General features: G+C 69.4%; 42 protein-coding genes and 6 pseudogenes. 29 read left to right on the top strand and 19 right to left on the bottom strand.

The annotated features are described in order from the left end of the window. Positions 1–47: 47 nt before the first annotated feature. Positions 48–1061, top strand: coding sequence for a GlxA family transcriptional regulator (locus ACH4B3_RS33485; protein ID WP_398469431.1), 1014 nt, complete (start codon positions 48–50; stop codon positions 1059–1061). A 1115-nt stretch (positions 1062–2176) separates the two neighbouring features. Here the strand turns inward: ACH4B3_RS33485 and ACH4B3_RS33480 are convergent. After that, on the bottom strand, positions 2177–2377 hold the full coding sequence (locus ACH4B3_RS33480; RefSeq protein ID WP_398469423.1) for a hypothetical protein: 201 nt from the start codon (positions 2375–2377) through the stop codon (positions 2177–2179). A gap of 402 nt (positions 2378–2779) precedes the next feature. Here ACH4B3_RS33480 and ACH4B3_RS33475 point away from each other — a divergent pair, with 402 nt between their 5' ends. From ACH4B3_RS33475 to ACH4B3_RS33465, 3 genes and pseudogenes are all read left to right on the top strand, one after another. Then, positions 2780–3037 (top strand): hypothetical protein, encoded by a 258-nt coding sequence (locus tag ACH4B3_RS33475; protein WP_398469421.1) that lies wholly within the window; start codon positions 2780–2782, stop codon positions 3035–3037. A gap of 24 nt (positions 3038–3061) precedes the next feature. Then, positions 3062–3556 (top strand): annotated as a pseudogene (locus ACH4B3_RS33470) (transposase); the annotation flags it as partial. 427 nt (positions 3557–3983) lie between these two features. Beyond that, a complete protein-coding gene (locus tag ACH4B3_RS33465; RefSeq protein ID WP_398469420.1) occupies positions 3984–5210 on the top strand; it encodes a GNAT family N-acetyltransferase in 1227 nt (408 codons plus the stop codon). A 278-nt stretch (positions 5211–5488) separates the two neighbouring features. On the opposite strand, the gene ACH4B3_RS33460 is transcribed toward ACH4B3_RS33465, so the two are convergent. The 4 genes and pseudogenes from ACH4B3_RS33460 to ACH4B3_RS33445 all read right to left on the bottom strand — a co-directional run. Then, complete coding sequence (locus tag ACH4B3_RS33460; RefSeq protein WP_398469418.1) at positions 5489–6004, bottom strand: hypothetical protein; 516 nt, start codon at positions 6002–6004, stop codon at positions 5489–5491. A gap of 394 nt (positions 6005–6398) precedes the next feature. Continuing rightward, on the bottom strand, positions 6399–6635 hold the full coding sequence (locus ACH4B3_RS33455; RefSeq protein ID WP_398469416.1) for a hypothetical protein: 237 nt from the start codon (positions 6633–6635) through the stop codon (positions 6399–6401). Positions 6636–7756: 1121 nt separating this feature from the next. After that, positions 7757–8104: a hypothetical protein gene (locus ACH4B3_RS33450; protein ID WP_398469414.1), complete on the bottom strand. Its 348-nt coding sequence runs from the start codon at positions 8102–8104 to the stop codon at positions 7757–7759. Between the two features lie 350 nt (positions 8105–8454). After that, positions 8455–8999 (bottom strand): annotated as a pseudogene (locus ACH4B3_RS33445) (IS5 family transposase); the annotation flags it as partial. Between the two features lie 862 nt (positions 9000–9861). Here ACH4B3_RS33445 and ACH4B3_RS33440 point away from each other — a divergent pair. Together ACH4B3_RS33440 and ACH4B3_RS33435 are read left to right on the top strand one after the other, a co-directional pair. Further along, positions 9862–10211 (top strand): annotated as a pseudogene (locus ACH4B3_RS33440) (phosphotransferase); the annotation flags it as partial. A 476-nt stretch (positions 10212–10687) separates the two neighbouring features. Continuing rightward, complete coding sequence (locus ACH4B3_RS33435) at positions 10688–11476, top strand: transposase (protein WP_398469412.1); 789 nt, start codon at positions 10688–10690, stop codon at positions 11474–11476. Between the two features lie 30 nt (positions 11477–11506). On the opposite strand, the gene ACH4B3_RS33430 is transcribed toward ACH4B3_RS33435, so the two are convergent. Continuing rightward, positions 11507–12082 (bottom strand): hypothetical protein, encoded by a 576-nt coding sequence (locus tag ACH4B3_RS33430; RefSeq protein WP_398469410.1) that lies wholly within the window; start codon positions 12080–12082, stop codon positions 11507–11509. 122 nt (positions 12083–12204) lie between these two features. On the opposite strand from ACH4B3_RS33430, the gene ACH4B3_RS33425 reads away from it, so the two are divergent. Further along, positions 12205–13869, top strand: coding sequence for a DUF3732 domain-containing protein (locus tag ACH4B3_RS33425; protein WP_398469408.1), 1665 nt, complete (start codon positions 12205–12207; stop codon positions 13867–13869). A gap of 39 nt (positions 13870–13908) precedes the next feature. Here ACH4B3_RS33425 and ACH4B3_RS33420 read toward each other — a convergent pair whose 3' ends face one another. Together ACH4B3_RS33420 and ACH4B3_RS33415 are read right to left on the bottom strand one after the other, a co-directional pair. Then, positions 13909–14325: a hypothetical protein gene (locus ACH4B3_RS33420; RefSeq protein ID WP_398469406.1), complete on the bottom strand. Its 417-nt coding sequence runs from the start codon at positions 14323–14325 to the stop codon at positions 13909–13911. Beyond that, positions 14325–15551, bottom strand: a complete 1227-nt coding sequence (locus ACH4B3_RS33415) for a hypothetical protein (RefSeq protein WP_398469404.1) — start codon at positions 15549–15551, stop codon at positions 14325–14327. Before ACH4B3_RS33415 ends, ACH4B3_RS33420 begins: the two co-directional genes overlap by 1 nt. A 426-nt stretch (positions 15552–15977) precedes the next feature. Between ACH4B3_RS33415 and ACH4B3_RS33410 the strand changes: the two genes are divergently transcribed. Further along, positions 15978–16625, top strand: a complete 648-nt coding sequence (locus ACH4B3_RS33410) for a hypothetical protein (protein WP_398469402.1) — start codon at positions 15978–15980, stop codon at positions 16623–16625. A gap of 330 nt (positions 16626–16955) precedes the next feature. Here ACH4B3_RS33410 and ACH4B3_RS33405 read toward each other — a convergent pair whose 3' ends face one another. Beyond that, on the bottom strand, positions 16956–18311 hold the full coding sequence (locus tag ACH4B3_RS33405) for a hypothetical protein (RefSeq protein ID WP_398469400.1): 1356 nt from the start codon (positions 18309–18311) through the stop codon (positions 16956–16958). Between the two features lie 682 nt (positions 18312–18993). On the opposite strand from ACH4B3_RS33405, the gene ACH4B3_RS33400 reads away from it, so the two are divergent. The 5 genes from ACH4B3_RS33400 (at position 18994) to ACH4B3_RS33380 (ending at position 22191) form a co-directional block, all read left to right on the top strand. Then, positions 18994–19383 carry a hypothetical protein gene (locus ACH4B3_RS33400; protein WP_398469398.1) on the top strand — a complete coding sequence of 130 codons (390 nt, stop codon included), beginning with the start codon at positions 18994–18996 and terminating at the stop codon, positions 19381–19383. A gap of 161 nt (positions 19384–19544) precedes the next feature. Then, positions 19545–19817 carry a hypothetical protein gene (locus ACH4B3_RS33395; protein WP_398469396.1) on the top strand — a complete coding sequence of 91 codons (273 nt, stop codon included), beginning with the start codon at positions 19545–19547 and terminating at the stop codon, positions 19815–19817. Beyond that, entirely contained in the window at positions 19802–20296 is a 495-nt protein-coding gene (locus ACH4B3_RS33390) for an acetate--CoA ligase family protein (RefSeq protein ID WP_398469394.1), read from the top strand. Before ACH4B3_RS33395 ends, ACH4B3_RS33390 begins: the two co-directional genes overlap by 16 nt. A gap of 155 nt (positions 20297–20451) precedes the next feature. Further along, positions 20452–21129 (top strand): helix-turn-helix domain-containing protein, encoded by a 678-nt coding sequence (locus ACH4B3_RS33385; protein ID WP_398469392.1) that lies wholly within the window; start codon positions 20452–20454, stop codon positions 21127–21129. Positions 21130–21192: 63 nt separating this feature from the next. Next, positions 21193–22191 (top strand): 2-hydroxyacid dehydrogenase, encoded by a 999-nt coding sequence (locus ACH4B3_RS33380; protein ID WP_398469429.1) that lies wholly within the window; start codon positions 21193–21195, stop codon positions 22189–22191. Between the two features lie 64 nt (positions 22192–22255). On the opposite strand, the gene ACH4B3_RS33375 is transcribed toward ACH4B3_RS33380, so the two are convergent. The 3 genes from ACH4B3_RS33375 to ACH4B3_RS33365 form a co-directional block, all read right to left on the bottom strand. Continuing rightward, positions 22256–24649, bottom strand: coding sequence for a glycoside hydrolase family 65 protein (locus tag ACH4B3_RS33375; RefSeq protein WP_398469390.1), 2394 nt, complete (start codon positions 24647–24649; stop codon positions 22256–22258). Between the two features lie 57 nt (positions 24650–24706). Then, the gene (locus tag ACH4B3_RS33370) at positions 24707–25579 is read right to left on the bottom strand and encodes a universal stress protein (RefSeq protein ID WP_398469388.1); all 873 of its coding nucleotides are present in this window, start codon (positions 25577–25579) and stop codon (positions 24707–24709) included. Between the two features lie 94 nt (positions 25580–25673). Next, positions 25674–26471, bottom strand: a complete 798-nt coding sequence (locus ACH4B3_RS33365) for a universal stress protein (RefSeq protein ID WP_398469386.1) — start codon at positions 26469–26471, stop codon at positions 25674–25676. 250 nt (positions 26472–26721) lie between these two features. Between ACH4B3_RS33365 and ACH4B3_RS33360 the strand changes: the two genes are divergently transcribed. Both ACH4B3_RS33360 and ACH4B3_RS33355 read left to right on the top strand, forming a co-directional pair. Further along, complete coding sequence (locus ACH4B3_RS33360; protein WP_398469384.1) at positions 26722–27594, top strand: universal stress protein; 873 nt, start codon at positions 26722–26724, stop codon at positions 27592–27594. Positions 27595–27628: 34 nt separating this feature from the next. Beyond that, positions 27629–28657 (top strand): alcohol dehydrogenase catalytic domain-containing protein, encoded by a 1029-nt coding sequence (locus ACH4B3_RS33355; RefSeq protein WP_398469382.1) that lies wholly within the window; start codon positions 27629–27631, stop codon positions 28655–28657. Between the two features lie 19 nt (positions 28658–28676). On the opposite strand, the gene ACH4B3_RS33350 is transcribed toward ACH4B3_RS33355, so the two are convergent. Further along, the gene (locus ACH4B3_RS33350) at positions 28677–29372 is read right to left on the bottom strand and encodes a CBS domain-containing protein (protein ID WP_398469380.1); all 696 of its coding nucleotides are present in this window, start codon (positions 29370–29372) and stop codon (positions 28677–28679) included. Positions 29373–29636: 264 nt separating this feature from the next. Between ACH4B3_RS33350 and ACH4B3_RS33345 the strand changes: the two genes are divergently transcribed. From ACH4B3_RS33345 to ACH4B3_RS33300, 10 genes and pseudogenes are all read left to right on the top strand, one after another. Continuing rightward, positions 29637–30161 carry a hydrogenase maturation protease gene (locus ACH4B3_RS33345; RefSeq protein ID WP_398469378.1) on the top strand — a complete coding sequence of 175 codons (525 nt, stop codon included), beginning with the start codon at positions 29637–29639 and terminating at the stop codon, positions 30159–30161. Positions 30162–30387: 226 nt separating this feature from the next. Further along, positions 30388–31569 carry a 4Fe-4S dicluster domain-containing protein gene (locus ACH4B3_RS33340; protein ID WP_398469376.1) on the top strand — a complete coding sequence of 394 codons (1182 nt, stop codon included), beginning with the start codon at positions 30388–30390 and terminating at the stop codon, positions 31567–31569. Continuing rightward, complete coding sequence (locus ACH4B3_RS33335) at positions 31569–32036, top strand: cyclic nucleotide-binding domain-containing protein (protein WP_398469374.1); 468 nt, start codon at positions 31569–31571, stop codon at positions 32034–32036. Before ACH4B3_RS33340 ends, ACH4B3_RS33335 begins: the two co-directional genes overlap by 1 nt. After that, positions 32033–32899, top strand: coding sequence for an FAD/NAD(P)-binding protein (locus ACH4B3_RS33330; protein ID WP_398469372.1), 867 nt, complete (start codon positions 32033–32035; stop codon positions 32897–32899). The genes ACH4B3_RS33335 and ACH4B3_RS33330 overlap by 4 nt, the downstream gene beginning before the upstream one ends. A gap of 2 nt (positions 32900–32901) precedes the next feature. Further along, on the top strand, positions 32902–33717 hold the full coding sequence (locus ACH4B3_RS33325) for an oxidoreductase (RefSeq protein WP_398469371.1): 816 nt from the start codon (positions 32902–32904) through the stop codon (positions 33715–33717). Further along, the gene (locus ACH4B3_RS33320; RefSeq protein ID WP_398469369.1) at positions 33714–35033 is read left to right on the top strand and encodes a Ni/Fe hydrogenase subunit alpha; all 1320 of its coding nucleotides are present in this window, start codon (positions 33714–33716) and stop codon (positions 35031–35033) included. The genes ACH4B3_RS33325 and ACH4B3_RS33320 overlap by 4 nt, the downstream gene beginning before the upstream one ends. Positions 35034–35178: 145 nt before the next feature. Further along, positions 35179–36525, top strand: coding sequence for a nicotinate phosphoribosyltransferase (locus ACH4B3_RS33315; RefSeq protein ID WP_398469367.1), 1347 nt, complete (start codon positions 35179–35181; stop codon positions 36523–36525). Positions 36526–36693: 168 nt separating this feature from the next. Continuing rightward, positions 36694–37365, top strand: coding sequence for a CBS domain-containing protein (locus ACH4B3_RS33310; RefSeq protein ID WP_398469365.1), 672 nt, complete (start codon positions 36694–36696; stop codon positions 37363–37365). Positions 37366–37384: 19 nt separating this feature from the next. Continuing rightward, entirely contained in the window at positions 37385–38038 is a 654-nt protein-coding gene (locus ACH4B3_RS33305) for a CBS domain-containing protein (protein WP_398469363.1), read from the top strand. A 257-nt stretch (positions 38039–38295) separates the two neighbouring features. Further along, positions 38296–38613: pseudogene (locus tag ACH4B3_RS33300) on the top strand (DUF6262 family protein); the annotation flags it as partial. Between the two features lie 169 nt (positions 38614–38782). On the opposite strand, the gene ACH4B3_RS33295 reads toward ACH4B3_RS33300, so the two are convergent. Further along, complete coding sequence (locus tag ACH4B3_RS33295; RefSeq protein ID WP_398469361.1) at positions 38783–39409, bottom strand: TetR/AcrR family transcriptional regulator; 627 nt, start codon at positions 39407–39409, stop codon at positions 38783–38785. A 66-nt stretch (positions 39410–39475) separates the two neighbouring features. On the opposite strand from ACH4B3_RS33295, the gene ACH4B3_RS33290 reads away from it, so the two are divergent. Further along, positions 39476–39907: a hypothetical protein gene (locus tag ACH4B3_RS33290; protein WP_398469360.1), complete on the top strand. Its 432-nt coding sequence runs from the start codon at positions 39476–39478 to the stop codon at positions 39905–39907. Between the two features lie 523 nt (positions 39908–40430). Here ACH4B3_RS33290 and ACH4B3_RS33285 read toward each other — a convergent pair. Next, the gene (locus tag ACH4B3_RS33285; RefSeq protein WP_398469427.1) at positions 40431–41792 is read right to left on the bottom strand and encodes an HAD-IC family P-type ATPase; all 1362 of its coding nucleotides are present in this window, start codon (positions 41790–41792) and stop codon (positions 40431–40433) included. A gap of 179 nt (positions 41793–41971) precedes the next feature. On the opposite strand from ACH4B3_RS33285, the gene ACH4B3_RS33280 reads away from it, so the two are divergent. Continuing rightward, complete coding sequence (locus tag ACH4B3_RS33280) at positions 41972–42961, top strand: Acg family FMN-binding oxidoreductase (RefSeq protein WP_398469358.1); 990 nt, start codon at positions 41972–41974, stop codon at positions 42959–42961. 106 nt (positions 42962–43067) lie between these two features. On the opposite strand, the gene ACH4B3_RS33275 is transcribed toward ACH4B3_RS33280, so the two are convergent. From ACH4B3_RS33275 to ACH4B3_RS33265, 3 genes are all read right to left on the bottom strand, one after another. After that, positions 43068–43751, bottom strand: coding sequence for a helix-turn-helix domain-containing protein (locus ACH4B3_RS33275; RefSeq protein WP_398469356.1), 684 nt, complete (start codon positions 43749–43751; stop codon positions 43068–43070). Positions 43752–44464: 713 nt separating this feature from the next. Continuing rightward, a complete protein-coding gene (locus ACH4B3_RS33270) occupies positions 44465–44686 on the bottom strand; it encodes a hypothetical protein (RefSeq protein ID WP_398469435.1) in 222 nt (73 codons plus the stop codon). Positions 44687–44755: 69 nt separating this feature from the next. Continuing rightward, the gene (locus ACH4B3_RS33265; RefSeq protein WP_398469433.1) at positions 44756–45028 is read right to left on the bottom strand and encodes a hypothetical protein; all 273 of its coding nucleotides are present in this window, start codon (positions 45026–45028) and stop codon (positions 44756–44758) included. On the opposite strand from ACH4B3_RS33265, the pseudogene ACH4B3_RS33260 reads away from it, so the two are divergent. Continuing rightward, positions 44994–45176: pseudogene (locus tag ACH4B3_RS33260) on the top strand (tetrahydrofolate dehydrogenase/cyclohydrolase catalytic domain-containing protein); the annotation flags it as partial. The gene ACH4B3_RS33265 and the pseudogene ACH4B3_RS33260 sit on opposite strands and share 35 nt — an antisense overlap. A 267-nt stretch (positions 45177–45443) precedes the next feature. Further along, positions 45444–46295: an alpha/beta fold hydrolase gene (locus ACH4B3_RS33255; protein WP_398469425.1), complete on the top strand. Its 852-nt coding sequence runs from the start codon at positions 45444–45446 to the stop codon at positions 46293–46295. 112 nt (positions 46296–46407) lie between these two features. On the opposite strand, the pseudogene ACH4B3_RS33250 reads toward ACH4B3_RS33255, so the two are convergent. Beyond that, positions 46408–47270, bottom strand: a pseudogene (locus ACH4B3_RS33250) (IS5 family transposase). Positions 47271–47406 lie beyond the last annotated feature (136 nt).

Raw genomic sequence — 47406 nt, 5'->3', positions numbered from 1 at the left:
CGACCGGGCTTATTGCCCTTCGGCAACACAGGCTCCAGCACGACCCATTGCTCGTCCGTCAGATCTCCACGCGCCACGAACCAAGATCATCCCACGGTCAAGATCCACTTCCGATACACGCCCTAGAGGTCTTCACCACGGCCAACCGCTATGGTGCCCGGTACGACGTACGGGTCGTCTCCCCCACCGGTCTCGACGCGCTTACCTCCTGTGGGCTGCGGATCGGGGTGAACGCCCCCGTCGAGCAGCTCCCCCGACACGTCGACACGCTGCTGGTGCCCGGCCGCAGGGACTGGAGGAACGCTACCGCTGATGACGCCCTGGTCTCACTCATCGACGGCCTCGCCACCCGGGCTCGGCGGGTGACCTCGGTTTGCGCGGGTGCGTTTCTCCTGGCTCAGACCGGATTGCTCGACGGACGGCGCACCACGACGCACTGGGAGCTGGCACCACAGCTCGCCGCCGCGTACCCGGAGGTACGCGTGGAGCCAGACCCGGTGTTCGTACGCGACGGTCACGTCGTCACCTCCGCCGGCGTCACCGCAGGCATCGACTTGGCCCTCGCCCTGGTCGAAGAGGACCACGGAGCGGATATCCCGAGGGAGGTGGCCCGCCAGCTCGTCGTCTTCATGGCCCGTCCGGGCGGCCAGTCGCAGTTCAGCATCCGCATGACCCCGCAATCGCCCCGACACCCGCTCGTACGCCGCGCGATGGACGTGATCGCCACGGACCCGGCACTCCCGCACGGCCTCGGGGAGCTCGCCTCGAGGCTCGGCGTCAGCACCCGCCACCTGGCACGTCTCTTCCGCCAGGAGACCGGTACGACGCTCGGGCGGTACGCCGACGCCGTTCGTGTGGAGGCGGCCCGGGTTCTGTTGTCCTCCGGCACCGCCTCAGTCGAAGAAGTTGCGCAGGAGGCCGGATTCGGCTCGTCGGAGACCATGCGTCGCGTGTTCCAACAGACCTTCGGCGTCTCCCCCACGGTTTACCGGGCTCGCTTCCGCACCACATCCGCTCCGGCAACCGCACCGGTCGCGCTGCCTCTGCCGAGCCCATGCTGACCCGGACAGAAGCGTCCATGACGAGATCGTCGGCCATGCCCTCCTCGACCATCCCATCGAGATCTACGGCGTGATGCTGCGGCGCCCAAACGAAGACGGCACAGGTGCTGCTGGGGCTGGAAGAGCAACTCGACGCCCTGCGGCACGTCGGCCCCAGCGTCGCCCGCCCGCGACCGCTTACGGGGACCGCTGACAGCCCGCACCTGGTTGTCAGCGGTCCCCGTCAGCAGCGGAGCGCCGCGGAATGGGAAAGAAAACACCCAACGCAAGCGCTGGGGCGGGCATACTGCGACGTGCCCGCCGCGGCGGCGAGAGCCGGCCGCGTCTCATGAGTCACAGAGGCTGCCGGAACACAATCTCCTCGGTGAGCTGACCGTCCGCCTGCTGGTTGGCATGCTTAACGGGTGGACTATGACTTCAGTGGCCTGGGAGCGCGGCACTTCGAGCAGTTGACCCAGGCTGTGGCCAGGAGGGTGTTGGGCCAGGATCTGCAGGTCATGGGGGACGGTCCCGACGGCGGTAGGGCGGCGTCCTGGTACGGTGTCGCGCGCCTCCCTGAGCCCTCCCGTGACGCACCATGGGAGGGCGCTGCGTGCTGCAGGCCAAGTACCGACAGCGCAGTGAAGGAACCCGCCGTGACACGGAGTGGCCGGCCCCGGGGATGACTTCCATCTGACCGTGTTCGAACTGGAGGCGCTCGCCAGGCAGACCGTCGGCCTTGAACCGGCGCCCGCAGGCATTCCCTCCGGCACCGGCTCGCAGCGAGGAGATCGGCTCCTCCCCTGGCAGGCCGGCGAGGACGGCTGGATCTCAGTGCCGGGGGGCCCGACGGGGCCTTCCGTGTCGACGGCGATGGCGATTGCGATCCAGGCGGCCATCGCCCGGACCGTGGCCATGGTCAGCCAGCGCCATCGGTACCACGCCGGTTCGTCGCACGCCGATTGCCTACATCGAGGGCGGAACGCGCATCCAACGTCTGAACGCAGAAGCGGAGCGGGCCCGGGCCCGGGAGCAGTGGAACGAGGACCACTCCGCTTGGCACAACCGCTGACCGACGTCGGGCGCCTGGGCGGATCAGCCGAGCGGCGAGAGCCGACGGGCCCCTTGCCATGCGGTCACCGCACGTCGTCGTTCGCGTCCTCCAGGGCGGGGGGCTCCTGCCAGATCAAAGTGTCCAGTGGCCGCGGCAGGTTCTGGGCCGCGCCGGGCACGGCCCTCGTCACCGCGGACGCCTCGTCGCTGAAGAGGGCGCCAAGGGTGCCCGACGTCCGGCCGGCCCCTGATGCTGCCGGGCTTGAGGTCTTCGTGGTGGTCATCTCGTCCCCCTGATTCGTCCCCGGGCCGGGCCCGGCTGAAGGCCGGCACCCAGGCCGGCTGCGCAAGCGTAACCACAATCCGAACCAGGAGATTTCCTCGGGTGTCCCCGGTTCGGGCCTTCCTCGCTCCCGACCGGCCGCCCGCCGCTCCTTGCATGCTCGCCGGTGCGCACGTCCGGCGCCGCTGGGACCACTGCGTTTCTCTGGGTCGGTTCTGCTGGAGAGCGTTAATGGTCACGCCGTCGGCGCAGCATGCGGAGGGCGTCTTTCCGCCGGCGTTGCGGGCGCGCCGGGGTAGCGGAGGGCAGACGCTGCGCGGGCGGAGGGATCGTGGGCGGGGCTGCAGCAGGCGGAGGCGGGAGCTCGGGGACGGGGTGCAAGGACGATGCGGGGGGTGCCTCTATGTGCTTCGTGAAGGCCGAGCTGGTCATGCTGTGGCTGGCGGCGGGCTCCTCGATGGTGGCGTTGATGCGGTTGGAGAAGTTGGTGAGGCCGATCATCAGGATGATCGCGGAGAGCTGCTCCTCGTCGAAGTGGTCCGTGGCCCCGTTCCACACCTCGTCGGGGACGGCCCTGCCCGAGCGGTCGGCGATCCGAGGGGGCTGCCTCGGTCAGAGCCAGCGCCGCGCGCTCCTCCTCGGTGAAGAACGGCGCCGTTGAGGCAGCCGTCGACGCCGGCAGTCCTTCCTCCGTCGCTTCGACATCGAGCACACGTTTCGCCTGGTCAAACAGACCCCCGGCTGGGCCAGGCCCCGGCTTCGCAGCTCGGAAGCGGCCGACCGGTGGACTGGCTGGTGATCGCCGCCTATGCCCAGCTCCGGCTCGCCCGCCCGCTGGCCACCGACTTCCGACACCCCCGGGAGAGACCGGCTCCGCCGAGCATGCCTACACCGCGGCCGCGTCCGCAGAGGGTTCAACAACCTCTACACAAAGACCGGCTCGCCGACCGGTGCACCGAAAGCCTCTCGTCCCGGCCCCGGCCGACCGCTCGGCTCGAAGAACCGCTATCCGGCTATCCGCCATGACGTGGGAAGCGTCCTCGCCACCGGCGAGGCATACAGCCGACCCACCCACCACAAGGTCGGCACCAAACCCCGCAGAACAGGATGGCGAGTGACACAGAGCACCAGCACACTGAGTGCATGCGCTATGAGGAGAGAGCCAAGCTCACGGTCGTGAAAGCCCTGATCCCGCTGGCCATCCTTGTCGCCTCGCCAGTACTGCTGACAGCGGGAGCACCGATCCGCCGCCGCTACCTCCGCTACGTCTACCGCGATGGGGCCCCGCAGACCCTGGACAAGAAGCGAGGTTGGGTCAGCACCCACTACTTCGTGGTCACAGACCCACTCCTGCAGTGGCTCTGCCGGCCCACAGAATCGCTCGCCCGTCTCATCGAGCGCCAAGGTCGAACGGCAAGCCCCGCACGGGGAGCGCCTCCGCCGGCCCCGTCCACCGCGACTCATCCCCGGGGCCGGGCTGGAGCCGGGCGGTGCTCTGACCGGCCGGGAACCCGGCCGTAATCCGTTTGACCCGGGCCGAGTCAACGCTGCACTGTGGCGGGGCACCGTGATCACGGTGCCGGTATTCCGAGGAGGTAGCGGCAACAATGGAGGTCCGGCCTACAACCGACAAGGATCTCGGGGTCTTCATCGACACACTCCATGCCGCATTCGGGCTCTTCCCGGAAACCTCGGCCGAGAGCGCCGGACTGTGGTGGTCGGCACTCGAATTGGACCGCAGCCTGCTCGCCATGACGGCGGACGGGCGGCCCGTCGGCACTGCTGGTGCGTACTCCTTCGAACTGACCCTGCCCGGTGAGATCCTTGCCCCGGTCTCCGGGGTGAGCTTCGTCGGTGTCCTGCCCTCGCACCGGCGCCAGGGCGTGCTCCGCGCGATGATGCGGCATCAGCTTGCCGAGCTGCGGGCCCGAGGGGAATTCCTCTCCGTACTGCTGGCTTCCGAGTTCCCGATCTACGGCAGGTTCGGCTACGGACCGGCGACCTACGCGCAGCGACTGACGGTGCCGCGCGACCGCGCCGCCTTCGCGCTGCCCCGGTCGCGTGGAACGACAGGCGCCCCAGCGGCCGGATCGGACGCGGGCCCGGTCGAGTTGCTGCGGCGTGCTGAGTGCGGCGAGATCCTGGAAGGGGTCTACGACCGGTACCGCCGCACGCAGCCCGGCGCGTTGTCACGGCCGCACCGCTGGTGGGCCTTGGGCGCGGGGCGGCCCCCGGTCTCTGCAACGCCGCGGTACGTCGCCGTCCACCGGGACTCCGACGGCGTCCCGGACGGGTACGCCAGCTACTCGGTCGAGTCCGGCACCCTGACGGTCGACGAGACCATCACCACCGATGACGCCGTCTTCACGGCCCTGGCCCGGTTCGTGCTCGGACACGATCTGGTCACTCAGGTCGTGTTCAAGAACCTTCCCCTCGAGCACCCGCTGCGCTGGCAGCTTGCGGACTTCCGGGCCGGCCAGGTGAGTGACGATGACTGGCTCTGGGTGCGGCTGCTGGACATCCCGCGTGCGCTGACCGCGCGCGGTTGGTTCACCGACGGCGAGCTCGTCCTCGACGTCGACGATCCGTTCCTCGGCGAGCACGGCCGCTACCTGCTGACCGTCCGGGACGGCAAGGCCGACTGCGTCCCGACGGACCGGGAGCCCGACCTGTCCCTGGACGTGAGCGATTTGGGATCGGTCTACCTCGGTGGCACCGCCCCCAGCACGCTCGTACGTGCCGGGCATATCCGAGCCCACCGCCCGGGTGCGGTCACCCTCGCTGACGCCCTCTTCCGCGCTGAGCGCCCGCCGCACTGCCTGCACTGGTTCTGACCGCGCGCTCGCCGGCCCTGCACAAGTCTCGTCAGGCACCCCTGACCCGTCATCGTCGACTCGTCCACGGGCGAGCAGTCCGGGAACGGTTCGCAGACCTGGCTACGCTGGCGCGCCATGCCGGTGACCCTTTGTGGTCAAAGCACCAGAAGCTCATCCGCTCGCCGAGGTTCAGCTCAGGGAGGCCGGCGACTCGGAAGCTGCAGCCCCTCCATGGCGCCGGGCGGTGGGACCCGCACGGTGCGTCTCGAGCATCTCACCGAAGGCTGAGCGCTGCCCTACCGGGTGCGGGCCGCAGTGGCTGCCACGGTGGTCTGGATCTGTGAGCTGAGCCGGGCCGCGTCCTCGGTGTAGCCGGTCAGCAGCAGCCGCCCGCCTTCCCGGAGCCGGATGACCAGGTGGACGTCCCAGCCCATGAGCCGGCCCAGGGCGTGGCCCTGCCCACGCTCGACCACACCGCGGATCGCTGTCCAGGGCAGCACCCGGGTCTCCCCGGTCCGCCGGTAGACCAGTCCGCCCTCACGCAGCACAAAGACCTCGCCGTGCCGCCGCAAGGTCCGCAGGCCGCTGGAGACGCCGCCATAGAGCCCTATGAGTGCGCCGCCCCACAGCAGCCCGGCAAATGGTGCGCCATCACCGTCCTCGGAGAAGACGGCGATGGTCACCGGGACTGCGACGGCCGCAAAGACCAGGCCGACCAGCAGCGCGCTGATCGCGACGCGCCCGCGGCGCGCGTTGTCCGTCGGATGGTTACGGATGAAGGCGCCCAGCGCACGCTCAGCCTCCGTGGCCATAGATCCCTCCACCGGGGTCTCTTCCGCAGTGCCGTCAGTCTGCGGCACGGCCACACGGGTGGACAAGGGGGCGACGCGAGCGGGCAAGCGGCGGCATCCGGGTGCGCCGACCACCTTGATCTTGCTCATGTATCGGTCGATGGATAAGCAAGATCAAGAACGGGGACAAGAGATCGCGACCCGCCCGGATCGTGTCCCGACGCAGAAGGGGAGGCCGCCCGCAAGCGCCCGGACCAGGTGGCCGCGACCATCCCGGCCTCCACGATCAGGTACTCGGTCCGGCGCCGGTAGCCGCACGCCCCGCACAGCCCCGCAGCCTGCGGCCGGCCGTAGTAGCCGCACCATGCTGGCCCGGGGATCCCGGGCAGGTAAGAATGGCCTGACCAGGGCGGGTTCAGCTGTGCCTGGTCTCCTGGGCGTCGCCGCGGGCCGGCACCTCTGTGGTGCTCTCGGCCACCGGCTCAGCAGCGGCGGCGGCACGGCGCTTGCTCCACTTGTCATAGGCCACGATGACGCCGCCGGTGAGGGCGCCGCCGATGACAAAGCCCTGGCCGCGGTAGAAGTACCGCAGCGCGACGGGACCGCCGCGCTTGGCTGCTTCCTTGGCCAGTTCCGCATAGGCCCACGCCATGGTGCTACCTCAGTTCGTGTCGCCCACTCAGAGACGGATCGATGATCGCAGACGGGCGCGCCGCGGGTGGAGCGTTCGCGGATGCTCGTCCGGGCGCGCGCCGCTCCTCCGCCGAGGACCCGGCCCCACGCCCGCTCTTCGATCCCCAAACCCCCTCACACAGTGCAAAGACCAAGCAAGCGGGACGAGGAGCGGCCCCGACCGTTTGAGCTACCCCCGCGCCCGCGGGGGTAGCTCCGGCAGCCGAACGACCTCCGGCCCCTGCTCGCCGTCGTCTCCGCGCCCGCGGGAGTAGCTCGCTGCGCTCGATGGTGCGCGCCTGCGCGTCCTGGGCAATGTACTCGCGCTCCATGCCGGACATGGCCGCAAGCACGGTGAACACATTGCCGGAGGGTCGTGCGAGCCCTTCAGCTCTCCGATGAGGAACTCCAGGCCGACGTCGCTCGCCTTCAGCTCCTCGGCGAGGATGCCGAGTTCGATGCCGCGACCGGGCCGCTTGTGCTCGTGAACGACGAGGGTGACGGCGACACCGTAGGAGCGGATCTCCCCAGCGAGCTTCACGGCGGCCTCCAGCTCGGGCCGCTTCGTGGCAACCGGTGGTCTCCGAGAAGACGCGTGTCACCCCGGTCTCGGCGAGTGAGTCGAACTCCGCGTCGAGGGACTGCCGGGCGGTCGAGGCTCGGGCATAGCCGAGGCGGACGTGCCTGACAGGTTCGGCACCGGCGGGTACGGGCCGGGGCAGCTCGGTCCACGCCGAGCCCGGCTTGCGGACGGCGGGGGTCGGCACGCTCAGGGCCTTGGCGAGTTGGGGCACCAGGCGGAAGCGGGCGGTGTGGTACGGGATCGCCACCCTGCCCTTGCCGGTCCGACACGGGGACCCTGCGGTGGCGGCGCAGGTGGACATGGGGCAGTCGTGCGATTCCACGCGCAACCCGCCCCTGCGGATCGAATGCGGTTGGCAAACTGTCAAGATGCCAGCCCCTCGGGGGATCTCAGCCGTGGGAATCACGCAGCGCTACGGCGCCACCTGGCCGCAGCTATACGAGAACAGGACCGTCAAGCGTGACGCTGGACATCGTGACGGAAGCGATGCGTCGAGACCTGTGGCCAACGTGACCCGCTCAGCCGGTTTCGGGTGTCTCTTGGGGGCGGGTGAAGTAGATCTTGTGCCAGTACTCGGCCGAGCGGACCAGGTCCTCCATGACGTGGAAGAGGAACTGGCTCGTGTTCTCGAGTCGAGCGCCGGCGGGGGTGGTGGCGCCGAGTTTCTGGGCTCCGGTCGTGCAAGCTTCGGCGATCTCGGTTTGGTTGCGCGCGCTGGCCATGACGGATTGGAACACCACGTCGTCTTCGACGGCGTAGCGTTCGGCGCGACTGTGGGGGTCGCGTTCACGTTTGATGAGTGCCTGGTTTTCCAGGTAGCCGATGGCCTTGGAGATGGATGCGGGGCTGACGTGCAGGCTTCGCACGAGTTCCTTCGTTGGAGTGCGAGCTCTTGTGCCAGCCGTCCTGCGGGAGAGTCTGCGTCACATCGAGTCCCTGGGGTGAGGAAGCAGTAGAGGCCAAGCAGCCTACCGGGGCTGCGACCAGCAGATCACGACACGGCCTCCGGCGATCGGCGAGTGCCCCCGCACGGGGAACGACACACCGGCCGGGATGGTCGCCGGGGTCCCCCGGATGTACGCGTCCCGCCGGCGCACTGCCGCATGGCGGCGAAGCGGGTCCCGGGGTACCCGGTGTGATCAGCCTTCTCCCGTGGGGACGGCTGTCCGGCCCGGCCGGGCGATCCGGAAACGCCGGGCGGCACTTAGACCGTGTCCTACGTGGCGAGGCGGAGGAGTCTCTTGTAACAGCACAGGGCGGCGGCGAGTCCGAGAAAGGCCAGGTAGTTGCGGGGATCGCGTTCGTAGCGAGGACTGAGCCGGTGGTAGCCGGACAGCCACGACATGGTGCGCTCGATGGCCCAGCGGCGGCGCCCTAATCGTTCACCGGACTCGATGCCCTTGCGGGCGATGCGCACGCCGATCCGCTTCCCGCGGAGCCATCTGCGCAGATCAGCGCGGTCATAGGCCTTGTCCGCATGTAGACGCTGGGGTTTGAAGTAGCGCCCGCGGTGGGGGTCGTGTCTCGTTTGGTGACCCTCCACCATGGGCTTCAGCCCTTCACTGTCGTGGGTGTTGCCGGCTGAGACGCCGACGAGGAGGGGCAGGCCGTTTGCGTCCGACAAGACGTGCATCTTGGAACCCGGCTTGCCTCGGTCCACGGGGCTCGGGCCTGTGTGTTCGCCCCCTTTTTGGCCCGGACGTGGGCGGTGTCCGGAAACAAGATCGACGAGGAGAGCCTTCCGCGCCGTCCCGTGCGGGAAGGCCGCCGGGCGGATGAACGGCGTCGTCGTTCGGGTGGTGCTGCCTCACCCGTTGCACCGCAGGGCCCGGGCGGTAGGTTCGGCCCGCTGCCTCGCGGTCTGGACCGGCGCATGCCCCACCTGTCACCGCGACGTACCAGCGGGTCTGTCGCCCGTGGGCCGGGCAAGCTGGTGGGGCCGGGCGTCGACCGCCCGGCCCGCAGACGGATCAGCTGCCTACTGGACGATCTCCACCGTGACGGTGGCTTTTGCCGGGTGCGTGAGTAGCATCGCCCGCGTAGGTGACGACGTACTTGGCACAGCTCATGTAGTCGGGCGGCAGGAACGGGGTAGATTCACCGGGCCGGTAGACGAAGGTGTTCCAGTCCCCGGCCACAACACCTGCGGCCACGATGCCGTCGGTAGCGATGGATACGGCGTTGGGGTAGGCCCCCGTGTCGTATGAGCAGCGTGCTCGGCGAATATGCGTTCAGGTTCGGGGCCGATTGACCGCCTCCGTCGACACCGTGATCGACCGAGCCCACCAGCATGCCGTCGGCGCCCGCGAAAGGGGCCGCAGTCAGGGACGATGGGAAGATCCGGGCCACTCGCGGCGCGTCAGGCCCTCGATTGGTCCCGGGGAGGGATGACCACCAAGTTCACCTCGCCATCGACAGGCGGGGTTTGCCACTGTCGATCGTACTCACCCTGGGCGATGTCGACGACGCTACGTGTTCGCTCCGGTCCTGGACGGGATCAGCGTCCCACCTGCCACCGCAGGTCGCCCGCGCTGGTCACTTGCTCACTTCTCTGTGTCTCGGTCAGTGTCTTCCAAACGGTCGGCTTCGGCCCGGGGCCAGCGGCCTTCTTCAGCCACATGCGCTCGTGGTCGGTGCCCGGGCCGGCCGTGACCTGGTGTTCCGGAGCTTCGTCGAACCGTTCCATGTGGGGCGCGCCGAGGACTGGCTGAACCGGGAGGCTGGCGCCCTGTCCGTGCTCGCGGGGACCGGCGTGCCTGCTCCTGGGCTGGTCGCGGTTGATCCGACCGCCGCGCATTTCGGGTATTCATCGCTCTTGATGTCGCATCTGGCGGGTCGGACGGTCCTCGACGATGAGGGGGTGGAGACGCGCGTTCCTCTGCTGGCCCGTCAACTGGTCGCGATCCACGACTGCGACCCGCTGAGCGGCCCCGGGAGTCGACCGCCGACACCGTCGTGACTCCGAAGGGCGCTGGTGGTGGTCACTGCTGGTGGGTTCCTTTCAGTGGTGGAGGCAGGGCCGGCGCCGGGATGTGGACAGAGCAGGCCGGGGCCTTGCGGGGGTGCGCAGCTGCGTGGAGGCAGCGGGCTGCGCAGGCGCGGCGCGGGGGGCCGGGGGCATGTGCGGCGCGAGCGCACACAGGGGTGGTCCGGCTGTGGGAAGCGCGGCGCGGGGCGCGGCCATGGGGCCGGGCAGGCGGCGCGGTGTCGAGTGTGCCTGGGGCTGGTGATAGCGGCGCAACCACTCCCCTGGGTCGGTGTGCCTGATGCCGGCGCGGGACGGCGGCATGCCTGGGGTGCTCAACTGCCGGCCAGGGCCGCCACTTCAGGTTGCTGACGCCCCCGGACCAGCCCCGCCAGCTGGGGCCGGATGCCTGACGTCGACCCGGCGGTGTCTTCCAGACTATGGGTTGTCCCGTAAGTGATCTTGCCGTGGGATGATCTCGGCCGTGGCTGGTGTGATCACGGCGTCTGAGCCGTCCTGGATAGCCCCGTTCGCCGGACTGAGCCCGCGTGCCTTCTGCAAGTTGGTGAGGCAGCTGCGCCGCGAGGGCGGCGACTCGTCGGGCCGTGGTCGGCCGTGGAAGCTGTCGCTGGAGGACCGGGTGCTACTGGTGACCGCGTACTGGCACACCAACTTGACCCTGCGCCAGCTCGCGCCGCTCTTCGGAGTGTCGAAGTCCACCGCCGATCGCGTCATCGACCACCTCGGCCCCAGTCTCGCGCTGGCCCCGCGCAGGCGCTTGGCCAAGGACGCGGTGCTGATCGTGGACGGGACGCTGGTACCCACCCGCGACCACAAGGTCGCTGAGCAGTCGAAGAACTATCGCTACTCGACGAACCACCAGGTGGTCATCGACGCCGACACCCGCCTGGTCGTGGTGGTCGGCCGGCCTCTGCCGGGGAACCGCAACGACTGCCGGGCATGGGCCGAGTCCGGTGCCAAGCAGGCAGTCGGCAACACTACGACGATCGCGGACGGCGGCTACCTGGGCACCGGGCTGATCATGCCGCACCGCCGGCGCAAGGGCGAGGATCTACCCGACTGGAAGCAGGCCCACAGCAAGAGCCACAAACGGGTTCGCGCCCGCGTGGAACACGCCTTCGCCCGTATGAAGACCTGGAAGATCCTGCGCGACTGCCGCCTGAGGGGCGACGGTGCGCGCCACGCGATGCACGGAGTTGCCCGCCAACGCATCAGCGGCCTGTTCGCCATGCTCCGAGCATCCCCGGGTTGAGCGAGGGAGGACGCACGAACTCCGGCTCCCTCAGAGTTTGCCTTCCATGAGAACCGTGCGATGCCCTCCAAGCGCGCGAGAGAGACCTTCGAGGAACCCGGGGCTGAAGTCGGGCCAGTCCCAGAACTCGAAACCGAGATACCCGAAGGCGAAGTAGTCATCCGACCAGGCCCACGCAGTCAGGTCGCCAGGGCGTCGACAACGCGGGCAAGCGACTGCCGCGCTGCCTGTGTCGCTCCAGGCGCTGATGGCCTCACCGAAGGGTTCCCACGCACCCTCGATTTCCTCCAGCCGGTCGGTGTAGAAATCCGCCCGCCCGGCACAATGGGGGCACACCGCGAACCTGGGTTCGCCCTGACCGCAGTTGAATACGGTGCGGCTGGTCTCGATCCTGAGTCCGTCGCTGGGCTCCCAGTCCTCCTGCCCGACCGCCTTGGCCCAGGAGGGACCGGGCGGATGCCCCGACGGCGCCCCGAGAACACAGTCGGTGAGTTCGGCCCGAACTATCCCCTCCCTGACCAGCCAGTCGAGTCCGTTGTCTGCCAGGGTGTGGGCGTCCGCATGCGTGGCGTCGAGGTCGACGACGGTCTGAAAATAGTTCCCCATGAGGCAACAGTAGAAGCAGCCACCGATGGCACGTCACTGAGCCCATTCATTGGATCCGGCTGCGCGAGGACACTGCCGCTGGCGGCCGGGGTGATGCTGGGTGGGGTGCGCAGGTCTCCGATGTGGGTGGGGTCGTCGGGGAAGACGGCGGTGTGGGGGTTGCCCATGTCGAGAACTTCTCCACCCCTCTCGACATCGCCAAGGATGTCCTGTCGGAGTTCGCCGGTATCGACCGGACGGTACGGATCCCGGCCGTGCGCAGTGCTACCCCAATCCCGCCGTCGATGCGCCATGCGCTCTTCTCCTGTCTGCAGAAGCAGAACGAGGTCGCCAACCCGGACCTGCTGTTCCACTCACAGGGTGAGGAGTTCTTGCCCGCAACGATCCGGGCGATGATTCCGTACTTCCTGGGTGCCGTTGATCCTGAACAGGCGTTGCTGGAAAACCGGCTCCGTCTGCTGCGTCAGGAACTCGCCCAGATGGAGGCGGTGGTGGCCGCTGCCCGCAGCCTGTCACCAGCCTCCGGGCAGGCGCTGGCGCTGGTCACTGAAGCCGTCGAGGCAGGCCTGCTACAACCGCCTCGAGGGGAGATGACAGCAGAGAGGGCATTGGAGCATCTCCGCCAAGCCATCAGCGAGAGCGCCCCTACGCAGACGCCTGATGCCGGAGATGATCCAGTCACCGCTCTCGTCGAGCAACGCCGAGGGTTGCGTGAACGGCATGGACGGGCTCGTGCACGCATCGCCAACCTTAAGCGTGCTGCTCAGGAGAACAATGAATTCCTTGATCAGGCGGCGGAACAGCATGCCCGTCTGGCCACTCTCAACCTCTTCGCGCCAGCCAACACGGCGGACCAGCGATCGCGTTGCCCGGTGTGCGACAGTCACCAGCAGCAGTTGAGCCAGGTCGCGGAGGTCATCAACCGCGACCTCGGCCGCCTCGATGCCGACATGACTGTCATCGGCAGCGACACCCCCGAAATCAACGCCCTCATCGCAGCGGAGGAAGACACTCTCCAGGAGATCCGCAGTGCTCTTGGCCGTAATCAGGAGCAGCTCGATACGCTGACCGCTGGCCAGCGTGCTGCGCAAGGTCAGGCGGACGCCTCGCGACGTGCCGTGCTTGTCCAAGGCCGCATCAGCCTCTTCTTGGAGACAGCCGGGCGCCATGTCCAAGGACCTCAAGTCGTGGACCGGCGCGAAGAAATCGGAGTGAAGATCGCAGAGCTCGAGGAGACGATCGGAGCCGGAGCACGAGATGACCGGCTGAACAGCTTCGTCTCCCGGATCAATACGAAGATCAAGGATAAGGCCGTCGCCTTGGACCTGGAGCACAAAGAGTCACCCATCCGCCTCGATCCAAGGGGGTTGACCGTGGTCGCGGATACCGCCCGCGGTCCGGTCCGCCTGGCCGACATGGGCGGCGGCGAGAACTGGCTCGGCTACCACGTCGCCACCCTCCTGAGCATGCACGAGTGGTTTTCCGAGCAGCGCAATCCCGTGCCTCGCTTCCTAGTCCTAGACCAGCCATCCCAGGTCTACTTCCCCGAAGACGCCACAGACGGCACCGCCTTGGTCGGACCCGACAGGACCGCCCTGCTCAACCTCTACAAGACCATCCAGAGCACGGTCGAAGTCCTTGACGGCGACTTCCAGGTGATCGTGATGGAGCACGCAGACCTGGACGACGAACCCTTCCGTAGTTCGGTCGAGGCACGTTGGAGGCGCAGCAACGGCCAGGCTCTCGTGCCCCAGGATTGGATCACCGAAGAAATCAATGATGACTGACAGCTCCACGTCTGCGTCTCGGCTTCGGCGTCAGCAGATCTACTCCAGCCAGGGGCCCGAAGCAGGCAGTGCGTCGATCCGGCGTTGCCCCTGGGCGGTGGTCTTCTTCTTGAGTTCGAGGTTCTCGTAGTAGAGGTTCGCGGTGACCGTGGCGAGCGCGTCGACCTTGCCCCGCAGCTCGGTCGCCCTGGCGGTGGCCTCGCGGAGTCGTTTGCGCAGTTCGGCGATGGTTTCGTCGCGCTGGACCTCTCCCGGCGTACGGAGCACAGGCCGGGCGACCTTGGCATCCCACTCGGCCAGGATCTCCTCGGCCCGGTGGACGGTGGCGTGGCTGACCTTCGCCTCGCGCGCCAGGTTCTCCTTGGTCAGCGCGCCGTCGGTGTGCAGCGGCTCACCGGCCAGCAGACGGGCCATGGCCTCGCGGAGTTTCGTCTCCGTGGCGGCAGACACCGGCATCAGGCGTTCTCCTTCATCTTGTCGAACTGAGCGGTTGCCGAGCGGACCTCGGCGAGGCGGGCCAGGGCCTGCTCGCGCCGCGGCTTGGACAGCTTCTTCTTCAGTAGCTCCAAGAGGTCGGCCTCCTCCATCCGCCAGATCGGCTCATGGGCGAGTGTGAGTACCGAGTTGCGGCACCGGGACGGTTGGCAAGCCCCCAGCAGCGGTGCCTGGCCGCGCTGATCGCGTGGGAGCTGGTTCTGGCACTCGGCCGTGGGGGCGTTCCACAGGCAGTGGTTGACCGTGCCGAGGTGGAGGTCGGCGAACTCGTCCCGCAGCAGGGTGATCTCCAGGCGTTCGTCGGCGACCTGGGCGCGAAGTGTCCCGGCCTGGTCCAGGATGTCGTTGACCTTGTCGAGTCCGGCGTGGAATTGCGCCGCGCCGGGGCCGACCGCGATGGTCTGGCCGGCTCGGCGGGCCTGGAGCAGGGAGACCAGCTTCTTGGCGGCGGCGACCTGCAGTTGGTTGTCGAACTCCTTGACCCACTTCGCGTCGGGCTTGCCGCAGGCGAGCGTGGTGCGGTTCGCCATCGCCCGCCGGGCGGCGTGCTTGAGTTGCAGCCCGAGCGCGATCTCGCCGTCGGGTTCCTGGGCCGCGATGATCGACATGGTGTGACGGAACATGTGGGGCCGCACCAGCGCTTCGGGGATCTCTTCGAGGCCGGTGTGCTCGCGGTTGGCGTTGACGGTGGCGATGAAGTCGTCGATGTCCCTCGCGGCGTCGAAGCCCCCCTCGTGTCCCTCGGCTTGTGCAATGACCGCGGTGAAGACCCTCGTGTCGTGCCGTGTGAGCTGTTCAGCGACCGCGATGGCTCGCGCGACCGGCTCGATGATCCACCAGTAGCCGCGGGGCCGGGAGTCGTCCCCTTTCACCTTCCGGGAGGCGAGCGCGGGGGCGCCGTAGTACTGGGTGAGCGCCCCGCGCTCGATCTCGTGAATCTCGCTGTCGCGCATGGCGGTCAGCGCCGCGACGAAGACATAGCAGGCTGCCCGCAGCATGCGGAGGTTGAGGCCGTGCTCCGTCACAACGGTGCGCTTCGGGTCACGGGCCGCCTCGCGGACCCACCGGCGGCGTTCCACGGCCCTGGCCTTGCTGCCGTGTCCGAAGACGTTGCTGGGCTGGCCGTAGACGAGGCGGGTCAGTTCGGTCCAGTTCGGTTCTCCGGCCCACGCGACTTGGTCGTGCACCGGATGGACGGGAATCAAGTTGTCTGGGTTGTCCAGCCGTTCGCGCAGGACTCGGTCGCGGTGGGCGAGCCGTTCCCCGGCGGGCGGGGCGAAGGACGGTTCCCGTACCGGGCCGATGTGGCTGCGTCCGGTCTCCGCGAGCCAGTCGAGGACGCGCTGACGCCGCTTGAGACCGTGACGTCTCTCGGCGGCGAACAGCGACGCCCCCGCCCCGCTGGCGGTGTCTGGGAGCAGTTCGTCACGAGGGCCATCATGTCCCGAGCTGCCTTGCCGGCGTCACCTGGGGGCACCGGAGGCTTTGCGGGACAACCCTTAGTGAGCGGGAGTGGCTACTACCCGAATGACCCGCACGAAGGGCGAGCAGTGCAGTTTGAGGCGATGCTTTGATGAGGCTGACTACAAGTGAGCGCCGTTAGGAGTGTGTCGATGCCTGACGTGAGTGACGAGCAACGGCAGCGCGTCAAGCAAGAAGCCACACGAGCTGCCTTGTTGGACAACAACGCCGCGGCAGCCCTGGTCGTAGCCGGCGGTATTGCGTCCTTCGTCTCACCAGCGCATGGCATCGTGCTGGGCATCGGCTCGGGTCTTTTCTGGCTATGCGCAAATTACCGCCAGTCGATCGCGAATGATCCTCCGCGCGATGACTTCTATGAAGTCTGGATCACAACTGCCAGCATGGATGAGAGCAGCCTGCCCGGTGACGAACCCCTCGAGCGGAGCATTTACCGGTTCCACGCCCAGCATCTGCTGGTCTGTGACGGACTGTATGCACTCCTGCGGTCCCTGGAGCGCTACGACGGCGCCAATTCGGCAGGAGCAACAGAGGCCGTCGCCGCACAGGTTGACGCGATTCAGTGGAACGCGGCATCCGTCGCTGACCACCAAGATGCCCTGGTCGCTCTCGCACCGGAGGTGAACCAGGCTTGGGTATCACTGCGGGCCGAACACGGTCTCGACTGGAGCACTGCATCTCTGGGAGAGCTTCAGCAGTTCTACCGCGATACCGTCGGCGAGCTACCCCCCCCCCAGCGCTGCACTCGCGGTCCTGGGCGCCAGCATCCTCGGGGCCGCTAGCGACCTACTGGATCCCTTCAGCTCGGGATTGGCCCATCCGGTCCTGGACGCGGCGGAGACGCCGGCTGAGCCATCGGACTTGATCGGCGAAAACTACGTCCGCTGCCTGAACGAGCTGTCCTCAACATTGCGCAACCTGGTCACTGGCATCTGAAAGGAGGGGCCAGACGCTCGCCGTGGGCCCCCTGAAGCCTTTGGCGATCAGCTAGGACTTTTCCGGTGCCGCCCTACAGCCGAGCGATCGAAGCCAATCGAGAGCTCCAGCTCCACTTCACGCAAGGGCGGCCACCCGATGCTGGAACATGCGAGCGACTCCACTGCACGGGTTATTTATGCACTTTCCATCCTGTAAACCTTTATTTTCACTGTGGTTCCTACGGGCACCTTTGCCCCGGCCGGAGGATCCGTTGAGAAGATGGCGTCATGGAAATCAATGGAACGCGTAGGAGCCCACTCGACGACGTCAATGGTCAAACCAATTTCTGTAGCGCTTGGAATCCTTTCCTGCGGCCAGACAATGTGAGGCTCGGCCCCATTCTGGGCCACGCGGAGATATCCCCACTGAGGTATCACTACTGTGGGGCGTGCCCCCGTCTGCTTCGGCATGTTGGCGGGCAAGTAAGTCAGTCGGAAGTCGGGGACCTTTCGGACATCCCGCATGTACGTTTCGGGATCGCGAGCCTCCTTGAGATTTTCAATGGCGTAGGAGGCGGCATCCTCGATGACAAGCAGATCACTCACCAGTGCAGCTTGCAGGGCGGGCAAGTCCGGCCCTGCGGGTGGCGCTGCTATCTCGAATTCATCAGCGTGCCGACCGTCGAGAATGTAGTCCACAAGGTTGAGCATGTCCATGCCGTTAGATCGGAGTCTGGCACACCGAATAAGCACTCTGCGTTGCTTCTCGATGTCGACAGCATTTGGCGGGGTAGGGCCCAAGGCGATCACATAGGGCGCAAGCGTGACTGCGTACGGTTTCGGCTCACTCCGAACGCTTGTGGACCACTCATCCATCGTCCCGTACATCTGATTTGTTATCTCGACCGGATCACGACTCCTCGGATAGGAGGTGATGTTACCGCCATCGTAAGTGATAAATGCCTCGGCCCGCCCCTCAGCGTTCTTCATGGCTTCCGAGATATGCGTCTTGGCTTCGGCCGTCATCACTCCGTATGAGCCCTCCAGCGCGCCACTCAGATCAGTCTTAGCCTGCAAACTCTTCGTGTCGATCCGAACAACTCCGAAGAAGCGCCCGCCTGTATTGATGCCGCGCACGAAGTATTCGCCGAACTGCTCATCAAGCGGCTTTCCGTTCCTGACTCGATTCGCCGCCTCTTCCGACAAGCTCGGTGAGTCCATCTGCTGAAAAGCGAAACGCCGCTCGGCAGAAACGAGCACGGTGAGTGAACTCGATTGGATTTTACATTTTTTCGCGAACTCGAATGACGCGGATCCACTGAACAATCCGATTCCAGCCGACACATCGGCCCCTACCCGGAGTTCGGTTTCAAGTTCCTGCGTCGTTTCAATGCGACGGAAGACGAACGAGCCGGTTCCGCCCGTTCCAATCTGCGGTGGCGTGACCTCGCCTACTGCACCCAGAGCCATGGGGCTGCCGGTCGCCATTGCGACACCAACCCCAATGTCGTATCCGTTGCGTATCGGTACCTCTTCTTGTTGCAAAACCACGATGCCCTCACCGTCCTCGCTCCAGTGGTGAGCGGATTGCCGCTAGTTGGCACCACGCTGCCTGACTTGCTCCGCCGGCCTTCTGTAAGACGCTCGGACGAGTCCTTCAATCTGAGCCTAGTACTCCATCCATGCATCGTCATTCTGTTGGACAGCAGGTGCCACAACAGTGGGTGGAGACAGATCGCGGGCCGGACGACTGACGGGAAAGACCTCAGTGCCTGGGCCGGGACTTCAGGCCCGGTAGGCGGCCGGTGCACGAGCGCAGCCAACGCGAAGCGACCTCCACAGCCAAGTGGACGACCGGTAGCACGTTCCGGGATGGAGCCAAATCACCGTCGGGCCAGGGACCCGGCCCGACGAGTACCGGTCAAAACACTCCGGCGGCCTGACGTTCGACAGGCGGGCGCGTCCGGCTTTATCCACGCTTCCGCTGGTCCGCTGTACTGTGCCTGCGCGGCCTGGTCACTGACCGGCCCGCGGTGGCGGAGCCGAGAGGGGCCTGGTGGGCGGCCCTGTGCGGGCCACCGCGCCGCCCTCGCGCCAGAACCAGTCGGCCCAGGGACCCGCGCCGGTTGCCGATCCACCGGAGAGCACATGAGGAGAACAGCCTGTCCGAGGACCAGGGCCGCGCGCGTCCGGTGTACACCCTCCTCACCGACGATACGGCTCGTCGGCCCCGATGCTGGACACCGCTGCCCTGCTGCGCTCCCAACCGCTTCCTCATGGCCCCGCCGTCGCCGTCGTCAGCAACACGGGCGGCGCGGCGGTTCTGGCCGCCGACGCCTGCGCGGACGCCGGGCTCGGCGTCCCACGGCTGCCGCCGGAACTGGCCGCAGAGCTGAGCGCCGTTCTGCCACCGGGCGCCGCCGCCGACAACCCTGTCGTCGCCACGGCCGCGGTGGCCAGTGACGCGCTGGCAGCGTGCGTGGACCGGTTGACGGAGCACGATGCCGTGGACACGGTACTGGTGGTGCTGGTGCCGACAGCGCTCGTCGAGGCCACCGGGGACGATCCGATGCGGGGCCTCACCCATGCCTCCATGCCTCCGGCGCCGGGCCCCGGACGGTGATCGCCGTGGCGCCGGCTCAGAGTTCCTCGGTCACATTGCTGCTCACGGCCTCCGGCCACACGGTGCCCTCGTACGCCGACCCGTAGTCCGCGGCGCGCGCCCTGGCACACGCCGTGGGACGGGGCCGCTGGCTCGCTCGGCCCGCCGGGTCGGTCCCCGCGGTGCCGGGCGCCGACACCGCCGCTGCCAAGGCTCTGGTTGATGCCTTCCTCACCGCGCAGCCGGAAGGCGGCTGGCCGGACCCGGTCCGCGGCGCGGAGCTGCTGACGTGCTACCGGATCCCGCAGTTGCCCGGCGTGTGGGCGCGGACGGAGGACCAGGCGGTTGCTGCGGCTACGCGGTTCACCGGCGCGACGGACGACCGTGTCGCGCTCAAGGGCTACTGGCCAGGTCTGGTGCACAGAACGATCGGGGCGCCGTGCTGCTCGACCTGAGTGGCGAGCGGCGGGTACGGGAGGCGTATCGCGACCTGGCGAACCGCTTCCCCGGTCTGATGACCGGCGTCCTCGTCCAGCCCATGGCGCGACGCGGCACCGAACTGTTCGCCGGAGTCGTGCAGGACGCCGTGTTCGGACCGCTGGTTCTCTTCGGTCTCGGCGGCACGGCGGCTGAGGGGCTCGCCGACCACGCGGCGCGCCTGGCGCCGCTGACCGATCACGATATCCATGATCTGATCACCGCGCCCCGCTGCGCCGCGCTGCTGTTCGGCTACCGCGGCAGCGACCCGGCCGACGTCCGAGGGCTGGAGCAGCTGCCGGCACGGCTCTCCCCCATGGCGTGTGATCTGCCGCAGCTCACTGACGCCGATCTCAATCCCGTGGTGGCCCGCCCGGACGGCGTTACCGTGCTCGATGCCCGAATCCGGCTGACTGCTCGCCGGCGGCACGACCCGTACCTACGGCGATTGCGCTGATCCGCGGGCGCGGCAGCGCCATGGGTACGTCGGGGGTGTGGTGATCACCGTGTCAGTAAAGGGTCAGCGCGGTGGTCGAGAGTGTGGTGCGTATTCCCCCGTGGCACCTTCACAACGGGTCGTGGACGACGCCGGTCGGGAGCATCATGGAGAACATGGCGGAAGAGGAGCGCCCCGCCGGCCCCGCACCGGCGCCGGGAGATCTCGGCCGACGTCTTGTCGCTGCGCGGGAGCGACGTGGGCTGACGCGCGAGGAAGCCGCCCAGCGGGCGGGAATGGCCGCAAGCTACCTCCGTTACCTGGAAGAACAGCATGACGGCGCCAGCCCTTCGGCCCTTGTCAGGCTGGCACACGTGCTCGGTACCACCTACGCCGACCTTCTCGGTGCGGGTGCGGACACGCCGCCCGGGCGCGGCAGGGCGCTGGCCCGCCCGGAGCTCAGGGACCTCTCTTCGCAGGAATGCCGTGCGCTGCTGTCCACCCACGGGGTGGGCCGGGTGGCGGTGGTGCTGTCCGGACGCCCTGCCGTCGTTCCGGTCAACTACGAAGTGGTCCAGGAGGCGGTCTGCTTCCGCACGGCGCCCGATTCGGCGCCGGCGGCTGCCGCCCGCGGCACCGAGGTCGCCTTCGAGGTGGACCATATCGATGACGCCACGAGCCGAGGATGGAGCGTGTTGGCGACCGGCCCTGCGCGGATGGTCACGGACCCCGCGGAGGCGGAGATGCTGGACAGCCGGGCTCACACGGAGCCATGGCCGGGTGGCCCGCGCCGACAGTGGGTCCGGATCGACGTCACCCGCCTGACGGGTCGCCGCATCGTTCCGGCGGAGTGACAGCCGACCCGCATCTTTCCGTCCCCGACTCATCAGGCGATGTGCATGAAAGGCGGTGCCCAGGTGGAGATCATCGCGTTCGGAGTGCTCGCCGACGAGCGGCCCCTGCTGGAGGCGGCGTGCGCACCCCGGCACGGTGTGCGCTGCGTGGAGGTGTTCCTCAACCGGTACACCGCGCCGACGGCCGGCGGCTATGAGGTCGTCAGCAGCAGCGTGAACGACGTGCTCGACGCCCCGGTGCTGGAGACGCTTCGGGCCGGAGGCACCCGGATGATCGCGCAGCGAGCCACCGGCTACAACAACATCGACCTCGCTCGGGCGCGCGAGCTGGGTATGACCGTGGCGCGGGTTGCGTTCTACTCCCCGTACGCGGTGGCGGAGTTCGCGTGGGCGCTTGCGCTCGCCGTCAACCGGAAGACGGTTCGTGCGGTAGGACGTACGCGGGAGTTCGACTTCCGGTTGAACGGGCTGATGGGGCGGGATTTCCATGGACGCACCGTCGGGGTCCTGGGCACGGGGAAGATCGGGACGGCGTTCTCCCGCATCGCGCACGGCTTCGGGATGCGGCTGCTCGGCTGGGACGTGGTGGAGAATGCCGACTGCCATGCTCTGGGCATGGCGTACGTGGACAAGAAACAGCTCTTCGCCGAGGCCGACCTGATCAGCCTGCATGTGCCGCTGGTCCCCGAGACGTATCACCTGGTCGACCGGGGGGTGCTGGCCTCGATGAAGCCCGAGGCCATTGTCGTCAACACCGGCCGGGGCGGGCTCATCGACACCTCGGCTCTGGTCGCGGCCCTGAAGTCGGGGAAGCTCGGCGGGGTGGGTCTGGACGTCTACGAGGAGGAGGCGGGCGTCTTCTTCTTCGACCACTCCCTGGAAGTGATGACCGACGATGTGCTCGCACGCCTGATGACTTTCCGCAATGTGCTGATCACCTCCCACCAGGCGTACTACACCCGCGACGCGGTGGGCCAGATCGTCACCGGCACGGTCCGCAACGTGGAGGACTATGGGGCCGGGCGGACTTCGGAGAACACGCTCGTCCCTCCTGGTGGGTGAACGAGGCCGCTCGCCACGGCGGTCGCGGTCGCTGTGGCGCGGGGGCCGCTTCACGGGCAGGGTCTCACGGCAGGTCCAGGGGGCAGACCTCGCCGGGGGCGACGGTCACGGCCCGGTCGGGTAGTACCACGCGCAGCGGCGATTCCGCGGAGGCGGGGACGCCGATGCTCAGTTCCTTCCCTCGGAGCCGTACCTGGATGCCCCAGTGGCCGAGGAAGCGCAGGGAGAACCCGTATTCGGAGAGTTGCGGCAGCGGGGCCGGGTCCAGGTGCAGGGCGCCGTCCCGGGTTTCCAGACCGGTCAGTCCGCGCTGCACCAGGTCCAGGGTGCCCGCCATGGCTCCCAAGTGGATGCCTTCGCCTGTCGTGCCGCCCTGGATGTCGGCCACATCGCTCTCCAGCGCCTCGTGCACGTGGTCCCAGGCCCCCTCGCGGCGGGCGCGTGCCAGTACCCAGCCGTGGACCAGCCCGCTGAGCGTCGAGCCGTGGCTGGTGCGGCGCAGGTAGTAGTCGACCGTGGCTCGCCATGTGTCGTCGTCCAGGCCGTAGCCCAGGCGGTGGAAGAGGCCGGCGAGTTCGGCGGGCGGGAAGAGGTAGCCGAGCATGAGCACGTCGGCCTGCTTGGACGCACGGTAGCGGTTGACGGTGTCGCCTTCCGCTTCCAGGATGCGGTCCAGCCGCCGGATGTCGCCGTACCGCCGCCGGTAGTGAGCCCAGTCCAGCTCCAGAAGGTGCTCGTAGTCGGCGAACTGGCTGACGACGCCTTGGTGGAAGGGTACGTACAGTCGCCGGGACACGTCCTCCCAGTGCTGGGGGGCGTCCCGTTCCAGGCCGGTCCGCTCGGCCAGGTCCCGGGCTCGCCACCGCGGGAGGGTGCGCAGCAACTCCGCCGCGCGGGCCAGCACCCAGGCTGCCGTGACGTTGGTGTAGGCGTTGTCATCGAGACCCGGCCGTGTGGCGTCCGGGTAGCCCTCGTGATACTCGTCCGGCCCAACCACCCCTTTGATGCGGTAGCGGTCGAGGTCGGTGTCGAAGACGGCCATCCCGCTCCAGAACCGGGCGATCTGGGTGAGCATCTCCGCGCCCTTGGTGTGGCGGAACTCCGTGTCGCCGGTCGCCTCGCAGTAGTGCCAGACGTTGTACGCGACGGCGGAGCCCACGTGGTGCTGGAGGCGTGAGTGGTCCGGCAGCCAGCGGCCGGACCGTGGGTTGAGGTGCATCTCCTGGGTCTCCTCACGCCCGTCGCTGCCGCTCTGCCAGGGGTACATGGCCCCTTCCCGGCCGGCCTCGGACGCATCGCGGCAGGCCCGTGGCAGCCTGCGGTACCGGTAGTCCAGCAGCGCTCGTGAGACGTCGGGGAAGTGCAGGTTGAGATACGGCAGGACGAACAGTTCGTCCCAGAAGACGTGGCCGCGGTAGGCCTCTCCGTGCAGGCCCCGGGCGGGTACGCCGACGTCCAGGTCCGCGGTGTGCGGCGAGAGGGTCTGCAGGACGTGGAAGAGGTGGAGCCGCAGGATCCGGCCCGCCTCGCCCGGCACCGAGACCTCGGCCTGGCGCCACAGCCGGGCCCAGGCGGCAGCGTGGGAGTCCAGCAGCCCGGCGAAGTCCCCGGCGGTGGTCACCCGTTCCAGCGCGGCTTGCAGCGGGTCGCCGATGGCACGGTCGCGGGTTGTGTGCAGAGCCACCGTCTTCTCCACCACCGCCGGCCGCCCGGGGTGGGCCCGGAGCACCAGATGATCGGCCACACGGTGCCGGGTCGAGTGGGGTTCAGCGGTCGACACGAGGGTTCGCCCGGGGGCCGTGGTGCGGACGGCCATGGCCACCCCGGTGTCGGATTCGCTGGTACGGCAGTACAGCCACAGGGCACCGGCATCGGTGCCCGTGCGCCGATGCGCGAGGTGACTGCGGTTCAGCGAGCGGTAGCGGTGCACGTTGCCGTTGATCACCTCACCGTCCAGCGCGGACTGCACTTCCACCGCCCCTGACCACTCGACCGGTGAGATGACCGTGCGCAGCGCCGCCAGATGGGGGTCCGCCATGTGCACCAGGCGGCACTGCTCCACGTCGACCTGCCCGGCCACCCGGTCCCGGTAGCTGAAGCTGCGGGACAGTGTGCCCCGGTACAGATCGAGGATCTGACGGTAGTGCAGCAGCTCCGCGGTGTCCGGGGTGAACCAGGGGCCGGGTGGCCCCTCCGCGGAGCAGGTGCGGAAGCGAAGCGGGAGCCAGTTCGGGAGGTTGACCATGTCCTCGTTGACCACCTGCCCGCCGGCGAGGGTCGAGGTGAGGCGGTTGTAGCATCCGGCCACGTAGGTCGCCGGGTAATGGATCAGTCCGGCCCTGCTCTCGGGTACGGCGCCGCGCGTGGCGAAGTAGCCGTTGGCCAGCGTGCACAGCGACTCCCGCAGCCGTTCCGCGGCGGGGTCGTAGCCGTCATACTGCCACGTCCAGTCGGGCATGCGGCTCCCCTCGCCGGGTCCAGGGTCGTTGGCCCCGATGGCGCCGACCGTACCGGCTCATATCCGGTGGGGGACGACGGCGACCGGGCATGCGGAGTGGTGGAGCAGTGCGTGGCCGGTCCGCCCCAGCTGGAGGCCGAAGTGACCGTGCCTGCGCAAGGCTCCGAGCACGACGAGATCGGCGTCGGCCGAGGCGTGCACGAGAACCTTGTGCGGAGCGCCTTCCATGAGCCGTCGGCGCACCTCGACGTCCGGGTGGTCGGCCTCGGCCGTGCTCAGCACCTGGGACAGGGTGTGGGAGGCGCCTTCCTCGTAGGCGGCGGTCGCTTCCTCGGTGAGGAGCGGGTGAGCAGGCCCACGGTGGAGTGGATAGCGCCAGGCGTGCACGGCGTGGAGCACACAGCCGCGCACCTCCGCCTCCCGGAAGGCGAAGCGCACCGCTGCCGTGTCCTCTCCGACATCGTGCGCGCCGAGGACCAGGCGCCCCGTCCCGCCCCGGGTGTTCTCGCCGCGGACCACGAACACCGGGCACATCGACCGTCCCGCCACCGCCAGGCTCACCGAGCCCAGCAGGAGGCCGGGTACACCGCCGCGGCCCCGGGAGCCGGTGACGATGGCGAAAGCGTCGTGGCCGGCGTGTACCAGCGCGGTCACCGGGTCCTCGGGAAGGACATCGGCCGAGATCTTCACGTGCGGGTCGCGCAGTCGCGCCCGCTCCGTGCAGGAGGCGACGACATTCTCGGCCATGACCTGTTCCGCGGGCCGGTCGGTGGCGAAGGACGGTCTGATGCCCTCGTACCGCTCCCACACCGAGGCATGGAGAATCCGGAGTTCCACACCGTGCCGGGCCGCTTCGTCGACGGCCCAATCCAGGGCCGTCAGACTCTGGTCCGAGCCGTCCACTCCCACGATCAAGGGTCTGTCCCGCATCGACACGCACCACCTTCCGACTAGCGCCCGGGACGAGTACCCGTGGCGTGGTGGCCTACGCGGTCCGGCAGATCCTTCCCCGGCAGGTCGGCGGTCATATCTGCGGGACGATGGCAACCGGGCACGGTGAGTGGTGCAGCACGCCGTGATTGACCAGACCGAGCTGCAGGCCGAAGTGTCCGACCCGCCGTCGCGCACCCACCACGAGCAGGTCGGCGGTGGAAGCAGCGGCCAGCAGGGCCTTCCGGGCATCTTCGGGCGTGACCCGCCGATCCACGACGACTTCCGGGTAGGACACCTCCAGGCTGTGCAGCCCTTCGCCGAACACCGGGTCGGTCGCCGCCTCGCCCGTGACAGCTGTTGGCTGATCGGGGTCCTCGGCGACCGGAGTGCCGCCGGCGTGGATTGCCACCAGGGCGCAGTGCCGTACGTGGGCCTCCCGGTACGCGAACCGTGCCGCGGTGCCGCTGCCCTCTCCCGCGTCGATGCCGAGGATCACGGCCCGGAAGCGGTCGGACCGGTGGGCCGGGTCCCCGCGCACCACCACCACCGGGCAGTCTGCCCGCGCGGCCGTGGCAAGGCTGACCGACCCGACCAGGAGGCCGGCCAGACCGCCGAGGCCACGGGATCCGAGGACGATGGCGAAGGCGTTGCGCCCGCGTTCGGTCAGCTCGGAGGCGGGGTCCGCACCGGTCACGACTTCACTCGACACGACGGCACCGGGAGCACCGAGCGCAGCCCGTTCCAGGGCGGCGTCCACGACACTTTCGGCAGCGGGCGTCTCGAGGGTGGAGACGTGCACGATCTGCAGCGGGACGCCGTGCCGTGCGGCTTCCTCCGCGGCCCAGTCGACGGCTTCCAGACCGACCGCCGATCCGTCCACGCCGACCACCAGGGGCAGGACCACCGCCTGTCACCTCCTCGGGACTCGCCGGGCGCGTCCGATCGCGCCGGTACGGAGCAGGAACGTCCACGGAAGAGCGAGCGACACGGCAGCAGTCCTCGATATCAGGGTACTTGTGCGGAGGAAGCCGCTCGTCCCGGCGGAGGCGGTTCTGCTGCCGGAGGCGTGCAGACGGCGCCGCCCGGGAAGGGCAGGGCCCGGAGAGCCGGCGGCTCCACTCACCGACGAGGAGCAGGCCATGGAAGACGTCGTCACCGTTGGGCTGGACGGTTCGGCCGAGAGCCTCGCTGCGGCCCGCTGGGCCGCGGCGGAGGCGGACCGCCGACGTTGCACCCTCCGGCTGCTGCATGCCTGGGTGCTGCTGACCCCGGCGCCCGCCGGTATCCCGGCGGAGGACAGCCAGAACTACTGGGCCGAACGGGTGGTGCGGGACGCGGCGAAGGAGCTGAGCCGGCGCCATCCGCATCTCCCCATCGTGGAGGACTTGACCGCTCAGGAAGCGTCGGAGGCGCTGCTCGACGCAGCAGCGCGCTCCCGCTTGCTGGTGCTGGGGTCGCGAGGGTTGTCGGCTCCGGCGAGCTTCTTCCTGGGGGACGTCGGAATGTACGTCACAGCTCGGTCCGAGCGGCCTGTCGTCCTGGTCCGGGCGCACGCCGAAGCCGGTACCGCCGACGAGCCAGGGGTCGAGAGCGTGGGGGTGGTCGCGGGGGTGAGTCTGCACGGTGCATGCGACCGTCTGCTGGACTTCTCCTTCGAGGCGGCGGCCGACCAGGGGCTGCGGTTGAGGTTGGTGCACGGCCGGTCCCTGCCGGTGGTCGCGTACGCCCCCTGGGGCGTGGAACCGGACGTCGCGGCCCAGGTCAGACAGCAAGCGGAGACGGAGCTCACGGAGCTGGTGGAGGGATGGCGGAGGCAGTATCCGGGTGTGCGGGTGACCGCCGAGGTACGGCTGGAAAGCCCCGCCCGGGCAGTGACGCAGGTGGGGCGGACGGCTTCGCTGCTCGTCGTCGGCCGGCGCCACAAACCACTGCTGGCTCCTCATCTGGGCCCTGTCGCCCACGCCGCCGTGCATCACGCCGACTGCCCCGTCGCCGTCGTACCGCACGAATGAGACATCACGTCACCGGACGATCGGAAGAATCCCGATGCGAGCGCTCGTCTACCACGGGCCGGGCCGATTCTCCTGGGACACCGTCCCGGAACCCGAGATCCGCGACCCGGCCGATGCGATCGTACGAGTGGAGATGACTGCCATCTGCGGCAGCGACCTGCACATCGTTCGAGGCGAACTGCCCGAGGTACGACCTGGGACGATCCTCGGGCACGAGGCCGTGGGTACGGTCACCGAGATCGGCCCGGAGGTGCACAACACCCGCCCCGGCGAACAGGTCATCGTCTCCTGTGTCTCGGCATGCGGAAGTTGTCCGTACTGCCTGGACGCCGTGTACGGGCAGTGCCGCGGTGGCGGCGGCTGGATCCTCGGCCGGGAGATCGACGGCACCCAGGCCGAGTACGTCAGGGTGCCCTTCGCCAACCTCTCCGTCCATGCCACTCGCGGCCCCTTGACCAAGGACACGGCCGTCCTCCTGGCGGAGGTGCTGCCGACCGCCTTCGAGGTCGGGGTGCGCAACGGGCACGTAGCGCCCGGAGACACGGTGGTGGTCGTGGGGTCAGGACCGGTCGGCCTGGCCGCGCTGCTCACCGCGCGGGTCCACTCACCGCGCAAGGTCCTGGTGACCGACCTGTCCAGGGCACGGCTGGAAGCTGCGCATCGGCTCGGCGCCGATGCCGCCGTGGTACCGGGAGAACTTCTCGGGGAGCTCGCCGAAGGCCCCGGCGCGGATGTGGCCATCGAGGCCGCCGGGACGCCGGAGAGCTTCCTGCTGTGCACGCGGGTCGTGCGGCCCGGGGGGCACATCGCCAATATCGGTATGCACGGCAGACCCGCGACGCTGCACCTGGAATCGCTGTGGCGGAAGAACGTGACGATCAGCACCGGCCAGGTGGACACCTCGTCGGTCCCCTCGCTCATGGCCATGGTGTCCTACGGGCACCTGGACGTTTCCGGACTGGTGACCGCCCGTATGCCGCTGGATCACATGGAACAGGCGTACGCCGCCTTCGCGGCGGGGCCCGACACCGGCGAACTGAAAGTCGTACTGGGAAGCGGCTGAGAGGCGCCACCCGCGCCCGTCAGCCGGTGCCCTCGGCACCGCCCGCGCCCTTGGCGGCGCGCGGGTCCGGGCCGTGTACCAGGCGGGCCCGGGCATCCACCACGCCCTCCACGGTGCGGGCCAGACGCACCGCGAGGGCGAGAAGTGCGGAGTCGACGGCATGGCCGTCCAGGGTCACGACACCGTCCTCGACCGCGACGGTCACCTGGCCACGGAGAGCGGCGAAGAGCGGGGCCACGACGGCCTCCCGCACCTCCTCCGCCAGCTCTTCGTCCGGACGCAGGAAGACCTTGAGGAGATCACCGCGGCTGATGACTCCCTGCAGCATTCCCGCGTCGTCGACGACCGGCAGCCGTTTGACCCGGTGCACCGCCATGACACGAGCCGCCTGGGCCAGTGTCGCTCCGGCGGGCACGGTCACCGCGGGGGCTGTCATAAGGCCCTCGGCGGTCGGTACTCCCGGTCCCGCGGGCGCCGCCGGACCGGTGGCTTCCGTCACTGCCTCGGCAGCCCCGTACCGGGATGCCTCCACGGGCAGCAGATCCGCCTCCGAGACGACCCCGACCACGCGCCCTTCCCCCTCCAGCACCGGCACCGCACTCACGTCCCACTGCGCCATGGTGCGGGCGATCTCCTTGAACGGGGCCTGCCTCCCCACCGCGACCACCGTCAGTGTCATCACGTCACTGACGGTGTACCGGCTCTGATCGGGCATGACGCTCTCCTCCTCACCGACCGGCCTGTGCCTCCCATGGTGCGCCCAGGAGTGGAAACCACCGTCCGGTCCCTGACGAGGCGGAGGGGTCCGTGGCCGGCCAGCGTGAGGAAGACGGGGTCTTCGCGGCACGGAGCCACGGTCCGAGCGGTAGGCCACGGCATGGGCGATGATCGAGGAAGAGGAGGTCCCGCGCGCCGGGGCACGCCTCCGATGTCCGGCGGCATCCGGGCGGGATCTCCGTAGCGGCATACGGGAGCGTGGATGGCCGGGTCGGGACATATCGCGGTGGTCGGCGTGGGGAACGAGTTCCGCCACGACGACGGCATCGGCTGCATCGCCGTGACCCGCCTGGAAGAGCGCGCACGCCACAGCCCGCTACCTGCCGGGACGGTCGTGTCCCGGTGTGACGGCGACCCGGGCCGGCTCATCGGCCTGTGGGAGGGTGCCGATCTGGCGATCGTGATCGACGCCGCGCACGCGCACCCCGGCCGCCCCGGAAAGGTCCACCGGGTCGAGCTGGCCGATCGCCCTGTCGGCTCCGGTGGCGCGACGAGTTCGCACTCGCTGGGACTGGGAGAGGCGGTCGAGCTGGCCCGCGCGCTGGACCGGCTGCCACGCCGGTTGGTCGTCTACGCCGTCGAAGGGGCCGACCAGCGCATGGGCATCGGCCTGTCGCCACCGGTGGCCGCGGCGGTGGAACCACTCGTCCGTTGCATTGAGGATGACATCGCCCGGCATCGCGACGAGCACCTCGGCGAGTCGGCAGCTGCCGGGCCCGGGAGGTGAGACGGGTGCCCGCCGTCCCACCGCACGCCCTACGGGGATGTCCGTCACCGTGCGATAGGCGAGCCGTGGCCGGTCATGCGACCAGGGTGGAAGAGAAGGCCGGTGAGCTGCGCCGCAGACTCACCACATGAGCCCGGTCGGCCGCTCACACCGCACACCTCCCTCAACGAAACTGCATTTAGTCGATAAATCAGACAAAATAGATGCGGAATACGCGGGAGGTGTGATGGACAAGGCGGCAGAGGGTACGGGCGGCGCCCCGGTCGTCCTCGACCGGGGCGGTCTGGATGCCCTGATCCAGACGCTCACCGCCCGCGGTCGCACGGTCATCGGCCCTACCGTCCGGGACGGAGCCATCGTGCTGCAGGAACTCGACTCCGCGGCACAGCTCCCCTACGGCTGGGGGGTGGAACTGGAAGCCGGTCATTACCGGTTGCGCGAGCGGGACGACGGGGCGGCGTTCGCGCACAGCGCCGGCCCTCAGTCATGGAAGTCGTACCTGCATCCGCAGCGGGTCCGGCAGTGGAGCGCCGACCGCACCCCTGACGGGGACATGACGTTCGCCGAAGACGCCGCGCCGCAGCCCTCTTACGCCTTCCTGGGCGTGCGTCCCTGCGATCTTCGCGCCATCGCCATTCAGGACCGCGTCCTGACCGGCGGCCCGCACACCGACACCGGCTACCGGGCACGCCGGACCGGGGCGTTCCTCATCGCCGTGGAGTGCACCGAACCAGGAGCCACCTGCTTCTGCGTCTCCATGGGGTCCGGCCCGGCCGCGGACGGCGGCTACGACCTGGCCATGACCGAGGTCGTCGACGACGCCGGCCACCGTTTCCTCACCCGGGCGGGCAGCGCGGAAGGCGCCGACATCCTGGCCGGTCTGCCCCACTCGGCGGCCGATCCCGGCACAGTCTCCGCAGCCCGGGACGCGGTCGCCGGAGCCGCTGACCGGATGGGACGCAGCATGCCGCCGGTCAGCCTGCGAGAGCTCATGGGCGACAGTCTGGAGGCGGAGCGCTGGAACGATGTCGCGCAGCGCTGCCTGACGTGCGGCAACTGCACCATGGCCTGCCCCACCTGCTTCTGCACCACCACCGAGGACGTCACCGACCTCACCGGCGACCACGCCGAGCGCTGGCGGCGCTGGGACTCCTGCTTCGACCTCGCCTTCTCCGGCATGCATGGCACACCCGTCCGCTCCACAGGGCGCAGCCGCTACCGGCAGTGGATGACGCACAAACTCGGCACCTGGTACGACCAGTTCGGCAGCTCCGGCTGCGTGGGCTGCGGACGCTGCATCGTCTGGTGCCCGGTCGGCATCGACATCACCGAGGAAGCGGCCGCACTCTACGCCGAGACCCGAGAGCCGGGCGGGGCGCCGCCTCCATACGGAGACGGGGACGGCTGATGGCCGGCCTCAGTTCGCCGCCCGGCCGGCACCCCGCACTCTGGGACGAGCTTCCGGAACGGCTGCTGCGGACCGCTCGGGAGGTTTCCTTCCCGGCCGGTGCGCGGGTGATGGTCCAGGGCGGAACGGCTGAGTGGTTCTGGCTCATGCGCAGCGGGGCGGTCGCGCTGGATCACCGCGACCCCCGCGGGACCACGCGTGTGATCGAGACGGTGGGCCCGGGAGACCTGCTGGGACTCTCCTGGCTCTTCCCACCACATGTCTGGCGCACCGGCGCGATCTCCGTGACCGCCGGCCATGCCCTGGAGTTCGACGCCTCCGCCGTCCGCGCCATGTGCGCCGCCGACCCGGAACTCGGCCAAGCGTTCGTCGCACAGGTGGCCGACACCATCGGGCGGCGGCTGATGGGCACCAGAATCCGGCTGCTGGATGTGTACGGACCGCCCGGTGGCGGAGGCGCGCCGTGAACTCCACCGATTCCGCGGTCGCCCCACGCAACGGGTCCGCGCTCCCGGCCGGACCGCCACTCCCCTACCGTGTGGTCAGCGTGTGGGCCGAGACGGCCGACACTGCCACGCTGGAGCTGGAGCCGGTACGCCACGCGGTGCCCGCCTTCCGCCCGGGGCAGTTCGCCATGCTCTATGCGTTCGGCGTCGGCGAGATCCCCGTCTCGGTCAGCGGCATCGGGCCCTCCGGGCACCGGCTGGTACACACCGTGCGCGCGGTGGGTGCCGTCTCAGCGGCGCTGCGGGGCCTCTCATCGGGTGCGCGACTGGGAGTGCGCGGCCCCTTCGGGCGCGGCTGGGACCCGGTCCGCGCGACCGGCCGTGACGTGTTGGTCATCGCCGGCGGCCTGGGACTCGCGCCGCTGCGCCCCCTCGTCCACGACCTGCTGGACCATGCCGGGGACTACCGGACGCTCAACGTGCTGATCGGCGCCCGCAGCCCGCAGGACCTGCTCTACCGCCACGAGACCGAGGAGTGGGCGGACGTCACCGGCGGCCACGTGGCCACCACCGTCGACCGGTTCGGTCCGGGGTGGGCCGGCTCGGTGGGAGTCGTCACCGCACTGCTCGACCAGGCCGTCTTCGAGCCTGTGGATACCACCGCGTTCGTCTGCGGCCCCGAGGTGATGATGCGGGCCACCGCCCGGGACCTGCTGCGTCGGGGTGTGCCGGCCGACCGTGTCCAGGTCTCCCTGGAACGCAACATGCGCTGCGCCACCGGTCACTGCGGTCACTGCCAGCTGGGGCCGCTGCTGCTGTGCCGCGACGGCCCCGTCGTCCGCTATGACCGCGCCGCGCCCCTGCTCACCGTGAGGGAGCTGTGACCATGACCATCCCGACCGATACGGGACCGTCGCCCGACACCCGGCCCTCCCTGGCGGTGTTCAAGCTGGCGTCCTGCGACGGCTGCCAGCTGACCCTGCTGGACTGCGAAGACGAACTGCTGGCCCTGGCCGGCGAGGTTCGCATCGCTCATTTCCTGGAGGCGTCCAGCGAGGTGGAGCCCGGTCCTTATGACCTCGCCCTCGTGGAAGGGTCGGTCTCCACACCCGCGGACGCGGAGCGGGTACGGCAGATTCGCGCCGCCTCCCGCCATCTCGTCACCATCGGCGCGTGCGCCACGGCAGGCGGTATCCAGGCGCTGCGGAACTTCGCCGACGCCGAGGAGTTCCGCCGCACCGTGTACGCCCGCCCCGAGTACATCGACACCCTCGCCACCTCCACCCCGGTCAGCGACCACGTCCCCGTCGACTTCGAGCTGCGCGGTTGCCCCATCGACCGCAGACAGCTACTGGAGGTCATCACCGCCTTCCTCGCCCGGCGCAGGCCCGACGTCCCCGACCACTCCGTGTGCTTCGAATGCAAGCGACGCGGTACGGTCTGCGTTACCGTCGCCCACGGCACCCCCTGCCTCGGGCCCGTCACCCACGCCGGGTGCGGAGCCATCTGCCCCGCCTACGGTCGCGGCTGCTACGGCTGCTTCGGCCCCTCCGGCTCACCCAATCTCCGGTCCCTCCTCCCACTGCTCCACAGCGACGGCATGGACGACCGGGACATCGAACGGGTCCTGCACACCTTCAACGCGACGGCCTTCGCCGAGGAACAGGAACGAGCCGACCGGGCGGACGAGGTGGCGCCATGACCCACAAGGGCTCCCGACTGCTGCACGTGGCCTCCCTCGCCCGGGTCGAAGGTGAGGGGGCCCTGCGGTTACGCATCCACGGCGGCCAGGTCACCGAAGCCAGGCTGCAGATCTACGAACCGCCCCGCTTCTTCGAGGCGTTCCTGCGTGGCCGCGGGCACACAGAGCCGCCTGACATCACCTCGCGTGTCTGCGGCATCTGCCCCGTGGCCTATCAGATGAGCGCCTGCCGCGCGGTGGAGAACGCCTGTCAGGTCACCGTGGACGCGCCGATCGCCGCGCTGCGGCGGTTGCTGTACTGCGGAGAGTGGATCGAAAGCCAGAGCCTCCACATCTACCTGCTGCACGCGCCGGACTTCCTCGGCTGCGAAGGGGCCGTCGGCCTGGCGAAGACCCACCGCGAGCACGTCGAGCGCGGACTGCGACTGAAGCAGGTTGGGAACGCGGTCATGGAACTGCTCGGTGGTCGGGCCATCCACCCGATCAATGTCCGCCTCGGCGGTTTCCACCGGGCGCCCACCCCTGCCGAGCTGCGCCCCCTCGCCGAGCGGCTACGCCGCGCACGGGACGACGCGTGGGAGACGGTCCGCTGGGTGGCCGGCTTCGACTTCCCCGAAGCCCGGACCGACCACGACCTGTTCGCCCTCTCCGAGCCGGACCGCTACGCCATCGACGACGGGGTTCCCACCGTACTGCGCGACGGCGAGGCCCAGCCCCGCACCTTCCCCGTGACGGCGTTCGGCAGCCACGTGACCGAGGAGCAGGTGCCGCACTCCACGGCGCTGCACGCCGGACTGGACGGCCGCCGTTACCTGACCGGCTCACTGGCCAGGTACGCCATCAGCGGCACCCGGCTGTCGCCGCTCGCCCGTGAGGCGGCGCACCTTGCCGGGCTGGACGGGGACTGCCGCAACCCCTTCCGCACCATCGTGATCCGAGCAGTGGAAGTCCTCTACGCGGTCGACGAGGCGTTGCGCATCATCGACGGCTACGAGTCCCCTGCCCGGCCTCACGTGCCGGTGCCCCCGCGCGCCGCCACCGGGCACGGAGCCACCGAGGCGCCTCGCGGACTCCTGTATCACCGGTACGTCCTCGACGGCCAGGGCACCGTGACCGACGCACGCCTGGTGCCACCCACCGCACAGAACCAGCGCGCGATCGAGGAGGACCTGCGTCGCCTCACGCAGGCCGCACTCGCCGCCGGTGACCCTGGCGACACCGAGCTCACGGCACTGTGCGAGCGGGGAATTCGCAACCACGACCCCTGCATTTCGTGCTCCACACACTTTCTCGACCTGACCGTCGTTCGCGGCTGAGCGGACCGCGACGGAGGGGGACGCCTGCAGCGGCGGGGGCCGGCGAACCACACGGACCAGTGACACCACTCCCCAGGAATCCCACCGGCGCCGGGAAGCGGACCGGGACACCTGGCCACGGCGGGCTCCGAAAGGTGAGGCGCGGATGTCGGATGTGACGACCACCGACCTGTACGAGGTCACCATGGCGATGTCGTACCTGCGGGAGGGCATGACCCGGCCGGCGACGTTCAGCCTGTTCGTCCGTGAGCTGCCGCCCGGTAGGGGCTTCCTGGTCGCTGCCGGGCTGGAGGATGCCCTGGATCTGCTCTCCGGCTTCCGTGTGACTCCGGAGGACACCGAGGCCTTCGCCGAGGCGCTCGGCAGGTCGCCGCAGGACCTGGCCGCCTTGCGGGAGCTTCCCTTCGACGGGGAGGTGCGGGCCGTCCCCGAGGGCAGGCTTGTCTTCGGCGGGGAACCGCTGCTGGAGGTGACCGCTTCCCTGCCCGTGGCGCAGCTGGTCGAAACGGCCCTCCTCAACCGCCTCAGCCATCAGACCGCCCTTGCCTCGAAGGCGGCCCGCTGTGTCATCGCGGCAGCGGGCAGGCCCGTGGTCGACTTCTCGCTGCGCCGCACCCACGGCACGCAGGCAGGCTTCCATGCCGCCCGGGCGGCATCTCTCACCGGATTCTCGGGCACCAGCAACGTGGCGGCCTCGGCCCGTGTCGGACTGCCCGCCGTTGGCACCATGGCCCATTCCTACGTGGAGGTCTTCGCATCGGAGGAGCAGGCTTTCCACGCCTTCGCACGGGCTCATGACGGCCCACTCGTCCTGCTCGTGGACACCTATGACACGGAACAGGGGGTGCGAGTCGCCACCCGGGTGCTGCGCGATCTCGACCGCGGCCCCGGCTCGGCCGTCCGGCTCGACAGCGGCGACCTGGGCGACCTGGCGGCCCGGTCCCGCCGCATTCTGGACCGCGCAGGTCTGCCCGGGGTCCGGATCATCGCCAGTGGAGGTCTGGACGAGTACACGGTGGACCGGCTGGTCCGCTCCGGTGCGCCGATCGACGTGTATGCGGTCGGGACCCGGGTGGGAGTGTCCGCCGACGCCCCGTTCCTGGACTCCGCCTACAAGATCGTGGACTACGACGGCCGTCCGCTGATGAAGCTGTCGTCCGGGAAAATCACCGCCCCGGGCCGGAAACAGATCTACCGGCGACCTGGTGACCTCGACGTGATCGCCCTTGCGGACGAACCACCACCGGCGCACGCCCGCCCCCTGCTGGAAACGGTGATGCGGGGCGGACGCCGTACCGGGGCCAGGGACAGGCTTGACGACGCCCGTGCCCGTTTCCAGGCGGACCTCGCCGAGCTGCCCGCCGATGCTCGCAGGATCGACGGTCCACTGGCCCCTCGCGCTGTCCTCTCGGAGCGGCTGTCGGCCCTCGCCGAGCACGTTCGCCACGCGCTCGGGCAACCCGGTACGGGACCGAGACCGCCCCACCCATAGGGCCGGGCCGGCCTCCGTCGCCCGGACGGCGGGGCGGCGCAACCTCGGGTGGCGCCTCGCCGGGGACTCCGTATCTTCAAAAGGGGGAGCTGGGATCGAAGGCGGCGGCGCGATCAGCCGTCCCCTTCCGGGTAGTCCGCGGTACCGGTTTCCGTGCGAGGAGTCCCTATGGCCGAGTCGCCGCGCAGGATCAGCGACGTGATGACGCGGACGGTCGTCGCCGTGGGCCGCGACGCCTCGTTCAAGGAGATCGTCGAGATCATGGGGCGCTGGAAGGTCAGCGCGGTTCCGGTTCTGGAAGGCGAGGGTCGCGTCATAGGTGTGGTATCGGAGGCGGACCTACTCCCCAAGGAGGAGTTCCGCGACCAGGTGCTGGAGCGGCCGGAGATGGCGCGGCAGCGCCTCGCGGAGATGGCGAAGGCCCGCGCGGTGACGGCCGAGGAACTGATGAGCAGCCCCGTGGTCACGGTGCATGCGGACGCCACCGTGGCGGAGGCTGCCCGGACCATGGCGATACGAGGCGTGAAGCGGCTGCCCGTGGTCGACAGCGAGGCCAAACTGTGCGGCATCGTCAGCAGGGCTGATCTGCTCCAGGTCTTCCTGCGCTCCGACGAAGACCTTCAGGGCGAAGTTCGCGGTGTCCTCCTCGCCGATCCCCTCCACACCTTCGGAGACCTGCGAATGAGCGTGTCGGACGGCGTGGTCACGCTGGCAGGTCAGGTCCGTGAAGCCGGCCTCATCCCCATCGTCGTACGGCTGGTGCGGGGAGTGGAGGGCGTTGTCGACGTGGAGGCGCACATCGGGGTAGCGGCACCGCCCGGAGGGCCGAAGCAGCCGTGAACGTCGAAGGGATCGCACCATGCACCACCGCACCGTCGGCGAGCTCATGACCAGGTCGGTTGTCCGCGCACGGCCCCAGATGCCGTTCAAGGAGGTCGCCAGGCTCCTTGCGGACAACGAGGTCACCGCCGTACCGGTCGTGGACAACCTGGACCGTCCCATCGGGGTGATCTCGGAAGCCGACCTGCTACGCAAGGCGGCGGACCAGCCGGACCCCTCGGGCCGGATCGTCCTGCCACACCCGGAGGCGTGGGAGCGTATCCAGGCCGAAGGCGCCCGGGCGGAGGAGATCATGTCCGCCCCGGCGGTGTGCGCGCGCCCGGAGTGGACGGTGGTGGAGGCCGCCCGGCTGATGGCTGTCCACGGCATCAAGCGCCTGCCGGTGGTGGACGAGGCGGACCGTCTCCAGGGCATCGTCAGCCGCGGCGACCTGCTGCGGGTCTTCCTGCGGACCGATGACGCCATTCGGGAGGAGATCCATACGGACCTGCTGCGCCGCACCATGCGCCTGGCGCCGTCGGAAGTCTCCGTGGAAGTCAGGGAGGGCCAGGTCACTCTGACCGGTTCCGTCCCGGCACGCAGCCTGATCCCGGTCGTCGTACAGCTGTGCCGGGGTGTGGACGGTGTGGTGTCCGTGGCGGAGCACCTCCGGTACACCACCGACGATAGCTAGCCGATGGTGATCGGATCCTGTCCTTGCCCTACGTATGCCTTGCAACCGTGACCACCGGCTCCGGGCGCGACCGCCGCCCGTACGGCTGATGCGCACCGCTCAGGACGTCTCCACGCCGGGCGGCGAGCCGCGGGCGGACCAGGCACCAGTTGCGCAGAGCCTCGCGCCGGACGCGGTGTTCGCTGCGCTGGCCACCTCGGGGCGAGGACCCGAGGCTTCCGTGATTCCGCCATGCGCGCGGCCGCCAGGCCGACACCGAGCGGCGCCGCCAGCGGGTCGCCACCGCAGTGAAGAACGCCGCGCGGAACGGCCCGCCCATCAGCGTCCCGGCCATCGCCCGGCAGGCCGGAGTCGATCGCAGCTTCCTCTACCGACACCGCGACCTCTTGGAGATCGTGCACGCGGCCGAGCTCGAACCTGCGGCTCAAGACCCAGCAGGCACTTCACCGGTGAGCCGGGCCTCGCTTCAGGCCGACTTCGCGAACACCCAAGCTCGCAACGCTCGCCTGACCGCCCGCGTTCAGCAATTGGAGAAGCGGCTGTCGCAGGCGCTGGGAACTCAGGCATGGCAGTAGTCAGGGCTCGGAGCCCCAGCGGACATCGACGAGCTCCAGCGGAAGATCACGAGGCTGGAGCAGCACAACGTCGAACTGACTTCCGCGTTGGAGGAGGCCCGGTCTGATCTCGATGCCGCGAGGGAGGCCAACCGAGATCTGACCAGAGCCCTGAACCAACGCGGCCGAATCACGCAGGGGCGTCGACGTCCTGATCGATGAGGGTCGCGTTGGACACCAGAGCGCAGGCGGTGTCGGCGAAGTACTGCTCGTCGGCCCCGGGGGCGAGGCCCAGAATGACTCCCTGCGTGAGACCGACGAACAGTGCCCTGAGCGCGGTAACCAGACGTTGTGCCTGATGCGGCGTCACGGCTTTCCCCTTGTGCGATCTGCCGGTGAACAACGCGATCAGGTGGTTCTCCTGCGTCTGGACGGACATGGCGAGCTGGGAACCGAGTTCGGGATCGTGCAGGGCCATGTCCAGCAGGGTGATCTGCAACGACAGGGCAGAGATCGCGGCCGGGGCATCGCAGCTGCGCCGGTAGTACCGGGCGAAGGCTTCAACCGCTTCCAGGAGATCCATTTCTGTGGGAATCGCCTGCTCGATCTCTTGGTAGTGCGGCCGCAGGTAGTCGGTGACCAAGGCTGCCACCAGGCCTCCCTTGCTGCCGAACAGTGAGTAGACAGCGCCGGTCGTCAGGCCGGCCTGCTCGGCGATCTCGTCGAGCCTGGCGCGGTGCCCATCCCGGGAGACGACTTGGAAGGCAGCGTCCAGCAGGGCGCGGCGGTTGCGTTCCTTGGTTTCCGCTCTCGTCATTCTCATAATTCCATTATTCTAGTAACGAAGTTACGGGAGTAGGACAGGCATCAGAGAGGAACGCTCATGACGCAGGCCCAGGCTGTGACACCGCCGGCGACGCGCCGCTTGGCGGGGATCGTCGCCGACGGTGTCTTCAAGGTGCTGCTCGGTGCCGCCTACTTGTTTGGCGCTTCCTGGCTTGGCGATCTGCTGAGCGTGTCCGCCTGGTTGATGGTCGTCTCCGGCGTCGCCCTGCTGATCGGTGGCGGGATCGAGATCAAGTTTGTGCGCAGCCGCCCGATCCCCACCTACATGCGGCTCATGGTCGCCTACGACAGCGGCTGGGGGCTGACGGCGCTTGTCGGCTTACTGATGGCATGGCAGGACGGCAGCGCCGGGGGTGAGGTGTGGATCGGGTACCAAATAGTCGCTCCCCTGGTGTTTGCCGTACTGCTGCTGGTCGCTACTCCTGTGCCGCTGGCCTCAGAGACCGGCGAGGAGGACTCCGAAGACTGACACTGAACCTCTGCTGCCGACTCGGCAACCCTGCCTGGCGACCCGACAGTGGCGCCACACCTGTTGCGCACGATAGCGTCGATCGCACCGGCGCTGAGCTGCACAAAAAGTGGTCTCCACTCGCCTCGCGCCACACGGTCGCCCCCAGAGAACCCGGCTGACCGCGGAGGCAGTGGCGCGCCGGGTCGGCATGGTGCGCCGTCGGCCCGCCGTGGTGACCGGCTCCCGGCTCGACCTGCTGGACGACCAGGGCCATCCCCGTGCCCGGCCAGCGGCTGTGTCCCGGAGACGAACTGCTCGTGGTCTCACACGCGGCCACCGAGCGGCAGATCCACGAAGCGTTCCAGTAGCCAAGGCGCGGACGACGGTTCGCCGAGCCCCAGCGGGCACGTCCTTCGACGGGCCCGCCCGGCCAGTGGTGCGGGCAGGCGCGCCTGGCTAGCCGTGAAGTGACGGCCATGGGGAATCCCGTCCCGGGCGAACGGGAGCGTCTCGCCGTCACGCCTCCGGCGGGCGAACTTCCTCAAGCGGCGGCGCGGAGTGGGGCACGGGGCTCGTCCTTGCGGACGCGTGCCTGCAGACGCATCAGTGCGTAGCCGAGCGCGGACAGAGCACAGCTGATCCCGATCTCGAGGGCGGTCAGCGGCTCGGTGCCGAGCGGGGTGCGCAGGGGCGGCAGGTAGACGCCGGTGACCTGGAGGGCGAGGGACCCGGCCACCGCCACGAGCAGGAAGGGGTTGGCCAGGCTGCCGGGACGGGCGCGGGAGCCCAGGGCCACGCCCAGCTGGGTGGCGCCCAGCACCATGAAGACCATCGTCTGCCACGGCCGGTCGACGAGGTGGGCCCAGGCTCCGGCGGCGAGCGTGATCAGGGCGTCGGCGCTGCCCATGGCCAGGATGCGGACCCACAGTCCGGCACCCAGCACGCTCTCCTCCGGTGGCCGCGGCGGTGCGCGCATCACCTGGGAGGCGACGGGCACGATCGCCTGTCGCTCTGCCATCCGCCGGGCGCCCAGCGCCAGGGCGAGAGTCACCACCGCCGGCAGGGACTCGGGCACGGCTGCCACCGCCAGACTGATGGCCGCCACCACCATCAGCTCCGCCGGCTGGCCTCGAGCCAGTCCGAGGGCCAGCACGACCGCGCACAGCACCAACGTCACGAGAGCCAGGATCTTCCCGAAGCGCACCAGGCGGCGCTGGAGGGGGGTCAGCTCCGGTTCGCCGCCCAACAGCGCCGCGATCCTGCCCAGCGCGCTGTGCGGACCCGTCGCGGTGACCCGGACCACACCACGGCCACGCACCACGACCGTTCCGGCCGACACCACGCCCTCCCCCGGTCCGGCGTACGGCGTCTTCTCCACCGGGACGGACTCACCGGTCAGGGACGACTCGTCCAGCAGCCACTGGGCCGCTTCCAGTACCTCGCCATCGGCCGGCACGATGTCGCCCTCACCGAGCAGCGCCACATCACCGGGGACCACGTCGGCCGACCGCACCGAACGCGTCGTACCACCACGGACGACGCGGGCTGCCGGGGCACTCATCGCCGACAGGGCCGCGACTGCCTGCTCGGCCCGCACCTCCTGGACGACGCCGACCACGGTGTTCACCGTGATCACCAGCACGATCACCACCGTGTCGGTCAGGTCGCCGGTGACGACGGTGAGCACCGCCGCCACCAGCAACACGACGATCAACGGATCGCGCAGCTGCCGCACCACGCGTCGCCAAACAGGAGTACGACGCTCTACAACTACTACGTTCGGGCCCCAGGCCGCCAGCTGCCGCGCGGCCTCCTCCTCCGACAGTCCCGTGCCGCCCGGTGCCGGCGGACCAGGTCGCTCGCCGCCCAATCGACGCCTCCGGTGACCGCTGCCGATCTGCATCCCCACGCTAGAAGGCGCCCGGACCGGACGCACGGCGGCCCCCGCCGGGTGGACGGCGCTCGGCCCGCACCTCGCCGCGGGCCTCCCTGCGACCGGCCCCAGCCGCACGGCGACGGTCGCCGGAGCCACCTATCGTGGAAAACGCGGCATTGCGCACGACCGGCCGAAGGGAGGCACCGGTGCCCGAACCGCTGGACCGCGAGACCGTGGCCGCTCTCGTACGCGACGCCGCAGCCGCCCCGTCGATGCACAACGCGCAGCCCTGGCGGTTCCGCTTCCTCAGCGGTACCTCCACATTCGAGCTGCGTATCGATCCCGAGCGCACCCTCCCACACACCGATCCCACCGGCCGGGGCACGCACCTCGGCTGCGCTGCTGCCCTGTTCAACCTACGTGTCGCCGCGACGCACGCGGGCTGGGGACCGGAACACCGCTTGCTGCCCGACCCCGGTCAGCGGCACCTGCTCGCCGCCGTCCGACTCGCTGAACCAGCCGGTCCGCCGGGCGAACTGGCATCGCTGTACCCGGGCATCCACCGGCGGCACACCAGCCGGGAGCCCTTCGAGGACCGCCCCGTCCCCGAAACGGTGAGAGACGCCCTTGCACACGCCGCCCGGCGAGAAGGCACACAGCTGGTGTTCCCCTCCGCATGGCACGCCGGGTCGCTCCTTGATCTCGTCCAGGACGCGGAGCGGCAGGAAGCATCCGACCCCGCAGCGAAGGGAGAGGTGGCGCGCTGGGTCCGCACGGAGGAGCCTGCCGCCGGTGAGCCGCCCACCGACGGTATCCCCGCCGATGCCCTGGGGCCGCGCAGATGGGACGGAAGGGCTCCGGTCCGCGACTTCACCGCCGGTCGGCACGCGGCCGACAGACCGAGCGCCACCTTCGAGGCGACACCTCAGCTGGCACTGCTGGGGACGGCAGGGGACGAGCCGGAGGACTGGCTGCGGGCCGGCCAGGCAATGCAACGCGTCCTGCTGGTGGCAACGCTCAACGGCCTGGCCACCTCCCTCACCTCCCAGGCCCTAGAATGGCCGGACCTGCGCTGGTCCGCCCGCGAGCCTGTCTCGGCGATGGGGCATGTGCAGATGGTGTTCCGCCTCGGCTTCGGCCCGCCAGGGACCCCGACTCCCCGTCGGCCCGTCGATGAGATCCTCGACGTTCAGTGAGACGTTCGTTCAGTGATCGGTGCGGGCCCTGTGACCTACCCACCAGGGCTGAGCCTGCCGGCCGTGCACTCGGACGCCTCAGGGAACCGACCCTGCAGGCTTCCGCTTACAGCTGCTGAATGAGCCGGCCGCTCACCTGATCGGGAACGAGACGGATCCACAGATTGCGTGGGCCCCCCGCCCACGGCTGTGATCCGGATCGTCCGGCGAAGGCCTCCGTTTCCGCGGGATCGGTGAGGTGTTCGGCGGTCCCCACGATGAGCACACTCCAGCCGCTGCTGTCGCCCTCACTCAGGTGATCCGCCTCGAAGGACAGCTGTGTGCCCCCGGTGACCGCCGCAGGGCTTGCCTGCTCCGTGCGGTAGACCACGGTCCGGGCATCCACCAGATAGTTCACCGGCAGCACCAGCGGCGCGTCGGCCGCCGACAGGCCCAGGCGGCCGACGCCGTGAGTACCCAGCCGTTCCCAGCAGTCCGCCTCGCTCAACCGCATGAGCGCCGGGTGGGCCGCAGCACCCCGCTGACCTGCAGGGGCGTCGAGGCGGCCGCCCACCAGCTCTTCATAGGACATCCGGAGGGCGTCGGCAACGCGCTGGATGGCGGGCGGGTCGAAGTCGCCGCCGAGCAACCCTAGCCGACGCAGATATGCCACCGACATGCCCGCCCTGCGAGCGAGCTCCTCTTCCGTCATGCCCAGCTGTGCCCGCCGCACCGCACTGCGGGCGGCGATGTCCTCCGTCCCGGCAGAGGTCCCCGTTTGCTCCTGCGCCCCGCGCTCTTCGTTCCTCATCGCCGTCCTCCCACTCATCCGGCTCCGGGCGCTACCCGAGCGTCGCACCGGCTCCCCCGCCTCCAGGGAAACAGACCAGGAGACACCACTGCCAGCGGGGCCTTGTCCAACCGACGCGTAAGAAGCTGCCGCCCCTCATCTCTACGGAAACGGCCTCCAGCCTGGAGATTTGCCGGTCGGGACGGCAGCGTCCAACCTGCGGCCCCTTGCCCCCGAGCTCGCTCGATGGAAGTCCGATACACGATTTCTATGCTCTCCGAGCGAAGATGTGCCTCCATCGAGACGGTCACTCGGGCTCCTCAAGGCGTTCACTTCCGGTTGCTCGGCGCTGAGCAATGTCGAGGCGATCACGAACGCGGTGCCTTCCTTCCGGGCTCCGGCCGCCCGGCGGGCGATGCGGGCTGAGGAAGCCGCGGAGGCCGGTGATGACACCGCCCGTACTGCTGTAGCGGTCAACCGGAGGACGGCCCTGCTCGGCGTCGGCGACCCGGCCGGCTGGCAGGCCTTGAGGAACTGCCCGCAAGCAGCGAGAACCCTGCGGTCCTCCTGCCCCTGGCGCGCAGCCGGGGCAACGCGCCGGAGGCTTCACTGCCCACGGTTACCCTGGCGCAGGAAGGCATCGAACTGGTCCTACGGGCCGGCTCCCCTTACCTCGAACGCACCGCGCGCGGAAGCAACCTCGTGCTGGACTGGACCGGCCGGGGTCGGGCCGTTCAGAACGGTGGCTCGTCCGGCCAGGGGTGCCGGACCGGCAGGAGCCGGATGCCCAGCTGGCGCCGGTCGGCCCAGCAGCCGCACGCCTCCGTCTCCGGGAACGGGTCGCCGGTCCACCAGCCGCCGTCGCCGTGGCAGTGCGGGCAGTTAGGCCGGGGCTGGGCGGTGATCTCGATGCGGTGCCGGTCGGCGTGGAGCTTGAGGTGGGCGGCCTTGAGCATGGCGGCCGCCGTCGCCGCGGCGAGCGGGACGGCGGGAGCAGCAGGGCGGCGCGAAGGCGTGCGGTCATGTCAGCGGGCCGCGGCGTCCGCGAGGACCTCGGCGTGGTCGAACGCGAGGTCGGGGAGGGCGTCCAGGGGACACCAGCGGGCGGCGGTGGCGTCGTCCCCTGCCAGCGGGAGGGGCGAGGGCAGGGTGGCGGTGTAGGCGACGGTGACGTACCGGCCGCCGGTCGCGGCCGGGAGCGTCGTAGGCGGCCGGGGCGTACGGGGCCGGCGACGACGAGGCGGGCCCCGCATCGTCGAGCAGGTGTCCCAAGCAGCGGCCGATATCCGAAAGAGCACCGGTACGGCCCCATGCCTGGCGACCGTGCTGGTCGGAGAGGATCCAGCGTCGGCGACCTACGTCCGGATGAAGCGGGCCCGATGTGCGAGCGCCGGTATCGCGTCCCGGCATGTGCGCTGCTTGCCTCAGCGAGTACTGCGGAGGTCGTCGGCACGATCGCCGGGTTGTCGCCCTGGTGTGCGCGGCATTGGGGTGCAGCATCCGGTCGGGCCGGGCCCGCGGACCTGGTCGACGAACGCGGCCGCAGCCGACACGCACCGGCGGTCCGGGACCGCAGCTTCATGGTCCTGCTCGGAAGGAAAAAACTCCGGCAGAGCGATGACTTTTCCGGTCGGGCCTGGTCTTACCCAGTACAGCCGTCGAGGCTGGCCCGCGAGCGCCGCGAACCACCGGAAAACAGATACAGGAGCTTTGATGAGCACCACGCACAAGGTCACCTCCGCCGACGGCACCACCATCACGTACGACCGGTACACCCCGACGGGCCGCAGCCAAGGAACCGTCATCCTCGTCGGCGGCGCCTTCAGTTACCGGATGTTCCCGAAGATGGTGGATCTGGCACAGGTGCTGGCTGCCGAGTACGACCTGACCGTCGTCAACTACGACCGCCGCGGACGCGGCGACAGCAGCGACACCCCAGGCCGCTACGACGCCGCGCAAGAGATCGACGACCTCACCGCACTGGTCGCCGCCGAAGGCGGCTCGGCGGCGCTGTTCGGCTGGTCCTCCGGCGCGGTGCTCGCGCTGCGGGCGACCGCCGCCGGACAGATCCCTGGCATCACCCGAGTTGTCGCGTTCGAGCCGCCGTTTGTCGTCGACCGCACCCGCCACGTGCCGCCGCCGGACCTCACCGCCACACTCCACCAACTGGTCGCCGACAACCGCCGCGGCCAGACCGTCCGCTACTTCATGACCAAAGCCATGGGCATCCCCGCACCGTTCGTCGGCCTGATGCGGATCACCCCGATGTGGTCCAAGCTCACCGCTGTGGCCAACTCCACCCCGCACGACTGGGCGGTCATGGCCGAGCATATGCGCGGGGAGCCGCTCGCCCCGTCCGACTGGGTCAGCGTGCAGGTGCCCGTCCTCGTCCTCTGCGGCGGCCGCAGTGACGCCCTTCTCCGCACCGCAGCCCGCGCCGCCGGCGCGGTCCTGCCCGACGCCCGGCACACCGAGATCGCGAAGCTCAGCCACAACCCGAACGTCCGACTGCTGGCACCGCCCGCCGGCGAATTCCTCACCATCAAGCCGACGCCGACCGTTTGACCGCCACGGCCCGCTAAGGAGCACACCACCGGGGGCAGAGCCGCAACACAAGGAGTAGTACGCGCACTGCCCGGGCCGGCGAGGACCGGAGCCGCTCCAGCTCCGCGCCCCCCTACCGTCCAGCAGGTGCAACGCCGCCCGTCGCCACGCCACGCGACTGTTTTGGGGCGGTGCATGCGGTGACCGACACCGGCCGCTCGATGTCGTAGCGGGTGGCGATGCCCCGCCATTGCTTCAGGCGGTTGAAGCACCGTTCCACGACGTTGCGGTGCTTGTAGACCTCGCGGTCGAAGGCCGGCGGGCGGCCACCGCGGCTGCCTCGCCGGTCCCGGTTGCTGACCTGGTCGGCCCGCTCGGGAATCGTGTGGGCGATGCCCTTGCGGCGGAGCCAGGCGCGGATCGCCTTCGAGCTGTAGCCCTTGTCGCCCAGGACGTGATCGGGCCGGGTGCGGGGTCGTCCCGGTCCGATCCGGGGCACCCGGATCGCTTCCATCACGGCGGTGAACCGGGTGCAGTCGTTGGTGTTGCCGCCCGTGATGACGAAGGCGAGCGGAAGGCCTCGGCCGTCACAGGCCAGGTGAATCTTGCTGGTCAGACCGCCTCTGGACCGGCCGAGGGCCGGGTCGCGGAGCCCCCTTTTCGGGCCCCCGCCGCATGCTGGTGGGCCCGGAGGATCGTGGAATCGACGGACACCAGCCACTCGATGTCGCCCGCCGCGTCCGCCTTCGCCCGGGCGGCCCGGAGCATCCGGTAGAACGTCCCGTCCGCCGCCCACCTGCGAAAACGCGTATGCAGCGTGGCCCACGGACCGTAACGCTCGGGCACATCCCGCCAGGCCGTCCCGGTCCGGAACTTCCACACGATCCCGTTCAGGACCCGACGGTCGTCCAGCCGCTTCCGCCCCCGCAACGACACGGGCAGCAACGGCCGGACGAACCCCCACTCTGCATCGGACAGTTCATGGCGACGTATCACGACACCATGATCCACCAACGCTGATCATTTGAAGACACTGCCTAAAGGGTGTTGCATAAGGTCGGGCTCGGGCAGGCCGGAGTTGTGCTTGACCTGCTGTTTCACCCGGTCAGGGCGAGGTTGTGCATGGTGGCAA

The sequence above is a fragment of the Streptomyces sp. NPDC018031 genome (genome assembly GCF_044327625.1).
Lineage (GTDB): Bacteria > Actinomycetota > Actinomycetes > Streptomycetales > Streptomycetaceae > Streptomyces.
This window is presented reverse-complemented; position numbering and strand designations above follow the sequence as displayed.

Bases quoted from the DNA above. Each gene is read 5' to 3' on its own strand.
- ACH4B3_RS33350 (WP_398469380.1), bottom strand. From the start codon at position 29,372: ATGCCCGATCAGAGCCGGTACACCGTCAGTGACGTGATGACACTGACG.
- ACH4B3_RS33420 (WP_398469406.1), bottom strand. From the start codon at position 14,325: ATGCCGGTGTCTGCCGCCACGGAGACGAAACTCCGCGAGGCCATGGCC.
- ACH4B3_RS33305 (WP_398469363.1), top strand. From the start codon at position 37,385: ATGCACCACCGCACCGTCGGCGAGCTCATGACCAGGTCGGTTGTCCGC.
- ACH4B3_RS33480 (WP_398469423.1), bottom strand. From the start codon at position 2,377: ATGACCACCACGAAGACCTCAAGCCCGGCAGCATCAGGGGCCGGCCGG.
- ACH4B3_RS33290 (WP_398469360.1), top strand. From the start codon at position 39,476: ATGACGCAGGCCCAGGCTGTGACACCGCCGGCGACGCGCCGCTTGGCG.
- ACH4B3_RS33370 (WP_398469388.1), bottom strand. From the start codon at position 25,579: ATGCGGGACAGACCCTTGATCGTGGGAGTGGACGGCTCGGACCAGAGT.
- ACH4B3_RS33430 (WP_398469410.1), bottom strand. From the start codon at position 12,082: ATGGGGAACTATTTTCAGACCGTCGTCGACCTCGACGCCACGCATGCG.
- ACH4B3_RS33340 (WP_398469376.1), top strand. From the start codon at position 30,388: ATGGACAAGGCGGCAGAGGGTACGGGCGGCGCCCCGGTCGTCCTCGAC.
- ACH4B3_RS33315 (WP_398469367.1), top strand. From the start codon at position 35,179: ATGTCGGATGTGACGACCACCGACCTGTACGAGGTCACCATGGCGATG.
- ACH4B3_RS33285 (WP_398469427.1), bottom strand. From the start codon at position 41,792: ATGCAGATCGGCAGCGGTCACCGGAGGCGTCGATTGGGCGGCGAGCGA.
- ACH4B3_RS33460 (WP_398469418.1), bottom strand. From the start codon at position 6,004: ATGGCCACGGAGGCTGAGCGTGCGCTGGGCGCCTTCATCCGTAACCAT.
- ACH4B3_RS33270 (WP_398469435.1), bottom strand. From the start codon at position 44,686: ATGCTCAAGGCCGCCCACCTCAAGCTCCACGCCGACCGGCACCGCATC.
- ACH4B3_RS33335 (WP_398469374.1), top strand. From the start codon at position 31,569: ATGGCCGGCCTCAGTTCGCCGCCCGGCCGGCACCCCGCACTCTGGGAC.
- ACH4B3_RS33475 (WP_398469421.1), top strand. From the start codon at position 2,780: ATGTGCTTCGTGAAGGCCGAGCTGGTCATGCTGTGGCTGGCGGCGGGC.
- ACH4B3_RS33385 (WP_398469392.1), top strand. From the start codon at position 20,452: ATGGCGGAAGAGGAGCGCCCCGCCGGCCCCGCACCGGCGCCGGGAGAT.
- ACH4B3_RS33275 (WP_398469356.1), bottom strand. From the start codon at position 43,751: ATGAGGAACGAAGAGCGCGGGGCGCAGGAGCAAACGGGGACCTCTGCC.
- ACH4B3_RS33375 (WP_398469390.1), bottom strand. From the start codon at position 24,649: ATGCCCGACTGGACGTGGCAGTATGACGGCTACGACCCCGCCGCGGAA.
- ACH4B3_RS33310 (WP_398469365.1), top strand. From the start codon at position 36,694: ATGGCCGAGTCGCCGCGCAGGATCAGCGACGTGATGACGCGGACGGTC.
- ACH4B3_RS33455 (WP_398469416.1), bottom strand. From the start codon at position 6,635: ATGGCGTGGGCCTATGCGGAACTGGCCAAGGAAGCAGCCAAGCGCGGC.
- ACH4B3_RS33465 (WP_398469420.1), top strand. From the start codon at position 3,984: ATGGAGGTCCGGCCTACAACCGACAAGGATCTCGGGGTCTTCATCGAC.
- ACH4B3_RS33320 (WP_398469369.1), top strand. From the start codon at position 33,714: ATGACCCACAAGGGCTCCCGACTGCTGCACGTGGCCTCCCTCGCCCGG.
- ACH4B3_RS33355 (WP_398469382.1), top strand. From the start codon at position 27,629: ATGCGAGCGCTCGTCTACCACGGGCCGGGCCGATTCTCCTGGGACACC.
- ACH4B3_RS33410 (WP_398469402.1), top strand. From the start codon at position 15,978: ATGCCTGACGTGAGTGACGAGCAACGGCAGCGCGTCAAGCAAGAAGCC.
- ACH4B3_RS33255 (WP_398469425.1), top strand. From the start codon at position 45,444: ATGAGCACCACGCACAAGGTCACCTCCGCCGACGGCACCACCATCACG.
- ACH4B3_RS33325 (WP_398469371.1), top strand. From the start codon at position 32,902: ATGACCATCCCGACCGATACGGGACCGTCGCCCGACACCCGGCCCTCC.
- ACH4B3_RS33360 (WP_398469384.1), top strand. From the start codon at position 26,722: ATGGAAGACGTCGTCACCGTTGGGCTGGACGGTTCGGCCGAGAGCCTC.
- ACH4B3_RS33345 (WP_398469378.1), top strand. From the start codon at position 29,637: ATGGCCGGGTCGGGACATATCGCGGTGGTCGGCGTGGGGAACGAGTTC.
- ACH4B3_RS33295 (WP_398469361.1), bottom strand. From the start codon at position 39,409: ATGACGAGAGCGGAAACCAAGGAACGCAACCGCCGCGCCCTGCTGGAC.
- ACH4B3_RS33400 (WP_398469398.1), top strand. From the start codon at position 18,994: ATGCTGGACACCGCTGCCCTGCTGCGCTCCCAACCGCTTCCTCATGGC.